Raw genomic sequence first — 57026 nt, 5'->3', positions numbered from 1 at the left:
GGGCACCTCCCGCTTGCGGGGGAGAGGAGCGGCGCTTATGAGCAACGTGCCGTGGCTGAGCGTGCTGTGGCTCCTGCCGCTGTCCGGTTCCGTGCTGATCATCCTGCTGCCCCCGGGGTTACGGCAACTTGCCAAGTGGACCGGCCTGGTGGTCAGTGCGCTGGTGCTGGCGGTGGCGACCGTCATCGCGACCGGATTCAAGACCGGCGGCGCCACTTACCAATTCGTGGAATCCCGTTCGTGGATACCGGCCTTCGGTGCCGGCTACACCCTGGGCGTGGACGGCATCGCGGTGGTGCTGGTGCTACTGACCGCGGTGCTGGTTCCACTGCTGTTGATAGCCGGCTGGAACGACGGTGGGCATCGCACCCGAGGCGTGCACGCCTACGTCGCCCTGACGCTGGCCATCGAGTCGATGGTGCTGATCGCGCTCATCGCGCTCGACGTGTTGCTGTTCTATGTGTTCTTCGAGGCGATGCTCATCCCGATGTACTTCCTCATCGGCGGCTTCGGCCAGGGTCCCGGCCGGTCGCGCGCCGCGGTGAAGTTCTTGCTGTACAACCTGTTCGGCGGCTTGATCATGCTGGCGGCGGTGATCGGGCTGTATGTGGTGACCGCGCAACACGGCTCCGGCAGTTTCGACTTCCGTGACATCGTGGGCGGTTTCTCCTCCGGTCGCTACGGCGCCGACCCCGCGGTGATCAAGGCGCTGTTCTTGGGGTTCATGTTCGCGTTCGCGATCAAGGCCCCGCTGTGGCCGTTCCACCGCTGGCTGCCCGACGCCGCGGTCGAGGCCACACCCGCGAGCGCGGTGCTGATGATGGCGGTGATGGACAAGGTCGGGACCTTCGGCATGCTGCGCTACTGCCTGCAGCTGTTTCCCAGCGCCTCAACGTATTTCCGTCCGTTGATTGTGGCCCTGGCCATCATCGGGGTGGTCTACGGCGCGATCGTGGCGATCGGCCAGTCCGACATGATGCGGCTGATCGCCTACACCTCGATCTCGCACTTCGGATTCATCATCGCGGGCATCTTCGTCATGACCACCCAGGGGCAGAGCGGCTCGACGCTGTACATGCTCAACCACGGCCTGTCCACCGCGGCGGTGTTCCTGATCGCCGGCTTCCTAATCTCGCGGCGCGGCAGCCGGGCCATCGCCGACTACGGCGGCGTGCAAAAAGTGGCTCCCATCCTGGCGGGAACGTTCATGGTTTCGGCCATGGCCACCCTGTCGTTGCCCGGTCTGGCCCCTTTCATCAGCGAATTCCTGGTCCTGCTGGGAACTTTCAACCGTTACTGGCTGGCGGCGGCCTTCGGCGTCACCGCCCTCGTGCTGTCGGCCATCTACATGTTGTGGCTGTATCAGCGCGTCATGACCGGACCGGTGGCGCGCGGCAATGAACGGATCGGTGACTTGGTGCCGCGGGAAATGATCGTCGTCGCACCGCTCATCGCGCTGCTGCTCGTGCTCGGGGTCTACCCCAAACCGATGCTGGACCTGATCAACCCCGCGGTCGAGAACACCATGACCACCATCGGCCAGCATGATCCGGCGCCCACCGTGCCAACCGGCGAACACCGCACAGCCGAAGGACCGCACCGATGACCCTGCCCACCCCCAGCGTCGAGTACTTCCTGTTGTGCCCGATGCTCGTCGTCTTTTCAGTCGCCGTGGCCGGCGTCCTGGTTGAGGCGTTCTTGCCGCGACGATTCCGCTACGCGGCGCAGATGACGCTGGCGCTCGGCGGTTTGATCGCGGCCTTGGTTGCGGTCGTCGTGGTGGCGAAATCGATTCCGGCACACGGTAGTAGCGCGGTGCTGGGTGCGGTGGCCGTTGATCGCCCGACGCTGTTTGTGCACGGCACCGTGCTGCTGGTCGCCGTGATGGCCGTCATCTTCGTTGGCGAACGCACCGCCGCGGGCAAAGCCGCCGGCACGAAGGTGCGCGCCATGGCCGGCGCCGGGCTGGATTTCTTTACACCCCAGGCATCCGCGGTCCCCGGCAGTGACGCCGAGCGCGAGGCGGAGCGGGCGGGAGCCGCGCAGACCGAGCTCTTCCCGCTGGTGATGCTTGCTGTCGGCGGCATGATGGTGTTTCCCGCCTCTAATGACCTGTTGACGATGTTCGTCGCGCTGGAGGTGCTGTCGCTGCCGCTGTACCTGATGTGCGGCCTGGCCCGGCACCGACGGCTGCTGTCGCAGGAAGCCGCGATGAAGTACTTCCTGCTGGGCGCGTTCTCCTCGGCGTTTTTCCTCTACGGTGTGGCATTGCTCTACGGCGCCACCGGCACGCTGACCCTGCCGGGCATCCGGAAGGCGCTGGTGTCCAACGGCGACAACTCGATGGCGTTGGTCGGCGTCGCGCTGCTGTCGGTCGGCCTGCTGTTCAAGGTCGGCGCGGTTCCGTTCCACTCCTGGATTCCGGACGTGTACCAGGGCGCGCCCACCCCGATCACGGGGTTCATGGCGGCGGCCACCAAGGTCGCCGCGTTCGGCGCCCTGCTGCGAGTGGTCTATGTGGCGCTGCCCCCGCTGCACGATCAGTGGCGGCCGGTGCTGTGGGCCATCTCGATCCTGACCATGACGGTGGGCACCATCACCGCGGTGAACCAGACCGACGTCAAGCGGATGCTGGCCTATTCGTCGGTGGCGCACGTCGGTTTCATCCTGACCGGCGTGATCGCCGACAGCCCCGCTGGCCTATCGTCGACGCTGTTCTATTTGGTCGCCTACAGCTTCAGCACGGTGGGCGCGTTCGCCATCGTCGGCCTGATCCGCAACGCCGACGGTGTCGAGGACGCCGACCTGTCGCACTGGGCCGGGCTCGGGCAGCGCTCACCCATTGTGGGCGTGATGTTTTCGATGTTTCTGCTGGCCTTCGCCGGCATCCCGCTGACCAGTGGGTTCGTCAGCAAGTTCGCCGTGTTCAAGGCGGCCGCCCAGGGCGGCGCGGTGCCGCTGGTGGTCATCGGTGTGATCGCTAGTGGGGTCGCCGCCTACTTCTACGTCCGCGTCATCGTGTTGATGTTCTTCACCGAGGCATCCGGCGACACACCGCAGGTGGTGGCGCCCGGCGTGCTGAGCAAGGCCGCCATCGCCGTGTGCGCCTTGGTCACCGTGATTTTGGGCATCGTGCCGCAGCCGGTGCTCGATCTGGCCGAGCGCGCGGCCCAGTTGCTGCACTGAGTCGGCCGCGGCAGTTCGGGTTAAGGCTGGCCGAAGAAGCCCGACTGTTCATCGCCCCGGTTGAAGCCGCCCGAGCTGTGGGTGCCCGAGTTGGCGACGCCCGATAGCGCTTCGCCTGAGTTACGGATGCAACGCTCGATCCGTCAGGGCTGACCGAAAAGACCCGCCTGGAAGTCGCCCTGGTTGAACGCGCCCGCGCTGTTGTCACCCGAGTTCGCGAGGCCGGAGCTGAGAGATCCTGACTGATAGATGCCCGAGCTAAAGCCCGCAACCGCCGAGTTCGCAATGCCGTAGTTGAAGCTACCCGAGTTGCCGATTCCCGTGTTGTTGCTGCCCGTGTTGAGCAGGCCCGTTTGCCCGTCGCCCGAATTCTGGAAGCCCGAGCTTTCGTCGCCCACATTCTGGAAGCCGGAGGTATTGGTGCCCGAGTTGAAGAAGCCCGAGACATTGGTGCCGGTGTTGCCGAAGCCGGACGAGGTGGCACCGGCTGGGGTGACCGAGCTGCCAATCGCCGTGTTGAAGTCACCCGCGTTATACAGGCCCGTATTGACGTCACCGGCGTTGCCGAAGCCCGTGTTTATGGTGCCCGAGTTGAAGAGGCCGGTATTCAAGTTGCCGGAACTAAACCCGCCGGTGTTGTCAAAGCCCGAATTTCCAAAACCTAGGTTGGCTCCGCCCGCATTCCCGAAGCCCATGTTGTTGCTACCGGCGTTCCCGACCCCGAAGTTCAAGCCGCCCCCGTTGCCGAAGCCGGTGTTGATCGAGCCCGCGTTCCAGAAGCCCGTGTTGACGTCACCGGAATTGCCGAAGCCAAAGTTACCGTCCCCCGAGTTGAAGAAACCGAAGTTCCCATCCCCGGAGTTGAAGAACCCGATGTTGTTGTTGCCGGAGTTCCCGAAGCCAATGTTTCCCATGCCCGAGTTCAGCTCACCGATGCCCACCAGATTGTCGCCGGTGAGCCCGAAACCGATGTTGTTGTTGCCGTTGTTCCCGAAGCCGAAGTTGTTGTTGCCCAGGTTCCCGAACCCGATGTTGGAATTGCCATTGTTGCCGCTACCGATGTTGAAGGAGCCGAAGTTGCCAGCACCGAAGTTGTTGCCGAACGTGTTTCCGCCGCCAAAGTTTCCGTCGCCAAAGCGATTCCCGAACCCGAAGTTCCCATCACCAAAGAGGTTTCCACTACCCCAGTTGACGTTGCCGATGTTGCCCCAGCCGAAGTTGGTGTTGCCCTGATTCCCGCTACCCAGGTTCGCAAAACCGAAGTTCCCGCTGCCCAGGTTGAGGTTCCCGATGTTGCCGCCGCCCAGGTTGAGGCTGCCGAAGTTTCCGTTGCCGAAGTTCAACACGCCCTCGTTGCCGCCGCCCAGGTTCCAGCTGCCGATGTTGCCAAGACCCGTGTTGATGGCTGGGACATTCACCACGGTTGCGGCAGCCGACGACGCGGCAGCCATGCCGGCCGCAGGCGCGGCAAACGCGCGAGCCGCGGCCAGGGGCGCCGCAAGCGGGCTGGCCTCAACCGCGCCGGCCAACCGGGCGGCGGCCGCGGCCACCCGCGCCGACGCCGGCGCACCCGCGGCCACACTGGCCACCCGCGCCGCGGCCGCGGCCACCTTGGCCGGAGCCGGAGTGCCCGACAGCGCACCGGCCGCCGCCGCGGCAATCGGGCTGGCCGCCGCCGCGGCCACCTGGCCCGGCAGGCTCTTCAACGCCTGTTGCCACGACGGCAACGCCGCCGCGGCCGCCGACGCCCCGCCGTGATAGCCCACCATCGCGGCCACATCCTGGGCCCACATTTCCTCATAGAGGGCCTCGGCGGCCGCAATCGCCGGCGCATTCTGCCCAAACAAATTCGACAGGACCAGCTGCACGAACGCATTACGGTTGGCCGCCACCGCCAGCGGATGAATCATCGCCGCCCGCGCCGCCTCAAACGCGCTCGCCACCGCCTTGGCCTGAGCCGAGGCCCCCGCGGCCCGCGCCGCCGCCGCACTCAACCAGCCCGCATACGGCGCCGCCGCGGCCAGCATCGCCGCCGAGGCCGGACCCTGCCACGCCTGACCCGCCAGCCCGGAGGTGACCGACGCAAACGAATCCGCCGCCGAACCCAACTCCGACGCCAACCCGTCCCAGGCCACCGCCGCCTCCAACATCGGCCCCGAACCGGCCCCAGTGAACATCCGCAACGAATTGATCTCCGGCGGCAAGACCGAGTAGTTCATGAGCCCGTCCTTTCAATGGGTCGCCACACGACGTTCCGCTTCGGGTTGCGCGCCGCCCGCCCACGACTCAGGCATCCGCGCATGTCACTTCGCCCGTAGGAACAAACTCTAAGAAGGTCGCGGCGCAATGTCCGGGGTTTCGCAAAACCCGTTTACATTTCGTTGAAACGCCGCGCAAGCGAGCGCGAGATCAGCCCATGAACGGGCGAATGACCACCACGTAGATCGCCAGCACCGCCAACGGCGCCACCAACGGCAACCACGGCAACTGCAACGGGAACGACGTCACAACCACCCCGGCGAAGGTGAACCCAACGGCGGCAATGGCCGTCGGCCAGCTCGCCAGGACGGCACCGGCGGACGTGCCGGCCGCGTGCCGGCACACCAGGTAGGCGGCGGCGGAAAGTCCCGACACCGCGGCGAGCCCCTGCGGTGGAGCGGACACCGCGATCACAGACACCGCCAGCAGCACGGCAATCGTTGCGGCCAGGCGAAACATCACCCCCAGCCCGACGGCAATCACGGCGGCGAACCCCGCGACAGTTGCGGGCCCGTGGGATCCGACGGCGGCCGAACCCACCATCAGAAGCCCGAACGTCGTCGCCAGGGCATGGGCACCGGACTGCGCGATAGCCGTCATGTCAGCGCCTCGCCCACAATCGCACCCGACGACGCCGGTCGGGCAGCGCACCCATCGACTGCTCCAACGAGCGATCCTCCGGCCAGGACAACACGTCGACACCGATGGTGGCCATGTCGCGATACATGGCGGAGCGTTGCAACGCCCACATGCGCGCCACCAGCGGATCCTGCTCGCTCTCAAAGGGCGAACTGTCGAGGACGTCCACGGCGACCACGACATGACCCCGTCTGCGCAAGTCGATCAGTGCCAGCGCGAATTCGGTGTCGAGCAGCGTGGAGAACGCGATGACGATCGCCCCCGCCGGAACGGCGGCGCGCGGAGCCAGGGTGCCGGTCGTGTTTTCGAATCCGTCGCCGGCGCCGAGCACGGTATCGAGCACTCGGTAGAACTGACGCTGCCCGATGTCGGCGCCAAGCCAGCGCGGGCGGTTGCCCCCGAGCGCGACGATGCCCGCGCGGTCACCGTTTCGCAAGGCGGTCTGCACCACCTGCGCTGCGCCTCGCACGACTCGTTCGGTGGCCCGCGTCGCCGGGCCGGCCGGCTGCCGGTACCCGTCGATCAGCACCACCACGTCGGCGGCGCGGTCGGTCAACCGCTGCGTCACGTGCAACTGGCGCCGGCGCGCACTCACCGCCCAGTTCACGGCGCGCAGCTGGTCGCCGGGGACATAGGGGCGAATGTCGGCGTACTCGACGCCCGGACCGATGTGCCGGGTCAGGTGGGCACCCAGACGGTCGAGCAACTCCGTCCGCGGGATCGGTGTCGACTGCGGCGGTGTCAGCGGAAACACGATGACCTCGGCGGCGTCGGCGGTCCCGGTGCCCGTCACCAACCCGCCGCGCGCGAGGACGTCCACCCGGCCCCGGATGGGATATCGGCCCCAACGTTGCGCGGCCGCCGCGACCGTTTTCACCTGGGGAGCACCCGAATCGACGACGTCGAGCTGCATTCCCGCGACGGCCGCGACGGTGAGTTCGACCGACGCGGCCTCGGAATCCGTTGTTGCCCACACCTTCAGCCGGACCTGCTCGCCCTCGAAGCATCGCTGCGAGGACGGCTCGGAGTGCACGTGGATCGTCGGAACCGGGCGCTGCCAGCTGATCGAGCACAGCACGCCCAGCAACGGCGCCGCGAACGCAATCAGCTGCCAGCGAGCGCCGACGACCGCGGCGGCCAGCGCGGCACCGGTGCAGGTGGCAGTCGACAACGTCAGTTGTGATGCACGCCAGCGCAACTGGACTTCACGCGTTTGGATCACCCATGCGTCCCGTCAGTTCGGGGCACCGGCAAGCGCCGCAACAGTTCTCCGACGACGTCGGCGCCCTGAATCTTGCGCACCCACATCTCCGGGCGCAACGTGATGCGGTGCGCGACGGTCGGAATGGCAAGCGCTTTGACATCTTCGGGAATCACGTAATCCCGGCCGAGCAGTAGGGCACGGGCGCGGGCGAGTTGGACCAGGTCGAGTTCGGCCCGCGGGCTGGCGCCCACCGCGACCTGCGGATGGTGCCGGGTCGCGGTGGCCAGCGACACCACGTAGTGCAAGACGTCCTCGTGCACCGTCACCTGCTCGACCGATTCCCGCATGGCCAGCAGATCGTGGGCGTCCACAACCTGATTCACCGTCGGCTCGGCCGAGCCCCGGTCGAGGCGGCGGCGCAGCATCGAGGTCTCGTCGCGCTCGGAGAGGTATCGCAGCTCCAGCCGGATCGCGAACCGGTCCAGCTGCGCCTCGGGCAATGGATAGGTGCCCTCGTACTCGATGGGATTGTCGGTGGCCAAAACGATGAACGGCACGGGCAGCTTGTGGGTTTGGCCGTCGATGCTCACCTGGCCCTCCGCCATCGCCTCCAGCAATGCCGCTTGTGTTTTGGGCGGCGTTCGGTTGATCTCGTCGGCCATCAGCAGGTTGGTGAAAATGGGTCCGGCGCGGAATTCGAAGCGGCCCGACGGCATGTCATAGATGGTCGAGCCGAGCAGGTCCGCCGGCAGCAGATCGGGCGTGAACTGCACACGAGTGAATCCGAGTCCCAGCGCGGCCGCGAAGGATCGTGCGATCAGCGTTTTGCCCAGTCCGGGGAGATCCTCGATGAGCACATGGCCACGCGCGAGCACGGCGGTGAGGATGAGCGTGAGCGCGGCGCGCTTCCCCACCACGACACGTTCGATTTCATCGAGCACCGCCTCGCAGTGGGCGGTGGTCGTGGCGGCGGGCATCGTCATGTCAAATCTGCTCCAACCTTTGCAGAATCTCCTCGAGTGCCGCACGGCCGGGACCTCGCTCGCGGTCACCGGTACGGGTGACGTTATTCGGGTTGACCCAATCCCAGAGGTCGGGCCCGAAGAGCATCCGGCCGGTGGCCTCGAATGCCACCGGATCCTTGGTCTGCCTTTGCCCGGTGGTGATTTCGAAGCGCCGCGCCAGCATCGGACGCAAATGCCGATCCCAGTCCGCCCGCGTCGACTCCGACCACCGAATGGTCGTTTCCGTCTGGGACAGCCAGCGGCGCAACGCATCTCCGAGGTCGTGGGCGCTGGGCTCGGTCTCGGGTTCGGCGGCGTGTCCCAGGAACCGGCGGATGTTGAGCAGCACCAGAGCCACGCCCACACCCGCCCCCGCCAGCACGAATCGCCGATCGTGCACCGTCAGCGCCAGGAGCTCTATCCCGACGATGAGGCAAACACCCAGGGCGATAAGCCTTTTCATGCGGCACTCCGGGAGCCGAGTTCGTCGCGAACCAGCCGAAGCGCGCGGACCGCAACCTCCCGATGGCCTTCGTTCATCACATGCGGGCTGAACCGCGCCTCGGCGAACAGGGCCACTAGCGCGGCGGCGTTATCGGTGTGCAGCGCATGGTGTTCGACGGCTCGGGCCAGCACCTCGGTCGGGGTGTCGAAGTCCTGGGGGACCGCACCGGGGACATTCGCGAGTTCGCGTTCCATCGCCGCGTAGCAGGCGATGATCGCCTCCCGTGGGTCGCGGCTAAGGTCGGACATCTCAGCGAGTCCGAGTTCGGCCGCCCGCACCAGTGATTCCGAACGCGGCGGCGGTGCCGGGGATTCAGCGTACTCGCCGACGAAACCCGGAGCTGCGCGGCGCCGCCGGCGTAGGGCCGCGATGGCCGTCGCCGCGACGAGCAGAATCATCAGCGGGACGGTGCCGGCGAGCAGGATTGCGAACACGTCCCTGCTGTCATTTTGTGGGTGTTGCTCGGGCGGGGACGGTGCGGCTTTGCGCGGCGACGGCGGCGTGGTCGAATCCGGTGTGGGCACCGAGGGACCGACATCGTGTGGGGCGAACAACCCGGCTAGCAGCATCGCGATCAGTAGCCAAACCACGATCACTGCCAGTCCGATCAGCAACACGCGCCAACTCGGTCTCCTCTTGCCGCCGCCGAGCATGTCGGACAGGTTCCCCGCGCTGGGCGCCACCGTGCGCGGATCACGCAGCCGCGCGATGATTGCGAAGGCCGTCAGCGCGACGGTCGCACTCAGGGCCGCTACCACGAACATCAGCGCCGCCCGGCTACCGCCCGGCTCCACCGGCGTCGAACGGTCGTGAGCCGGAAGGTATCCGCGCAGCGCAGCGGCAACCAGGATCAAGAGCACGATCACGGCGACAACGCGCCTGGTCGGCTTGTCGATACCGGGCATTGGCACACCACTCGACCGGTTTGCCGGCCGCCTTTGCGGCCTGGGCTTTTTGTTCAACCTGGTTTGCTTCATACTGGCACGTCGGCCGCCTATGCCGCCACGATGGGCGGCAACAGCCGGGGCAGCCGGGGCGGTGCTGTGATGGTCCACAGTTGCGGCTTCATCCACAACCCAGCAATGACCCCGTTCGACGCGCCGGTGATGTGACGGAGGCGGTGAATACGGTCGGGATATGGGTTCATGCGCGAGCGCCGAGGAAGCGCGGGAGCGGATCAGCGCCGCTCTCGACGCGATCGATGCTGCGCACACCGTGCTGCGCGACACCCGCTCCGACGTGGTTGGCAATAACTTCCGCGTTGACGTCGCTGAGCGGCTGGAGACGCAGGACCGCACCAACCGTGGCCTCATGTATCGGTTCTTCGCCGAGATCGCCGACCCACCTGATGGCAACGAGTGCGTGTCAGCGGTACGAGAGATGCTGTGGGCGCGGCTGCGCCTCACGCCCAGGGAAATTGTCCGTCGCTTCAGGCTCGCGGCCCGCATCCGGCCGCGACGGTCGCTGACCGGTCCCCCGGTGCCGCCGGAGCTACCGGAGTTGGCAGCCGCCGTAGAAGCGGGTGCGGTCGGCGAAGATCACATCCGCGCGGTTTGCGAAGCGGTGGATGTGCTGCCCTCCTGCGTCTCGCCCACCGACGTCGCGGAAGCCGAGCGCAAACTGGTAGCGCATGCGATCAAACTCGACGCCGGTATCGTCACCAAGCTGGGTCAGCGCATCGCCGACTACCTCAATCCCGACGGCCTTTTCGACGACAACGACCGCGCGCGCCGCCGCGGGTTGCGCGTTGGCCCGCAGGGGCCTGACGGCATGTCCCGGCTGTCCGGCTTGCTCGACCCTGAGGCGCGCGCGTATTTCGAAGCGATCCAAGCCGCCGTGCGGCCCGGCCGCCACCAACCCCATAGCGCCGAGCCCGAAACACGCGACGAGCCCACACCAGCGCAGCGCTGCCACGACGCGCTCAAGCTCGGCCTGCAAACCGCTATCGCCTCCGGGGAGCTCGGGATGCACCGCGGTCATCCCGTTACTGTCGTCGCCACCACCACTCTCGCCGATCTCAACCAGGCCGCCCACGCGGTGCTCGACCCGTCGATACCGATGCCCCCGCCCGCGAACACAGGGGGCGGCTCACGGCTGCCGATGCGGGATCTGATCCGCACGGCCGCCAAGGCAATCCACTTCCTGGCGGTGTTCGACGACCACACCGAACGCCCGCTCTACCTCGGCCGCCAAAAACGAGTCGCGACCGCCGATCAGAGGCTCATCTGTTACGCACGCGACCGGGGCTTGCACCCGCCCCAACTGCCTCGAACCGGGTTATCACTGCGAGGTCCACCAGGCACCGGGCTGGGCCACCCGGACGAACGTCTCCGCGGCGACCCCGACCCGCCGCCTGAGCAGTAGCGACCACCCTAGTCGTGCTCGAACGGCCGGAAGCTGCCGTCGAGAACCGGCGATGACCTATGGTGCGTTTCGCGGCGTCATCGCATCACCCCGTGCACGATGATCGCGGTGATCTGATCCACCCACGCGTCGTCGAGCTCTTGATCCTGGTACAGCAGCATACGCAGCATGGTCGCCCCCCCGATCAGCTCGATCAATCGGTCCGCGTCCACATCGGGACGCACTTCGCCGCGGTCGATTGCTTCGCGCAGCCGCAACCGCACGGCGGTGAACAGGTCGGCGAAGCGGGACAGCACCCGGGCGTTGAGTTCGGCGTCGGCCATCATGTCGGCCACCAGACCGGGCAGCGCGGCCCGCACCACCGGTGTGGTGTACACGTCGCGCGTGGCCCCGACCATCATCCGGATGTCCGCGGCGAAGTCGCCGGCGGGAGCGACCAGCGCGGTGGGCGCCACCGGGAACGCGGCTTCGTGCACCAGCTCGGCCTTGCTCGACCATCGGCGGTACAGGGCGGATTTTGTGGTCCCGGCACGTTCGGCGATTGCCGCCAGGCTCAGGTTCGAATAGCCGCTCTGCACAAGCATTTCCGCGGTCGCGGAAAGGATGGCCGCGTCGATGCGTGGGTCCCGTGGGCGCCCGGCGCCGGGGGCCTTGTCAAGGGAGGACATGTCTGCTTTCATAACGCTACCCACCGTATCGTAATTGCCTCAAGAAGGGGGCGCCGTGGCCAACGAACCGGCAATCGGAGGTGTCGACCGCCTCCAGCGCTCTAGCCGCGACATCACCACCGTGCCGGCGGTGATGTCGCGATGGCTGTCGACGCTGCTTCCCGCCGGAGCGAAACCCGAGGTGACCGTGGAGAGCGGCGTGGACTCCACGGGCATGTCGTCGGAAACCATCATCTTGACCACTCGCTGGCGGCGGGACGGACGGCCGATCGAGCAGAAAATGGTCGCGCGGGTAGCGCCCGCCGCCGACGACGTGCCGGTGTTCCCGTCGTATCGGCTCGACCACCAATTCGAGGTGATAAGGCTGGTCGGCGAGCTGACCGACATACCGGTCCCTCGGGTTCGCTGGATCGAGACCACCGGCGACGTCCTGGGAAAACCCTTCTTCTTGATGGACTACGTCGAGGGCATGGTGCCGCCCGACGTGATGCCCTACACCTTCGGCAACAACTGGTTTGCCGACGCACCCCCCGGACGCCAGCGCGAACTGCAGGACGCCACCATTGGGGTGCTGGCGAAGCTGCATTCAATCCCCAACGCGGATAACACGTTTGGGTTCCTCGGCGAGGGACGGGAAGGCGACACAGCGCTGCGGCGGCACTTCCACTGGGTGCGATCCTGGTACGACTTCGCGGTACCCGACATCGGCCGATCGCCGCTGCTGGAACGGACTTTCGACTGGCTGCAGGACAACTGGCCGAACGACCCGGCCGGGCGCGACCCCGTGCTGCTCTGGGGCGACGCCCGGGTCGGCAACGTCTTGTACCGCGACTTCCAGCCGGTGGCGGTGCTGGACTGGGAAATGGTGGCGCTGGGACCGCGCGAGCTTGACGTCGCATGGATGATATTCGCGCACATGGTTTTTCAGGAGCTGGCCGGCCTGGCAACACTGCCGGGGCTGCCCGAGGTGATGCGCGAGAACGACGTCCGCGCCACCTATCAACGACTGGCCGGCGTGGAGCTCGGTGACCTGCATTGGTTTTACGTCTACTCGGGCGTGATGTGGGCGTGTGTGTTCATGCGCACCGGCGCACGACGGGTGCACTTCGGCGAGGTGGAGAAACCCGACGATGTCGAATCGCTTTTCTACCACGCCGGATTGATGAGGCGCCTTATCGGAGAGGATCGCTAATGCCGCAAAATCTTGGCCCGCTCGACGAGTACCCAGTCCATCAGCTCCCCCAGCCGATCGCCTGGCCGGGTTCGTCCGACCGCAACTTCTACGACCGCTCCTACTTCAACGCCCACGACCGCACCGGAAACATCTTCGTGATCAGCGGCATCGGCTACTACCCCAACCTGGGCGTGAAGGATGCCTTCGTGCTCATTCGGCGCGGAGATACACAGACGGCGGTGCACCTTTCGGACGCGATCGATCAGGACCGGTTGCACCAGCGCGTCAACGGCTACCGGATCGAGGTCATCGAGCCCCTGCGTAGGCTGCGGCTGATCCTCGACGAAACCGAGGGCATCGCCGCGGATCTCACCTGGGAGGGTCTGTTCGATGTCGTCCAGGAGCAGCCGCATATCCTGCGGTCGGGAAGCCGGGTGACGCTGGATGCGCAACGCTTCGCCCAGCTCGGCAGCTGGAACGGCCGGATCGTCGTCGACGGCGAAGAGATCGCCGTCGACCCCGCGACCTGGATCGGAAGCCGCGACCGGTCCTGGGGCATCAGGCCGATCGGCGAACCCGAACCCCCGGGCCGGCCGGCCGATCCGCCGTTCGAGGGGATGTGGTGGCTGTACATGCCGATGGCATTCGACGACTTCGCCGTCGTGCTGATCATCCAGGAGGAGCCCGACGGGTTCCGCTCGCTCAACGACTGCACCCGCGTCTGGCGCGACGGCCGCGTCGAGCAGCTGGGCTGGCCCCGGGTCACCACCCACTATCGATCCGGCACCCGCATCCCGACCGGGGCGACCATCGAGGCGACGACCCCCGACGGCAGCCCGGTCCACTTCGACGTGGAATCCAGGCTGCCGGTGCCCGTCCACGTCGGCGGCGGCTACGGCGGCGACTCCGACTGGCTGCACGGCATGTGGAAGGGCGAGAAATTCGTCGAGCGGCTGACCTACGACATGACCGACCCGGCGCTCGTCGCGCGGTCCGGCTTCGGGGTCATCGACCACGTGGGCCGCGCCGTGTGCCGAGACGGCGACGGGGATCCGGCGGAGGGCTGGGGTCTCTACGAGCACGGCGCGCTGGGCCGCCACGACCCGTCGGGATTCGCCGACTGGTTGACGGTGGCGCCGTAAGGCCGGCCGCGAATCTGGGATTGATGCACGCCTATCGCGAACAAGCGTGACACCACCCCACAGTCGGGTGCAGTTATGTTTGCCGGCGAAATGCGGTTGACTGTAGGGCGTGCCACACCCCCCACGGATCGTTGACGTTGTCGTGGTGGGCGCCGGCTTTGCCGGGCTAGCCGCAGCCCGCGAGCTGACGCGACTGGGTCACGACGTGCTGGTATTCGAAGGCCGTGGCCGTGTGGGCGGCCGGTCGCTGACTGGCAGCGTCGCGGGTCTGCCAGCGGACATGGGAGGCACGTTCGTCGGTCCCACCCAGGACGCCATCCGGGCGCTGGCCGCCGAGCTCCAGGTCCCGACAACCCCCACCCACCACGACGGCAAGAACGTCATCCAGTGGCGCGGCAGTACGCGCAGCTATCGCGGCACCATCCCCAGACTTTCGCTGACCAGCCTGCTCGACATCGGCCGGTTGCGTTGGCAATTCGACCGAATTGCCCGCGGCGTTCCGGTGGTGGCCCCCTGGAACGCACGGCGCGCGCACCAGCTCGACGACCAGTCCCTGGGTGAATGGTTACGTTCGGTGCGCGCCACCTCCTCCTCACGCAACCTGCTGGCCCTCATGGCCAGGGTCACCTGGGGTTGCGAACCCGACGACGTGTCGATGCTGCACGCCGCCCGGTACGTGCACGCATCCGGCGGCCTGGACCGGCTGCTCGACGTCGAGAACGGTGCCCAACAGGACCGCTTCCCGGGCGGCAGCCAGCAGATCGCCGAGCTGGCGGCGGCCGAACTCGGCGCCCGCGTTGTGCTCAACGCACCGGTCCGTCGCATCGACCGGCACGGAGCAGGTGTGACGATCACCTCCGATCAGGGTCAGGCCGAGGCCGGGTTCGTCATCGTTGCGATCCCGCCGGCCCATCGCGCGGCCATCGAGTTCGATCCCCCGTTGCCCCCCGAATACAAGGAGCTCGCAAACAACTGGCCGCAGGGCCGGTTGAGCAAGGCCTATGCGGCCTATTCGACGCCGTTCTGGCGGGCCAACGGGTTCTCCGGCCAGGCATTGTCCGACAGGGGCCCGGTTTTCATCACCTTCGACGTCAGCCCGCACGCCGACGGCATCCTGATGGGGTTCGTCGATGCCCGCGCATTCGACTCGCTGCCCTTCGACCAGCGCCGCCGGGACACCCTGCGCTGCTTCGCGTCGCTGTTCGGCGACGAGGCGCTGAGGCCACTGGATTATGTTGATCATCGTTGGGGCACAGAAGAATTCGCTCCCGGCGGGCCCACCGCCGCGGTACCGCCGGGTTCGTGGACGCGCTATGGGCCGTGGTTGCGCAAACCGGTCGGGCCAATCCACTGGGCCGGCACCGAGACCGCCGACGAGTGGACCGGATATCTCGACGGCGCAGTCAGTTCCGGACAGCGCGCGGCCGCCGAGGTTGCCGCCCTGCTATGAACTGATCCGCCGGATCCGCTCGGGCTGACTCACCGATTCGGCGAGTGCCCGCAACTGGCGATTGACCTCCCGGTGCTGTTCCAGCATCGAGCAGTGGCCGCCGGGCAGCTCGACCAGTCCAACCACGTTGGGTGCGGTGAGCGCGATCCTGCGGGACTGGCTGAGCGGCGTCAGCCGGTCACGTTCGCTGCCGATGACGAGGGTTGGCACCGTCAGGCGGGCCAGGTTGAGGTGCCGCGGACCGAGTTCGTCGACGAGCATCCTCGCGCACCCGCCGCGCCCAGCGGGTGATGTTTGCGCGAACAGCTCGTGGATGAGGTTCGTGACGCTCGGGTCGGCGTCGGCCCCGACCGCCAGCATCTCGACCAGATAGCGGCTCGGAATCCGCACGAGGTTCGGCAGCGGAAAGCCGCCGAACGCGTTGACGAGGCTGCGGCCGGCCAGAACCCGCACCGGCGACAACCCCCGCGGAACCCGCAGGAAGTGCACCTTGCGCACCAGGTCTCCGGTGGTGGTGTTGAGCAGCGCGACGGCGTCGGCGCGCCGGTGGACCTTGTGGCCGTAGCGGTCCGACCAGGCGGCGATGGTCATTCCACCCATCGAGTGTCCGGCCAGCAGCGCGCGCTCATGCGGGGCCAACGTGGCTTCCAGCACCGAATCAAGGTCGGATGCAAGGTGTTTGAGGCTGTAGCCGGAGCGTCGTGGGATGCCGCTTTGTCCGTGACCGCGATGGTCGAAGGCGATCACCCGGTAGTCGGTGGCCAGGTCGGCGATCTGGTATGCCCAGGCGCGGATGGCACAAACAAAGCCGTGGGTCAGCACGATCGGGTAGCCGTCGGGCGGCCCGAACACCTCAGCATGCAGCGCGGTGCCGTCCGCCGCGCGGACGCTAAGGGTGCGGCTGGGGGGCAATGCGTCGGGCAATCGACTTGGCGCGGCCTGGGTGGACTTCCGAGCACTCATTACCGCTCCCCCCTCAACACGGCCACGCCGCCGCCATCCGGATGCCGCCGAGTTTACATGAGCGTAATGAGAAACCGGCGCAAATCGGCCAAACCCACGACGGCGAAATTTGGGGCGAAATTCTGCAGGTAGAGCTTCCCCTAGTTGTCGATCGGGCAGTTCGTAAAGTGCACGGTCGTGCCAGAAGGGGTGTGAGAGGCTGACTGCGTGTCCCCGATATCCCGTCGGGCGTTCACCGGGCCGGCGGCGGGCTGCGCGTCGGATCGTCCACCGCCACCAGACGCCAACATGGTGCTGGTCGTCGGCGCCGGGATGGCGGGCTTGTCGGCCGCGCGAAACCTCACCGACGCGGGATGGCCGGTGCGGTTGATCGAAGCCCGCAATCGGATCGGTGGCCGGGTGTACACCAACCGCGACTGGGGTGTGCCGCTGGACATGGGTGCCTCGTGGATCCACGGCACGACGAACAATCCCCTGGTGGAGCTGGCGAGCCAAGCGCAAGCGCAGCTGGTGCCGACCGACTATTACCAATGGTCCAAATTGGCGGTCGACCCGCGGCTGCAGCCGATCGACTATGACGAAAACACCTGGCGCCGTTTCGTATCCCAGGCTCGGGACGAGGTCGACGGCGGGACTCTCGCCGGCGCGGTCGACGCCGGGGCGAGGCGCCAGGAACTCTCCTACGCGCAGCGCGCCGAGTTGGCCTTCTACGTCAACACCGAGATCGAAGACGAGTATGCCGCCGACGCGGACCAGCTTTCCGCCACCACGTTTGACCAGGGCCAATACCTGGGGGGTGAGCAGGAAATCCTGCCCAACGGCTACGACGCGCTGCCCACACAGCTCGCCCACGGACTGCAGGTCGTCTTCAACACGGCGGTCACCGCAATCGTGCGACGAGACACCTCCGTCACCGTTCGGGCCGGCAACCAGTCCTTCGAGGGACCCGCGGCGATCGTCACCGGACGACATCACGCCGGTCGAGGTCGCAACGTCGAGTTGGACCATCGACCCCTTTGCGCTCGGCTCGTACTCGTTCCACGCGCCCGGGCCCGGCCTCGAAGACCGGCGCCGACTGCAAGAACCGATCAGCGATCGGCTTTACCTGGCGGGTGAGGCGGTCGGTGTCGACAATCTCGCCACCGCGCACGGAGCCTTGCTGAGCGGGCGACACGCCGCCGCCGAATTGATGCGCCGATTGGGGTGACGGTCGGCACCTCAGTAACCTTCCAGTGCGGCCACACCGCGCCAACTTGGCCACGTGGTCTCCCAGATCCGGTGGATGCGGCCGTCGCGGTAGGCGGCAATGAGCACGACCTCGATTCGGGTCGGCTTCTCACCGGGGCGCGACGTGGTGATCCATACCCTGCCGGCGACCTTGTCCGTGGCCTCCACCCACGCCTGCTCGTCGTATTCGACCGCATAGGTAATCGACGTGGCGTAGATCTTGCGGTGGCTGTCGCGGAATTCGGCGAAACTCTGACTCGTCCCATCGGAGTGCATGACGAAGTCGGGGTCGTAGTAGTAATCGATGAGCTCAGCGTTCTTGGCGACGACCATCCGGTCGAACATCTCGCGAAGCAGCGCAACCGACATCCCGCGATCTTAGGCACGGAGCGCCCTATCTCACGCCATCGTCGGACGAGCTAGCCGGTGAACACCGGCAACTTCGCCCATCCCCGCACGCTGCTGGTGTGGGCCTTGCTGGCGTGGGCGTAGTCGACCTCCCAGTCCGGCCAGCGCTTGATGACCTCCTCCAACGCCACCCGTGCCTGCATGCGCGCCAACGCCGAACCCAAACAGAAGTGCAGCCCATGACCAAAACTCAGATGGGTGGCGCCGCGGTGGATGTCGAACGTGTCGGGATCGGCAAACCTGCGCTCGTCGCGGTTGGCTGATCCGTTGAGCAACAACATGATCGAGCCCTCGGGAACCGTTGTGCCGTGGCATTCGACGTCGCGGGCGACGTAGCGCGCCTGCACCGGCGAGGGCGCCTCGTAGCGCAACACCTCCTCGATCGCCACCGGAATCAGCGCCGGGTTCGCCACGATCTCCCGGCGCTGATCCGGATGTTCGGCCAGAAGCTGGCCGATGAAACCAATCAGCCGCGTCGTCGTCTCGTTGCCCGCACCGGCGATCATGCCGGTGTAGAGCAGCACCTCGGGCCGGCTCAGCCGCCGGGTCACTCCGCCGTCCTCGAACTCGACGTTGAGCAGCTGCGTCATCAGATCATCCGACGGATGTTCCACCCGCCAGTCGATGTAGGCGGAAAACATCTCGTAGCTGTGCTCGAGAAAGTCCTGCGGGACCGGCCTGAACGTACCCTCGTCGAGGGTGAGCTGACGACTGCCGCGGTTGCGGATCTCTTCCTGATTTTCCTCCGGAATGCCCAGCAAGTAACCGATCGTGCGCATCGGGACCGTCGCACCAAGATTCTCGATGAAGTCGAACCTGCCCGTGCCCACCAAGGGGTCCAGCGCGCGCACGCAGTAGTCCCGCGTCAGCGGCTCGATCGCCTCCATCCGCCGCGGCGTGAAAACCCTTGACAGCAAACGGCGATGCAGATCGTGAATCGGTGGATCTTCGAAGAGGATGACGCCGGGCGGGAGGTCGATTCCGCTCAAGATGATGTCCATGGTGGTGCCACGACCCGACCGGAAAGTGTCCCAATTCGCCAGCTCGCGGGCGACGTCGTCGTACCGGCTGAGCGCGTAGAAGTCGTACTTTTCGTTGTAGTACAGCGGGGCTTGGTCGCGCAGTGTCTTCCAGATCGGGTACGGGTCGTCGTCAATGCCGAAATCGAAAGGGTCGTAGTAGACCTCGGCAGTATCGGTTCCCGTCATGGTGATGACTTTCTGTTGGACAGCATCTCGGTCAGCGTGCGGTCACCGGCCGTCTCCGGCGCGGCCGACCGACCGGCCTCGGGCAACACGATCTCGCCCACCCGCGTGAGATATGGCCAGGCGATCTCCGGCGGCAGCCCACCGCACAGGGGCGACAGGGTGAGCATCTGCCCGGCGCGAACGCGCGAAATCGCTTCGGAGACCGAGATAATCACGTGCGACTTCGACGTTGCTCGCAGCTCGTCGACGCTGGCCACGTGCGAGATACCCGCCGATGTCCGGTTGCCGGGATTCCACTCGGCGTAGCTTCGCGCGTCGTGGAACAGATATTCCCCCAGCTCCGACCACGCCCGGTCCACATCATCGGCGACGAAGGTGACCGAGGGGGTGTCACTGCCGGGAAACAGGGTCGGCCCCGGCCTGTTGCCGTGCTCGCGACAGGCGGCCTCGTAGGCCTCCCGCATGCCATCGACGTCGGCGTTTGCCAACATGCCCAGACCGTACCGCCCGGCCCGTCGGGCCGCTGCCAAGCTCCCGCCGCCCCACATCAACGCCGGTCCGCCGGCGGTGCGAGGCCGCGGCGTCACCGTGATTCGGCGTCCGTCGGCAACGACGGTTTCGCCGGCAAGCAGGCGGCGCAACAGTCCGAGCTTCTCGTTGGCGAGGCGCCCGCGATCACCCAGCGCCAGCCCGAAGTGCTCGAATTCCTCGGGTCGGTACCCGAGGGCGAGGATGTACGAAGCCCGGCCGCCGCTGAGGATGTCGAGGATCGCCATGTCCTCGGCGAGCCGTATCGGTTCGTAGAACGGAAGAATCAGAATCAGGCTCAGGGCCAGGCGCTTCGTGCGTGCCGCGATCGCGGGCGCCAACATGAGCGGGGACGGCAGGTAGCCGTCCTCGGAGCCATGATGCTCACACAACACGGCGGCGAGGCAGCCGCGATCTTCGGCCCATGCGCACATCTCCGGCACCGCGGCATACAGCGCCGCCGGGGGTGCCCCCCACGCGGGGGCCCGCATGTCGAAGCGCAGCGTGAACACGGCCAGCTCTCTAGACGACCTAAGATTTGTTTCACGTACGCTACGTCGGATCCGCGATTGAGGTCAACAGCCCAAACCAACATTGAAACTAACATCTGGCGCGGATATTGTAACGTCGAACGCTCATTTACCAGGGCAAAGGGCAACGATGACGACGGCTGACGAGCTATTGGGCTACGACGGAAAGCGGGTTCTGGTCGTCGGCGGCGCGACCGGGATGGGCGCCGCCGCGGCGCAGATCGCAAAGTCCCTCGGCTCGCACGTCACCGTGATGGATTACGCACCGGTCGACTACGCCGTCGATCGCGTGATCTCGTTGGACCTGAGTGACCAGGATTCGATCGACCGGGCAATCGACGAACTCGACGGTCCGGTCGACTCGGTGTTCTCGGCCGCCGGCATCGCCGACGGGCCAAAGCTGATGCGGGTCAACTTCATCGGGCATCGCCACCTGATCGAGCGATTGTTCGCGGGCAATCTGCTCAACCGTGGCGCGGCCATATGTTTCATATCGTCGGTCGCGGGAATGGGTTGGGAGAACTCCTTAGAGCGGGTTCAGGACTTTCTCGCCGCACCCGACTACAAGTCGGCATGCGACTGGGTCCACGAGCACGAGGCCGAGGGCTTCATTCACTACGGCTTCAGCAAGCAGGCGATCAACGCCTACGTGGCCTGGCAGGGCTACCACTTCCTGAAGAAGGGCGTCCGGATCAACGCGGTCTGCCCCGGTCCCACCGACACTCCCCTGGCCCGCGCGAACGCCGATCTGTGGCTGACCTTCGCCCAGGATTATCGCGACGACACGGGCAGTTCGGTGCTGACGCCCGAGGAGATCGGCAAGGCGATGATCCTGCTGAACAGCGCCGCCGCCGGCGCCGTCAATGGGATCACGTTGAACGTCGACAACGGCCACGCGATGGCGTCGCTCACCGGATCGTTTGCCCCCGGCAAGCCGATCATGGACCTCATCACTGGCCGCGTCCAATTGGCTTGAGCGCCTTGCCTGATCGCCCTTACAAGACTGCCGCGGAGTCCGCGGGCGCGCCCCGGGCGATCACGACCGGCATCGACGTCGCCGCGTCGGTGCGCAGGATGGTGTGCACCACGCCGACGAGGTCCTCGACCGGCATCAACTTGCCGGGCATGCAGCCACGCGACAACCACAGCGGGTAGGCCCGCATCGCGAGGGCACGATCCCAGCCGATGTTCATTCCGGTTTGCGCGTCGCCCTCGCCGCCCGCGCACTCCCCCACGACCAGGCTCGTGAAGCCGATGCCCGGGTGTTCGGCTCGCCACGCCTGCACCAGCCTCTCGAGCGCCGCCTTGCTGACGCCATACGCGCCGAGGCCCGGCCAGGGTGGCCCGAAAGTGCCTGCGTCGGAGGAGAGGTAGACCGCCTTGCCCGCCGAGGCCGTCAAGTGTGGCACCGCCGCCGCCGTGGCCAGCGCCGCGCCTATCACGTTGGTGTCGAAGACGCGCCGCCAGGTTTCGGCGTCGGTATCGACCAGGCGAACCAGCGGTGATACGGCAGGTGCGTAGACGAGGTTGTCGATGCCGCCGAGCGCGTCGGCGGCGGCGTTGACTGCCGATCCGCACTTTGCCTCATCGGTGACATCGCATGCGATGGCGATCGCACCTGGTCCCGCCTCCTTGGCCGCGGCCTCGATGCGCTCGCGCCGCCGGGCCAGCAGCGCGACCCGGTCGCCGCGCCGCGCGAGTCCGACCCCGATGCAGCGCCCGAGCCCGCTGGAGGCGCCAACCACCACCGTCTTCGACATGTCCGCCCTCACCGTTGAACCGCGTTGTCGCCGAGAAACATATCGCTTGCTGGGCGACCGCTCGGCAAGTGGGTGCGGTGCCGGTCCACTCGGTACGGTGGGCCCATGAAGTATCTCGACGTCGACGGTGTCGGAAAAGTCAGCCGGATCGGGCTGGGCACCTGGCAATTCGGCTCACGCGAGTGGGGCTACGGGGATAGTTACGCCGCCGGTGCCGCCCGTGACATCGTGCAGCGAGCGCTTGCGCTGGGGGTGACCCTGTTCGATACCGCAGAGGTGTACGGGCTAGGCAAGAGTGAGCGGATCCTCGGCGAGGCGCTCGGCGACGCGCGCGAAGAGGTCGCTGTGGCCAGCAAGATCTTCCCGGTCGCGCCGTTTCCCGCGGTGATCAAGCAGCGCGAGCGCGCCAGCGCGCGGCGGCTGCAGCTGGACCGCATCCCGCTTTATCAGATCCACCAGCCCAACCCGGTAGTCCCCGACTCGGTGATCATGCCGGGCATGCGCGACCTGCTCGACAGCGGCGACATCGGTGCGGCCGGGGTCTCAAACTACTCGCTCGCCCGATGGCAAAGGGCCGATGCCGCGCTCGGACGGCCGGTCGTCAGCAACCAGGTGCACTTCTCGCTCGCCCACTCCGGTCCGCTCGAGGACATGGTCCCGTTCGCCGAGCGCGAGAATCGCATCGTGATCGCCTACAGCCCGCTGGCGCAGGGGCTGCTGGGCGGCAAGTACGGCCTGGACAACCGTCCCGGGGGCGTGCGCGCGTTCAACCCGCTTTTCGGCACCGAAAACCTGCGGCGGGTCGAGCCGCTGCTGCAGACATTGCGGGCCGTCGCCGCGGATGTCGACGCCAAGCCGGCACAGGTGGCGCTGGCGTGGCTGGTCAGCCTGCCCGGCGTGGTGGCCATTCCCGGCGCGTCCAGCGTCGAGCAGCTCGAATTCAACGTCGCCGCCGCCGATATCGAGCTGTCTGACGATTCTCGCGACGCGCTCACCAACGCGGCCCGAGCGTTCCGGCCGGCATCGACGGGACGCTTCCTCACCGACCTGGTGCGGGAGAAGTTCGACCGTCGCTGATTGCAGTACCGCTACCGGATGGCGGTGCCGACGAAGTAGGTGCCGAGCAGGCTCGCCGCCATGAGAAGCACCCAGGCGTCCGTCAGTCGGCGCAGCAGGACCGGGGCCTGGCGCACCTCCATGAACTCTCGAAAGATGATGCGCACCTTGACGAGTGCGATCGCGATCACGCTCGACATGACCACCGCGCCGGGTCGCAGGGATCCAGTCAGGGCGTGGTCGATCCACACATACGACAGCGTGAACGACACCAGGATCAGCCACACCGCCAGCAGCCGCTTGTTGAACTTGATCACCGATCACCTCACCACGTAGAGCAGCGCAAAGATGAGCACCCAGAGGAAGTCGACGGTGTGCCAATAGGTGGCGCATGTTTCGACGAGCTCCTGGGATCGCCTCGCCGGGCTTCGGAGTTGGTAGCCGACGACGCCAAGGGCGACGAAGCCGATCAGCAGGTGCACGAAGTGGATCCCGGTGAGAAAGAAGTAGTACGTGAAGAAGTCGTTGCCGGACAGGCTGTTCCCCATGTGAGCTTGCCGGGCCCATTCGAACACCTTGGACGCCAGGAACACCAGACCGAGGAACGCCGTGAGGAAGGCGCCTTTGCGCGCCGGTCGGTAGGCGCCGACGCGGGCCGACTGGACGCATCGCGCCACCGACCAGGAACTCGACAGCAAGACCAGGGTGTTGAAGACCCCGATGTGCAGGTCCAGCTGCTCCCGAGAGCGCACGAAAAGCTCCGGGGTTTGGGCGCGGTGGAATAGATAGAACCCGAAATAGGCCGTGAAAACCAGCGTTTCAAACAGGACGAAGGCCCACATATCCGGCTGCCCGGGCACCAACTTTGCCGGCGTGTTCGCATCCGGTGCCGCGGCAAGGTCGGTCATCGTGGCGCCTCGGGCAGCGGCCCGGTACCGAAGTCCTCGCGCCGGATCATCTGCCGGAGCAAGAAGATGAACACGCCTGTGTAGATGCCAAATACCACCATGTCGAGCCACCACGCGACCTGTCCGTTCCAGGCCAAGACGCCCCGCCGGAAGATCCACGCGGGCGACACGACGATTTCGGTAAGCGCGTTGCACAGGTTGAGGTAGCCGAACCACTTGGGGAACACCCGATTCGTGTCGATGAGGATCGCGAGCATCCACACCAGCGAGCCAATCAGGAACACGCCCATGGTTCCGATGAAGGACAAGAAGGCGAAGTCGTAAAGCCAACCGATCAGCTCGGGATCGCGGTCGGGTCGCATGGCTCCCGCGGTCAGCACGATGCACAGCAGCAGCATGCCCGGAATCGCACTGAGCGAATACAGCATTAGGTACGAATACGCGAACGCGCGGCTGACGGACATGCGCCGCATCGAATAGGCGATGAGCGCGTTGCTCATCGTTGTCATACCGGTGACGAGAAACATGATGGCCAAGCCGATGATTATCCCAAAGTGGTTGTCGCGGAACCACTGCACGATTCTCGCGGCGTCCCAGCCAGGGTCCGGCGGGGGCTGGGTGCGCGTCAGCACGAAGAACACCAGGCCGAAGACGTTGTAGAAGACGACGAGCGTCCACCAGGGCAACCACAGCTCGCGCTTGGGGTCGTGCCGGCAATGCCAAGTGGTCGCCGGTGCCGACGCTGCCTTCATGCGGTGACCCGCTTGTCGCTGCGCCGCAAGCATTCGGCGCGCTCCCGGTAGACCGCCCGGCCCAGAACAACGGCCATCACCACGATCCACATGGCGATGGAGGCGTTCTTCAGCCAGAACGAGAGTGCGCCGTCCCACGCCACGGGGCCGGTCAGGGCCAGACCGACGAACGCCGCCGGCACCAGCGCGGCGGCGACGAGAAGATTGAAATGTGCCACCCACCTTTCGAATACCGGGTGCGGCTGATCGTCGAAGTAGATCGCCAGGGCCAGAATCACGCTTTGCGCAATCAGGAACGGGACCTGACTGGTGAACGTGATCCACGCGAGATCGTTGAACATCTGGGTCAGCTCCGGATTCCGTTCCGGGCGAAAGGCGGCCAGCAGCCAACAGCAGTTGGCGATGAGGAAGAGGGTCGGGCCGCCGGCCACGCAGCCGAGCATGCAATACGCGAGGATCGGCGTGCGATGAGCCATCCTGCGGATCTGCATCACGAGCAGGATCACAACCGGGATGAGGCCGACGCAGAACCAATTGAACAGGATCATGCTGTAACGAATGGCCGACTGGTTGTCTCGATAAAACGCGGCAACCTGCTCCGCCGCCAGGGTGGGCGACATGGGCGGCGTGAAGCCGGGGAACAACAAAAAAGCGCCGACCCAGATGATCGCGGTCACCGGCAGCGTCCACAGCAGGATCAGCTCACCATCGGCACGCCTTGGCGTACGCGGAAATGCTGGGGACTGCGGCCCGGCAGCGTCGTTCCCTTCACGGTCGGACATCGCTGACTCCTGTAGACGTTCGACTCGTCAGCGAGGCTAGACGATCGTCTAGCCTCGGGTCAATAGCCGTTCGTCTAGCCTGGTCCGGACGCTGCCCACTGCCAAAGAGATGCTGGGGATCATCCTTCGTTCCGTTCGACGATCACTGCGCTCCAACGTATCCGACTGGACCGTGGCGGGCAGCTATGTGGGTGTGGACTCGGATCGCTCATGCCAGCGGTCCAACAGCGCCGGAATCTCCTCGAGCAAGAAAGTGTAGAAGTCGCGCATCTGGGTGAGGCGTTGGCGGGCCAGGCTGGTGTCCTCGGTTGTGGCGATGCCCGCTTCGGTCACCTTGAGCACGGCCGTGGTCACCTCGTTTTGGTTGGTGTACTGCACCGCCCATGCGTTATCGCGGAGCCGGTAATGGTCGCGCCGACTCGCCGGCGCGGGCACGCGCTCCACCAGCCCGACGGCTGTGAGCATTTTGATGGCGCCGGAAATCGCCCCCGAGCTGGCGTTCAGCCGCTCGCTCAGGTCACCCGCAGTCATCGTCGGCCGCTCGGTGAACAGCAGCGCGGCCAGCACGCGCGCCGTCATGCGCTGCATCCCGTGCGTAGACAGAACCAGCGCCAATTCCTCGGCAGCCTCATGTGACGCGGCGATAGTTCCCATCTTTCAGAGTCTTCAGAAATCTGTGAAAGTTGAGTATAGTCAACGGGTGGCGCTCCGGGAAGGCTGGTCGGACTTGATATCGCGCACGCGGTGACAAGGCGAACCAACAGAGGGGCGACTCATGCCTACAGCTGACACCGTTATTCCCGCGCGTGTGATGACCGAGGTGATCCGTGTCCGCGGGCTGACATTCACCTATCCGAAGGCGTCCGAGCCGGCGGTCCGTGGCATGGACTTCACCGTCGGACGCGGCGAGATCTTCGGCTTTCTCGGGCCGAGCGGTGCGGGAAAGTCGACGACCCAGAAGCTACTGATCGGCCTGCTGCGTGGTCATGGCGGCAAGGCCAAGGTTTGGGGTAAAGATCCGCTGGCCTGGGGATCCGACTACTACGAACGGATTGGTGTCTCGTTCGAGCTGCCGAATCACTATCAAAAGCTCACCGGGCTGGAGAATCTGCGCTTCTTCGCCTCGCTATACGAGGGCGAAACGCTGGATCCGCTGGGGCTGCTCGACGCCGTTGGCCTCGCCGATGACGCCAAGACGCGAGTTGCCAAGTACTCCAAGGGAATGCAGATGCGGCTGACCTTTGCCCGCTCGCTGATCAACGACCCGGAGCTGCTGTTCCTTGACGAGCCCACATCGGGGATGGACCCGGTGAACGCACGCAATGTCAGGGACATGATCCGGGACCTGAAGGCACGCGGCCGCACGATCTTTCTCACCACCCACGACATGGTGACCGCCGATGAGCTGTGCGACCGCGTGGCTTTCGTGGTCGATGGCAAGATCGTCGCCCTCGACACGCCGAACGAGCTGAAGATCGCCCGCAGCCAGCGCCTTGTGGATGTCGAGTACCGCGGCGAGAACGGCCGCCTCGAAACCGCCGAGTTCCCGATGGACGGTCTCGCCGACGACCCGGCATTTCGCGCGGTGTTGCGAAACCACCACGTCGAGACCATCCACAGCCGCGAAGCCACCCTTGAGGATGTCTTCGTCGAGGTCACGGGGAGGCGGCTGGCATGACCCGGTTGGCACGCGCGCTGCGGCTCGAGTTCACGCTTGCGGTCCGGCAGCGGTTCCTGCATGCGGCAGTCTTCTCCGGGCTCATCTGGCTGGCCGTGCTATTGCCGATGCCCGCCCGCCTACGGCCGGTTGCCGAGCCCTACGTCCTGCTTGGCGACATCACGATAATCGGGTTCTTCTTCGTTGGGGGCACGGTGTTCTTCGAAAAGCAGGAGCGCACCATAGGCGCGATCGTGTGCACTCCGCTGCGGTTCTGGGAGTACCTGACCGCGAAGCTGGCGCTGCTGGTGCTGATCTCGCTCTGCGTGGCCATCGTCGTACCTGCAATCGCCGACGGGTTTACCTACCACGGTGTGCTGCTCGTGGCCGGGACCGTGCTCGGAACGCTGCTCATGCTGCTGGTCGGGTTCACGACGTCGCTGCCGTTCGCCTCGGTGACCGACTGGTTCCTGACCGCGACGATCCCGCTTGCGGTGACGAGTCTGCCGATCCTGCACTACGCCGGGCTGACGCGGAATCCGGCGTTCTACCTCATCCCCACACAGGGGCCGCTGATGCTGCTCGGCGCGGCCTTCCATCAGGTGACGCTGGCCCCGTGGCAGGTCCTCTACGCAGTGGTCTACCCGGTCGTATGCCTGGCGGGACTCTACTGGCTGGCCATGGCGATGTTCCTGCGCTACGTCATCGAAAGGTCGGGTGTTCTGTGATGACGACGGGAGCCGTCAACGTACGGGCGCTGGTCGCGTTTGGCCGCAACGACATTCGCGGCACGTACCGAGACCCACTGCTGTGGATGGTCGTGGTCGCCCCGATCATCTGGACCACCGGGGTTGCGCTCATCACCCCGCGGGTCACCGACATGCTGGCGATGCGGTACGGCTTCGACCTGGTGCCGTACTACCCGTTAGTCCTCACCGCGTTCCTGCTGTTGACGAGCGTCATCATCACCGGTGCGATCGCGGCGTTCCTGGTCCTCGACGAGGTCGACGCCGGTACCCTGACCGCGCTGCGGGTCACACCGGTCCCGCTGTCCACCTACTTCGGCTATCGCGCGGGCACGGTCATCGTGCTGACCACCATCTACGTGATCGCGACCATGACGTTCAGCGGGATGCTGCAGCCCGGGCTGGTGCCGGCGCTGATCCCGATCGGGCTGCTGGCCGGATTGTCCGGGGTCGTCACGCTGCTGCTGATCGTCTCGATGGCAAGCAACAAGATTCAGGGCATCGCAGTGGTTCGCGCACTCGGCATGCTCATCTCCGGGCTGCCATGCCTGCCATGGTTTATCGATTCCGCGTGGAACCTCGCCTTCGGCGTGCTGCCACCGTACTGGGCGGCCAAGGCGTACTGGGTGGCCAGCGACCACGGCACCTGGTGGCCGTACCTGGTCGTCGGCGTCGCCTACAACCTTGCCGTCGCCTGGCCGTTGTTGCGGCGCTTCCTTGCCAAGAACGCCTCTTAGCCTGAATCCGCGGATCCTTTTAGGTCCGATGCCACAACGTGGCGGCGGGCCGCCGAGTCGTCGGGTGAGCCCAGTCGCACGCTGTGGTATCGCCGCAGAATCCGCCCGCGCGCAGCAGGCGACACGCTGCTGAGTTAGCGAAAGTGCCTGTCCCACAAGGGATAATGAGACTGCTGTAGGTCCATCATTGCGAGCGAGAGGGCACTTTCTAGGCGACGGGTAGCGCAGCAGTTTGTCGGGTGAAAGTGTCGGCCGATGGTGGCGGTGTCGTGTCGCATGCCGGGGTGGGCATGCTGCGTGAGGTCGCGGATCTGACGGGTCTGTCATCGCAGGTCACCAAGGTGTTGGCGGATACCTATCGCGGACCGTGGACCGGGGATGCGTTCGCCGATCTGGCCGCGGCGGTGGCCGATGGTGCTAATTGTGTCGTTTCGGCCGCGGCGTTGTGGGGCGACCGCGAACACGCCTTCGGGGCGGTTGCCTCGACGACCACGTTGTGGCGGCTGGTCGATGAGCGCATCGACGCCGCTCACCTGCCTGGCATCCGGGCGGCCCGCGTGCCACCCACGGGTTCGCCGCCGCCTGCCGTGGGGCGCACGTGGGCTTCTCCTTGGGGGCGGTCATCGACGCCCGGGTGCAGGCCGGCCGTTGAGGCCCTGGGCACTGCCCAGGCGCGGTATCCGGCGATCGACACCGACGGCGCCATCCGCGACGGCGCCTGGGTCGCCGAGGCCACCGACCTGGTGGATCTGTCGGCCTGGCCGTCGGGCACCCGGTTGATCCTGCGCAAAGAACGCCCCCATCCTGGAGCGCAGCTACGGTTCAGCGATTCCGACGGACACCGCGTCACCGGGTTTCTCACCGACACCGGCGATGGTGTGATACCCGGCCAGCTCGCCGGCCTGGAGCTGCGGCACCGCCAACATGCCCGCGCCGAAGACCGCATCCGCCAAGCCAAGGAAACCGGCCTTGCCAACCTGCCGTTTCATGCTTTCGACGCCAACGCCGTCTGGCTGGAAATCATCTTGGCTGCAACCGATCTGGTTGCCTGGACCAAAATCATCGGCTTCACCAAGCACCCCGAGTTGGCGCGCTGCGAAATCCAGACATTGCGCTACCGGGTGCTACACACCGCCGCCCGCATCACCCGCGGCGCCCGCCAAATCCGGCTACGCATCGACGCCACCTGGCCTGGATACGCATCCGTGCCGCTTTCACCCGAGCCCCGCCACCATCGTTGACCCGACAGAGGAAAGACCCACCGGCCCCCAGGAAGCCCGCCCACCGGCGCGACATCCGGCAAGCTGTCACCCCCGCCTGCCAAAATCGACCTCACCAGCCGGCCAGAACCCGGCTCACCCACCACCCATCAGGCCGCGCGAAAAATCGAGGCTAACGAGGCCAATTTTCCCAAAATATTCCCGTGGGGCATGAAAACGGCCCCCGGAGAGATCTCCGAAGGCCATTTCGCTGGTAGCGGGGACAGGATTCGAACCTGCGACCTCTGGGTTATGAGCCCAGCGAGCTACCGAGCTGCTCCACCCCGCGTCGGTAAATGCCAGGTTACCGAACGCGTGGGAACCTCACCAAATCCCCCGCTCGCGGCCACACCCGTCCGGGAATTACACGTCCGGCAGTCGCTTGCTCAGCTGCTCCATCGTGAGCAGTTCCCGCCGCTCGTCGTCGAGGTAGGGAATGCCGATCCCGTATTCCTGCCAGCGGGCTGCGATTCGGGATTCCAGGTCGGGAGCGATCTTGTTGATCGCCGGGTAGTGGCGGCCACCCCACTCCGGCCGAGGTTCGAACTCCCAGCTTCGGGTGGCGTCGATCAGCACCCGGGTCCATTCGCCGCTGCCGTATTTGGCCATGTTTACTTTCTCGGGCGGGGTGGACGGATCCAGTGGCGAACCGAGCGTGGGTCCAAAGAACGTGATATCGCCGAGGCCGGCGTTCACCCGATATGCCAGGGCCCAGTCGAGCGCCTCCGGGTCGTGGACATTGATATCCTCCTCGACAACCACGACGTGCTTGTAGAACCACCCCGACCCGCTGGTCCCCCATAGCGCCGCGGCGACCTGCTGGGCGTGACCGCGATAGGCCTTGCGGATTTGCACCACGATGTTGGTGCCGTTGGATACCTGGGACATCCATACGTCGGTAACGCCGCCGACCGCGAGACTCTCCAGCAGGTTCCATGCGATCGCAGAGCGGGCGTAGTTGCACATCGAGTCTTCGACGAGAAAGCCCGGGCGCATGCCCTCGACGGTGCCGCGCAGCATCGGGTCGTCGCGGTGGGTGATCGTCGTGACCCGCAGGACGGGCGTCCGGGCCGAATGGCCGTCGAGGTAGCCCGGGTACTCCGCGAATGGGCCCTCCTCGGCGAAGGTGGCGGGGTCGGGATCGAGGTACCCCTCGACGACGACCTCGGCGCTCGCCGGCACATGCAAGGGCACCGTCTCGCAGGCCACCAGGTCGACCGGGCGGCCAAGCAGCGCGCCCATCATGTCCCATTCGCAGACGTCCTTGGGGAACGGGCTAGCGGCGCAGAACGGCAACACATCGTGCCACCCGTAGACGACGGCGACCGGCATGGGCTCGGGCCGGTACTGCTGGAAGTGCCCGCCCCAACCCTGGCTCGGCACCATCAGTTTGGCGATCTTGTTGCGGTCGACGATCATTCCTCGGTAGACACCGATGTTGTCACGTCCGGTGACTTTGTCTGCTGTGACCACACCACAGAACGTGTCGATGTAACGACCGCCGTCGGCGGCATGCCATTTTGGGGCCGGAAACTGCCAGAGGTCGATATCGTCGCCCTCGATGATGTTTTCCTTGACCGCGCCGGTCTCGACGACGCGCGGTGGGATGGGTTTCTTGAAGGTGTCCCTGAGATGGCGGACGATAGCCGAATCATTAGTGTTTTCAGGTAGACCCAGCATCAGCTGGACCTGGCGCCGGTTGCCGATGGCCGACGTCAAGAACCTCCGGCACCGAGTGTCCTGATGGCCGACGATGTTCTCGAACAACAGCGCGGGACCGCCGAGGGAAAGATTGGCGCGGGTGATCGCGCCGATCTCCTCGTTCCAGTCGACCTGCGCCGTAACCCGGCGCAACTGGCCGGCGGCTTCGAGTGTGGCCAGCCAGCTGCGCAGATCGGGCCCCGCCGTGGTCATTTCGTCCTCCTCACCGGATCGGAACTACCGAGCCGTTCGCCGGCAGCTTGTCGTCCTTCCAGCGCTTAATCAGACAGTGTTCGATCCCGACCTGATCGAGGACGCGGCCAACCACATGGTTGGTCACCTCATCGACCGACGAGGGCCGCGCATAGTAGGCCACTATCGGCGGAAAGATCACCGCCCCGACGCGCGACAGGTAGTGCAGGTTTTCCAGATGGATTTCGCTCAACGGAGCCTCCCGCGCGACAAGCACCAGCTTGCGGCGTTCCTTCAGCGTCACATCGGCCGCGCGGGTGATCAGGTTGTCGCTATAGCCAATTCGTATGGCGCTCAGCGTCTTCATACTGCACGGGCATACGATCATGCCGTCTGTGCGAAACGACCCGCTGGAAATGCCTGCGGCGAGATCGCGGGCGCTGTACGCGTGCGATGCCAGCGCCCGCACCTCCTGGACGCTACAGTCCGTCTCGAGCTTGATCGTCGCCCGCGCCCAGTCGCTGAGGACAAGGTGCGTCTCGACCCCCAATTCCCCGAGGACTTCCAGCAGCCGGATGCCCAGCGCAGCGCCCGTCGCTCCCGTCATGGCGATCACCAAACGCATCGTCTTGCTCCTTCCCGATCTCAGCGGGAATCCGTGTCATGCAACGACATCCGACGCCCAAGGCCCAGGACAATGAAAACCAGCGCAACGACGATGGAATAGGCGATGCTTCGAAACCCCGTCTCCACAACCCTTTCCTGCCACAGTTTTCCGTGATTGCCTTGCGATAAAGTCGGATTCGCGGCAGCGGTACCGAATGCCGCACCGAGCATGGTGAAAAACCAGTTGCCGTAGGTACCGAAGATCACCGTCCGTCGTGCGACCCGCGCCAGGCGTGGCGGCAGTGCAACATTGTCCCATACGGCACCCAACGCGATCAGAAAGGTCCCGTTCATCACACCTTCGAGATGCGCGGAAAGCGCCATCCGCATGTTGGTAAAGCGCCGCTGCTGTAGGCCGGTCACCAGACCGATCAAGAACAACAACGCGCCGTGCCGGAGCAACTGGTCGTCGGATGAATGCGACATATGGACTATCACTCACAGTCGGGTGGCCGTCAGATAGTGGATGGCGCCCTGTCCATCGGGGCCGGTGTCCATGTCGCCGGCGGCCACACCGGCGGCGCGGAGTAGTTCGTCGAGCCGATGCTTAGTGATCTGCCATCCCAACGCTTGCAGGCACGCCGCCGCGTCGTTGCGTTCGTGCGAATAGCTGAGACTGCCGAAGTCGACATGGAATCCGTGCTGCCTCCAGATCTCCGCAGTTTCGAGGATCATTGATCCGACAGACTTCGAGGCACCCAGCAGGTGGTCGGCCGCCAGGCGGCTCCCCGGTGCGCTGAGTTCGGTGATGAGATCCAGCAGCCGGTTTTGCGCATCGGTAGCTGTCAAGGTGTTTGAGACAGCGTCTCACTATGTGGACACTATTTTCGGTTGTGGGGTCGGTGGGTTGATCCATGCCGCGGTCGGTAGTTTCGGGGGCTGTGGTGGGCTGCTAAACCGGTTGGGGTTGGCGGCGTAGGCATCGGCCATGACCCGGGCTCGTTTGGCCTGGATGTCGGCGGCGGTGCCGAAGTACACCGACGCCGGTGTGTGCAGGCCGAGCGCGGAATGGCGGTGCTCGTGGCGCAGGTAGTCGAAGAAGTCTTTGCACCAGGTGCGGGCGTGCTCGATCGAGTCGAACCGTTCGGGAAAATCGTTGCGGTACTTCAGCGTTTTGAACTGGGATTCGCTGAACGGGTTGTCGTTTGACACCCGTGGGCGCGAGTGGCTGCGCGCCACGCCGAGGTCGATTAGCAGCTGGGCGACGTTCTTCGACGTCATCGCCGAACCCGGTCGGCGTGGATCGCGCCGGGCCGCCCGTGTAGCGCGGTCAGCTCGGCCATCCAGTCCTGGGCGATGTCGGCGTCCTCGTGGTACTCGACGCGCCAGCCGACGGGTAGCGGCTGAAGATGTCCAGCATCACGTAGAGCTGGTAGAACTCGCCGCGCACCGGTCCCGCCAATTTGGTGATGTCCCAGGACCACACGTCGTTGGGTTGGTGGGCGACCAGCTCGGGTTTGACCCGCGGCGGGTGTGTGGCTACCCGCCGCCGTTCGCGGGTCATGTTGTGCGTGCGCAGGATCCGGTACATCGTGGACTGCGAGCACAGGTAGACGCCCTCGTCGAGCAGCTCGGCCCACACTTGGGCGACCGCCTTGTCGGCGAAGCGCGGCTGGCACAACACCGTAAGGATCTGCGTGCGCTCGGCCGCGTCGAGCGCATTGGGCGGCGGTCCGCTCGGCCCGGGTTTGCGGCGTGGACCGGCAGGGCGGTTGCGCTGCCGATACAGGCTCGCGCGCGGCTTGCCCAGCAGCGCGCACGCCTTCGCGGTCGAGGTCAGCCGCTCCACCTCGGGCAGCAACTGTGCGATCACTTCTTCGACCCGGGCCGCGTGCCCGTGCTCTCGGAGAGCGTCTCCAAGAGCGCGTGTGCTTTTCCCACCAGATCCAACGCGGCCCTCGTGCGTTCAAGCTCGGCCTCGGCCCGTTCGGCCCGCTTCCGTAGCCGTTCGATCTCGGCCTGGTCGCGGTCCTTACCACGACCGCCTGACCGGGCAAGCCCGTCCAACGCGCCCGCGTCGCGCGCTCGGCGCCACTCCACGATGTGCGATGAGTACAGGCCCTCACGCCGAAGCAGCGCACCCCGCGCACCCGGCTCGGTCAACGCGTCGTACTCGGCCACAATGGCCGCCTTGTACTCCGGGGTGAAGTTGCGCCGCCGGGGACGATCCGCCCGCGGACCCTGGGCCGAATCGGTTCCCACGCCTTCATCATCGGCGCTACCCTTCCGGACCTCAGCCAAAGTCGCCGTCATTGTTCGTTGCAATCCTTACTTGCCCTCAATACCTGGTCAGATATTTTCGAACCCTGCTGTCTCAACTAACCCGAAGTTCCGACCGCTGGTACTCGAGGATTGTGTAGCCGACCTGGGAAATCAGTAGAATCACAGTTGGCGAGTGTAGCCACGAATATGGTGTGTCGTTACGACGTTGTGTGATGAGAATGCGTTAGGATAACGGCGTGGCGGCATACTCAGGTTCGATGCACGTAGCCCGGAATCTGCGTGGATACGTGACGAAGTCAGGCGAGCAACGTCTCTACGAGACGATCCTGCTGCGCCGCTCGTTCCGCGACGGGGGCAAGGTGCGCCACCAAACTCTGGCGAACCTGTCCAAGCTCCCGCCGGAGGCGATCGCCGCCATCGAGGCGACGCTTAAGGGGCACACGCTCGTGGCGGCCGGCAGCGAGTTCAGCAAGACGCGGTCGCTGCCGCACGGTGATGTCGCAGCGGTGGCGGCGATGGCGGGCAAGCTCAAGCTGGCCGCACTGCTAGGCCCGCCATGCCGGGCCCGCGACATTGCTGTCGCGTTGATCATCTCGCGGGTGGTGCGGCCAAAATCGAAGCTATCCACCCTGGGCTGGTGGTCTGATACCACCCTCGGGGTCGACCTGGGTGTGGCCGACGCATCCACCGATGAGATCTACGCGGCGATGGACTGGCTTGTCAGCCGCCAGGAGACGATCGAAAGAAGCTGGCCGCAAAGCATCTCGCGGAGTCGGTGAACCCGGGCCGGATGGCGTTGTTCGACCTGAGTTCCTCGTGGGTGACCGGGCGCTGCTGCGAGCTGGCCGCACACGGCTATTCCCGCGACGGCAAGAAAGGGTGCCAGCAGATCGAATACGGTGTGCTCACCGACCCCGACGGGCGCCCGGTCGCGGTGCGGGTGTTCGCGGGCAACACCAGCGACCCGAGCGCGTTCACCCAGATCGTTGAGGTGATCAAAGACAAGCTCGCCATCCAGCGGCTGATCCTGGTCGGTGACCGCGGCATGATCACCGGCGCGCGCATCGACAAGCTGCGCGAACTCAACGACACCCCCGACGACGCAGCGTGTTTCGACTGGATCACCGCGCTGCGCGCCCCGTCGATCGCCAAACTCGCTCGCGACGACGGGCCGCTGCAGATGAGCCTGTTCGACCAGCAAGACCTCGCCGAGATCACCCACCCCGACTACCCCGGCGAACGGCTGATCGCCTGCCGCAACCCAGCACTGGCCGCCGAACGCGCCCGCAAGCGCCAAGACCTGCTGGCCGCCACCGACAAGGAGCTGGCCCACATCGCCGAACGCGTCACCAAGGGCACCCTGTCCGGCGCCGACAAGATCGGCATCGAGGTCGGTAGGGTCAGCGGAAAATTCAAGGTGGGCAAACACTTCCACCTCACCATCACCGACACCGCCTTCACCTACCACCGCGACCAGGCCGCCATCGACGCCGAAGCGGCCCTCGACGGCATCTATGTCCTGCGCACTAGCGTCGACGCCCAGGCCCTCGACCCCGCCGCCATAGTCGAAAGCTACAAGAAACTCGCCAACGTCGAACGCGACTTCCGCATCATCAAATCCGACGACCTCGACCTGCGGCCCATCCACCACCGCCTCCAAGACCGGGTCAAAGCCCACATGCTCATCTGCATGCTCGCCTGCTACCTCACCTGGCATCTACGCAAGGCCTGGGCACCGTTGACCTTCACCGACCAAGCACCCCACAACGGGACAACCCCGTAGCCCCGCACGCCGCTCCGCCACCGCCCAAGCCAAGGCCTCCACCAAACACGATGACGACGGCAACCCGGTCGGCAGCTTCCGCGACCTGCTCACACACCTGGGCACCCTCACCCGCGACCGGATCCGCTACCACGACACCGACATCGAAATCGACAAGCTCACCGACCCCACCCCCCACCAGCGCCGCGCCTTCGACCTTATCGAGGCCCCCATCCCACTGACCATCGCCGCGTAGCCACAACAACCACCCACCAAAACCAACAAACCCCCAGGTCAAACCGCGGATTCGCCTATCAGAACAGCCTTAACTTCGGACTAACCCTGCCAGAGAGGGCATCTCCCGGTAGGTATCCGATCATCAGTCCCTCGGCCAGCCATGCGGTGGGCTGCCTGGGGTCAAAACCCTCTTGCCGCAGTGCCGTCGGCCATTCTTGGCGGAGATCGACGCCCACACTGCGCAACCGGGCGGCCGGTGTGGCGCCGACACCAGCCAGCATCGTGTCCTTGAACTCGATTACCTCGGGTTGGTCGATCTCGTAGATGACGGTCCCGGTGGGCCAGGCAAGCCGGTAGGCACGTGAGTCCAGTCCGGAGCCGACAATTACGGTCTGTCGAAGTCCCGCGGACATGGCGCTGCCAAGGAAACCATCGAAGAACCGGGTGCGGACGCCGAAAAAGTCAGGCATCCAACCGCTTCCGATGTCGGAGAACTCGAGCTCGCCGCTGGCCAGCCGCGCAAACAGTTCGACGCCGACCGCGCGCACCAGCGGTTCAGCGAACGGGTCGTTGACAATTGGGTTCGTTTGTCTGCCGGCCACCGCCCGGGCACAGGCGACCATTGTCGCCGTTGCGCCGACACTCGTCGCCAGATCCCAGGTGTCGTTGTCACTGCGTTCCATCGATGCGTCGCTATTCGGACCACGGGTTGCTCAGGATGATGTCGACAAAGTTCTGGCGGACAAATGTGGGGTCGAAATGTTGCAGCACATCGGCGTTCATGGTGCCGTAGGTGCTCTTGGGACGGTGCTTCATGCCGTCGTTGAAGGCCGCCAGGATGCGGTTCTTGAAGTCCGGGCGCGGATGGGCGTCCGTGACCGCGGCAACAGCCTCGGCCGACAGGTCGCCGAGACCGACACCCACTACGTCGGTCTTGACACCCGCTGCGACCAAAGCGATTTCGGGTTGGAGGTATTCCGGTACCTCGGGCGTGGTGTGCAACGCGACTCCCAACCACACCTTTTCGGCGTCGGCTTCGTCAAACCCACGTTCCAGCAGGAAATCTCGGGCGGCGTCGGCGCCGTCGACCTCGAAGCGTCGGGCGGAGCTGCGGTAGCGCGGGGTCAGGCCGAGGTCGTGAAACATCGCCGCCACGTACAGCAGCTCCCGGTCTGGCTCCAGGCCGAGGCGACGGCCGTGCAGCACACCGAAGAGAAACACCCGCCGGGAGTGGTCGAACAGCAGGTCGTCTTCGGCGTCGCGAATGAACTCGGTGACCTCGCGAACCAGCGGCGTATCAGGTATCACGATGCCGGCAACGGTTTCGATCGACTCAATCGTCATGATCAGACCTCCTCGGTTGGGATGTGCCCAGTGTGCGGGATGGGACGGCTGTCTGACCGGGGTCGTTTGAGCCGTTGTTCCCACAAATTGCGACACAATGGGCAGATGGGCGACCTCGATAAGACCCGCGTGGTGGTGATCGTCGTCTTCGACGGCGTGAAGCTGTTAGATGCTGTCGGCCCCGCCGAGGTGTTCGCCGAAGCCAACCGGTTTGGCGCGCATTATGAGCTCGAGATCGCCTCCGTAGACGGCCACGACGTAACCACGTCAATAGGAACACATTTCGCCGTTACCACCGACATTGCGTCGATCAACTCCGCCGACACCGTCCTGGTCGCGGGCGGCGATCAACTGGTCGGCCGGCCAATCGATCCCGCGCTGATCGACGCCATGAGGACGGTGCCGACCCGAACCCGGCGACTGGCGTCGGTGTGTACGGGTTCGTTCATCTTGGCGCAGGCGGGGCTGCTCCATGGCCGGCGGGCCACCACGCACTGGCGCCATACCCGACGCCTGGCCCGCGCCTTCCCCGACGTGGGCGTCGAGCCCGACGCGATCTTCGTCCGTGACGGCGACGTGTTCACATCGGCGGGGGTGTCGTCGGGCATCGACCTCGCGCTGGCGTTGGTCGAGCTGGACTACGGGCCCGAGTTGGTCCGCAACGTGGCGCGGTCTTTGGTCGTGTATCTCAAACGCGCTGGCGGGCAATCGCAGTTCTCCGTCTTGATGGAGGCCGATCCGCCGCCGGACTCCCCGCTGCGCGCCGTCACCGACGCCGTCGCCGCCGACCCCGGCGCCGACCACAGCGTGACGAAGCTTGCGTCCCGGGCGTCGCTGAGCACCCGTCAGCTGACCCGGCTGTTCCAGTCCGAACTGGCGATGACTCCCGCGCGCTATGTGGAATTGGTGCGAATCGACTTCGCGCGTGCCGGGCTCGAAGCCGGCCGGTCGGTGGCGGAAACCGCACGACTGGCGGGCTTCGGCAGCCCGGAAACGCTGAGGCGGGTGTTCCTCAATCACATCGGCATCACGCCGAAGGCGTACCGAGACAGATTTCGCACCGCATCGCGCAGCTGAAAATGACGGTGCTGCAAAGCTTTTAACGAGGAATCAGGCTCTGAGGATCGCGTTGGCCACCTCGTCGGGGTGGGTCAGCATGCCATTGTGCGTCCCCGGAACGATGACGGGGTCGACGCGGAGTCGGGCAGCGGATTCGACTGCCGGTCGAGGCATCGCCCAATCGTCGGCAGCGGCGATGTAGACCATAGGAATGCCGAGATCGACCGGCTGGAAGTCCAGAGCGCCGAGGAAATAGCCACCTGGCTGCGGCGTCATCAGATCGGCCACCAACCGCTGCAGCTGCGGCGCGACACCCTGCATCAACTCCTGCTGCACATATTCCAGGCGGGGCGCCATGGCGCCGGTAGGCGACTCCGCGATCATGCGCAGCATCAACTCGCGCTTGTCGGGCGGGTTTTCGTCGACCAACGATCGGCCGCGTACGGGTACGTGCGCGTTGTAGTAGACGATCTTGCTGACCCGGCCTGCGAGTAACCGCGCGGCTCCGGTGGCAGGAAAACCACCCCAGCTGTGCGCAACCAACACAACGTTGTCGACTTTCAACCGGTGCACTGCATCGACGATGCAGTCGATCGCATCGTTGAGTCGATAACCCGTCGGGTCGGCTGCGTCGTTCAGACCGGGCAGCGTCAAGGTGATCGCCCGATTGCCCGCGGCACGAAGCCGCTCGGCGACCGGTCGCCAGGACCACCCGCCAAGCCAAGCACCCGGAACCAGCGCGTAGGTCGACGTCTCTATCACGGTATCCGAGCGTGGCTCTTCGCTTCGGCTGTGTCACCGCTGGCACTGGACGTCTTTCCCACAGTTAGCGACATCAGACCTAGACTGATGCGCCGTGCACGTCGACGTGATGACGATCCCGCAACGCTTGCGCCAGATCGGCGACCTGGCCCGTCGAACCCAGGCCGCGGGATTCTCCGGTCTAGTGTTCACCGAGGCCGGCCGCACTGCCTATCTCAACGCCGCCGTCGCCTCACAGGCCGCACCCGGTCTCGGACTCTCCACCGGGATCGCGGTGGCATTTCCGCGTAGTCCCTTCGTCACGGCGGCGACGGCGTGGGAGCTCCAAGAAGCCAGCGGCGGGAAGTTCCGGCTCGGCCTCGGCACGCAAGTGCGCACTCATATCGTGCGGCGCTACGGTGTGGCCTTCGACCGACCCGGACCGCGACTGCGTGACTACGTGCGCGCCGTGAAGGCGTGCTTCGCCGCTTTCCGAACGGGGACACTGGCTCACCACGGTGAGTTCTACGATCTCGACTTCCTCACCCCGCAGTGGAACCCGGGACCAATCGACGCACCCGATCCTAAAGTCGATGTCGCAGCGGTGAATCCGTGGATGTTGCGGATGGCCGGCGAAGTGGCCGACGGGGTGCATGTCCATCCGATTGGCGAGCCCGGCTATCTCGTCCGTCACCTCCTGCCGAACATCACCGAAGGCGCGGCGAAAGCGGGGCGCTCGCCGTCGGATGTCGCGGTGATCGTGCCGGTGATGACGATCGTCGGTGACAGCGACGCAGAGCGCGCGAACGAACGCGAGTTGGTGCGAGGCAGCTTGGCCTTCTACGGAAGCACACCGAACTATGCGTTCGTCTGGGACGAGGCCGGGTTCGAGGGCACGACCGCGCGGATACGCGAGAAGCAAAAGGCCGGGGACTTCGCCGGCATGGCGGCCCAGATCACCGACGAGCACATCGCCGTCTTTGCCACCGAGTCGACCTGGGACGGGTTGGCCGACGCGCTCGCCGAGAAGTATGCCCGGATCGCGACACGCATCGTGTTGTACAACGCCGTGGGCGATCCAGAACGCTTCGAGCGGTACGGCGAGGTCGCCCGCCGGATGCAGCGGTAGCTCGACGAGCGTACGCAGAATGCCACGGATCACGGCGTGACGATGTACAAACACGCTCCCCCGCAGGCGGGCGGTGCCGCCAGCTCGGGGCCCGGCTTACTTGGCGTTGTTGAACTTGGTGATGGCGTCGTCGAGCCGTTGCAGCGCTGCGCCGTACGCGGCGAAGTCACCCTTCTTCTGCGCGTCGCGCGCCGCTCCGATCGCCGCCTGGATCTCCTGCATGGCCGCCACCTTGGCGGCGGACAAAGTGACCGTCCCGTCGGGAGACGGCGGCACCGCCGCCGGCGCAGGCGGGCCTGGTCCCGCTGCGGGCGCCGGGGGCGCGCTTGGCGCCGGCGCGTTCGGAGGCACGGCGACCTCGGTGGGTTGTATCCCCGTCGCGGCGTCACCCGCACCGGGCCCGAACAGGCCGGTGAGCGCGTCGCGCACGGTCGGGCCATAGCCGACCTTGTCGTTGTACATCATTGCCACCCGGATCAGGCGCGGGTACGACGAGGCGGCGTCGCTGGCACCCGGCGAGGCATACACCGGTTCGACGTACAGCAACCCGCCCTGCGCCACCGGCAGCGTGAGCAAGTTGCCCCACCGGATCCGGTTCTGGTTGTCGCGCCCGATCACGCCCAGATCCTGGGATACCGCCGGGTCGGTGGTGATCGCGTTATTGGCGAGCTTGGGTCCGTTGACCTGGCCCGGGATGGTCAGCACGGTGATCCTGCCGTACGTGGCGGGATCGGAGCTGGCGCTGATATAGGCGGCCAGATAGTCGCGCTTGAACCTGTTCATCGCGCTGATCAATTGGTACGAGGCCGAATTATCGTTCTTGGCAATGTTTTTCGCGACGATGTAATACGGCGGCTGATAGCTGCTGGCGGTCGGATTCGGATCGAGCGGCACATCCCAGAAGTCCGAGGTGGAAAAGAACGTCACCGGGTCGTTGACGTGGTATTTGGCCAGCAGCATGCGCTGCACCTTGAACAGGTCCTCGGGGTACCGCAGATGCTCGGCGAGCTCGGGGGTGATATCGCTCTTGGGCTTGACCGTGCCCGGGAAGACCCGCATCCAGGCCTTTAGCACCGGGTCCTGTTCGTCCTGCTGGTACAGCGTGACCGTGCCGTCATAAGCGTCCACCGTGGCCTTCACCGAATTGCGGATATAGGAGACCTTCTTGTCCGGGGCCAGCTTGTTGAACGCCACCTCGGTGGAGTCGGCGGTCGCCGACGACAGCGAGGTGAGTTCTGAGTAGGGGTAGTTATCCAACGTGGTGTAGCCGTCGATGATCCACACCAGTCGCTTGTTGACGATCGCCGGGTAGACCGCGCTGTCGGTCGTCAGCCACGGCGCCACCGCCTCCACCCGCTGCGCCGGATCGCGGTTGAACAAGATCTTGCTGTTGGAGCCAATCACGTTGGAAAACAAAAAGTTTCGCTCGGCGAACTTCGCGGCGAACACGCTGCGGGAGATCCAGCTGCCAATTGGGACTCCACCGCTGCCGGTGTAGGTGTAATTCTTGGTTTCGGTGCTGGTCTCGTAGTCGTATTCGCGGTCATTGCCGGTTTTCCCGACGATCGCGTAGTCGGCGGACGTGTTGGAGATGACGGGGCCGAAGTAGATGCGCGGCTGGTCCAGCTGCGCCGGGCCGTCGGACACCACGCTGCCGTTCGCGCCGACGACGTTGACCAGGAACTCTGGATAGCCGCCGTTCTGGTTCGGGTCGTTGGCGATGCCCCGCACGGTGTTGGCCGGTGACGCAACGAATCCGTTGCCGTGGGTGTACACGGTGTGCCGGTTGATCCAGTCGCGTTGGTTGTCGATCAACCGATCCGGGTTGAGCTCACGGGCCGCGACCACGTAGTCCCGCAGGCTGCCGTTGCGGTCGAGGTAGCGGTCGATGGACAGCTGGTCGGGGAAGTAATAGAAGTTCTTGCCCTGCTGGAACTGGGTGAACGCCGGGCTGACGATCGTGGGGTCGAGCAACCTGATGTTGGAAGTGGTCGCGCGGTCGGCGGCGACCTGCTGGGCAGTGGCCTGGCTGTCGCCGGTGTAATTGCGATACGTCACCACGTCGGCCGTCAGGCCATACGCTTGCCTTGTCGCGGTGATACTTCGGCTGATGTATTCGCTTTCCTTTTGTGCGGCATTGGGTTTGACGCTGATCTGCTCGACGATCATTGGCCATCCGGCACCCACGATCAACGATGACAGCAGCAACAGGACCAACCCTATGGCCGGAATCCGCAAGTCTCGCAGGGTGATCGCGGAAAAAACGGCGGCCGCGCAGATCAGCGCGATCGCCATCAGGATCAGCTTGGCCGGCAGGACCGCGTTGATGTCGGTGTACCCGGCACCGGTGAAGGGCTTACCGCCGCGCGTGTGCGACAGCAACTCGTATCGGTCCAGCCAGTACGCGACGGCCTTGAGCAGCACCAGCACGCCGACGAGGCTGACCAGCTGGATACGCGCCGATCGGCTCATTGCGCCGGTGCGTCCGGACAGCCGGATACCACCGAAGATGTAGTGCGCCACCAGGTTCGCCACGAACGCCAGGAAAATGGCCACGAACATGTAGCTGAGCACCAGCCGGTAGAACGGCAGCTCGAAAGCGTAGAAGCCGAGATCCCTCCCGAACTGCGGGTCGCTGATCCCAAATTCGCCGCCGTGCAGGTACAGCTGGATCCGAACCCAGTAGCTCTGCCCGACGATGCCGGCCAACAGGCCGATCGCCGCCGGGATTCCAATACCCACCAGACGCAGCCGTGACTGCACGACGGCGCGATAGCGCGCCACTGGATCGTTATCGTTATTCGGGACGAAGACCGGGCGGGTGCGGTAGGCCAAGGCGAGCCCCGCGAACACGATGCCGCCGACCAGTAACCCGGCCACCAGGAAAACCACAATGCGGGTTACCAGCACGGTGGTAAACACCGAGCGGTAGCCGAGCTCGCCGAACCACAGCCAATCGACGTAGGCGTCAATCAGGCGTGGACCCGCGAGCAGCAGCACGACCACACCCAGCGCGATCATGATCAGAATCCGGCTACGCCGAGTCAGCTTCGGCATCCGTGCGGCGGGCCGCATCCCCACTAGCTACGCTCCCTGCTCTTCTGAGGCTGGTTGCTAGAGATTTTCTAGATGATCACAACTCTACGCATCGCAGCACCCAGCGTGGTGCCGCGTCAGCAGCTGGGCGTCTGTCGTCCCGACGTCATCGCGTGCAGCGCGTCCACGGCTTGGCTGAGGGTCTCGACCTTCACCAACCGCATACCGGACGGGTTGTCGGAACTCGCCTCGTAACAGTTCTTGGCCGGCACCAGAAACACCGTGGCGCCGGCGGCGTGCGCGGCGACCATCTTGTGGGTGATGCCGCCGATGGCGCCCACCTTGCCGTCGACGCTGATCGTCCCGGTGCCCGCGACGAACGTTGACCCGGCCAGGTCACCGGTGGTGAGCTTGTCGACGACGGCCAGACTGAACATCAGTCCTGCCGATGGCCCGCCCACGTTGGCGAGGTTGAAGTTGACGACGAACGGCGCCCAGGGCGCATCCAGCACCGCGACACCCATGAAGCCGTAGTCGCGATCTTTGTTGGTGCCCAGCGTTATCCGCGCTACGCCGGGTGGCTCGTTCTTGCGGCGAAAGTCGATCGTCACCGTCTGGCCTGGCTTGGTGTTCTTCAGCAGCGCCGTGAACTGGTCGACGGTGGCCACCGGTGCGCCGTTGACCGCGTCTATGGCATCACCGGACTTCAGTTTGCCGACCGACGGACCGGGGTCACTGACAGTCGCCACAGTCACCGCGGCCGGGTACTTCAGGTACCCCAGGGCGGCGTACGCGGCGCTGTCTTCAGAGTTCTTGAAGTCGGCGTTGTTGGCCTTGTCGATCTCCTCCCGTGACTTGCCCGGCGGGTAGACCAAGTCACGGGGGACCAACTGCTCCTGACCCGACAGCCACAACGTCAGGGCTTCACCCAGGGTCAGATCGTCGCGCTGGGACACCGTCGTCATGTTGAGGTGACCTGACGTCGGGTGGGTTTGGATCCCTTCGATCTGCACCACCTGCTTGCCGTCCACCTCCCCCAGTGTGTCAAAGGTGGGACCGGGACCCAGCGAGACAAACGGCACCGTCACCACCGCGAGCAACACGCCGAACGCCACGATCGGCACCAGCGCGACCACCAAGGTCAGAATCCGCCTGTTCACGCCGCCAAGACTAGACGGAACCGGCTAGGACGCATTCAGCTACGAGCATGACAAGAGACCGCGCACGCGGTTCCGGCGGTGAGTACCGTTGAGGTCATGGCAGACGTGCCTTTCGGCTTCTCCTCCGGAGACGACCCCGACCGCGATAAGCGCGGGAAGAACGATCCGGACTCCGGATCCGGAGCCAACCCGTTCGGCCCGTTCGGCGTGAGCGGGGAATTCGACATGGCCGACCTGGGGCAAATCTTCACCCGCCTCGGTCAGATGTTCGGCAGCGCGGGCTCCGCTATGGTTGCCGGCAAATCCGCCGGCCCGGTCAACTACGACTTGGCCCGCCAGGTTGCCTCCAGCTCGATCGGGTTCGTCGCGCCCGTTCCGGCCGCGACGAACTCGGCGATCGCCGATGCGGTGCACCTCGCCGAGACCTGGCTAAACGGGGTGACGGCGCTGCCCGCCGGCACCACCAAGGCGGTGGGCTGGAGCCCCACCGATTGGGTCGACAACACCTTGGAGACCTGGAAGCGGCTGTGCGATCCTATGGCCCAACAGATCTCGACGGTGTGGGCGTCCTCACTGCCGGAGGAGGCCAAGAGCATGGCCGGCCCGCTGCTGTCGATCATGTCGCAGATGGGTGGCATCGCGTTCGGTTCGCAGCTCGGTCAGGCACTGGGCCGGTTGTCCCGCGAGGTGCTGACGTCGACCGACATTGGTCTGCCGCTGGGACCCAAGGGGATAGCCGCGATCCTGCCGGATGCGGTCGAATCGTTCGCCGCGGGACTCGAACAGCCCCGCAGCGAGATCCTGACATTCCTGGCCGCCCGTGAGGCCGCACACCACCGCCTGTTCAGCCATGTGCCGTGGCTGGCCAGTCAACTACTGGGCGCCGTCGAGGCCTACGCCATGGGTATGAAGATCGACATGACCGGGATCGAGGAACTGGCACGCGATTTCAATCCGGCGACGCTGTCGGATCCCGCTGCAATGGAACAGCTGCTGAGCCAGGGAGTATTCGAGCCCAAGGCGACGCCGGCCCAGACACAAGCGCTCGAACGGCTCGAGACGCTGCTCGCGTTGATCGAGGGCTGGGTGCAAACGGTGGTGACCGCGGCGCTGGGCGAGCGGATTCCGGGTGAGGCGGCCCTCAGCGAGACGCTCCGCCGGCGACGGGCCAGCGGCGGCCCCGCCGAGCAGACCTTCGCGACGTTGGTCGGTCTGGAACTGCGGCCACGCAAGCTGCGGGAGGCCGCCGCGCTGTGGGAGCGCCTGACGCAGGCCGCCGGTACCGACGCCCGCGACGACATCTGGCAGCACCCGGACCTGCTGCCCGCTGCCGAGGATCTCGACGACCCGGCCGAATTCATCGACGGGGTCATTGGCGGCGACACCAGCGGCATCGACGAGGCGATCGCGCAGCTGGAGCGAGAACGCGGCACCGAGGATCCCCGCCCCGGCGGTTCTGTGGATAACTGAGCGAGCCGTGTGCTTTTGGCGTGGCACAGTCTCAGCTCATGCCACGGCCTGGTTCTTCCTTGTACTCGCTGGATCCCGCGATGCCGGTGCTGTTGCGACCCGACGGCGCCGTGCAGGTGGGTTGGGATCCCCGCCGGGCCGTGCTGGTCCGTCCACCCTCGGGCCTGACCGCGGCGGAGTTGGCCACGCTGCTGCGCTCGATGCGTTCGGCGGTTGCGATCAGCGAGCTGCAGCGTCAAGCCGTCGACCGCGGCCTGGTGGACGCCGAGGACTTGGCGAACCTCGTCGCGCACCTGGTGCGCGCGGGTGTGGCGACCCAACAAAGCCATGATCGCCGACGTTCCCGCGGGCGGGCCGCATCGATTCGCGTGCACGGTCGAGGTCCGCTGTCGGAACTGCTCGTGCAGGGGCTGCGCTGTTCGGGAGCCCGGATCGGCCATACGAGCCAACCGCATGCGGCGGTGACCCCCGCGGCGGTGGATCTGGTGGTGTTGTCGGACTACCTGGTAGCCGACCCGCGCATGGTGCGCGATCTGCACCGGGACGGCATTCCGCACCTCCCGGTTCGCGTCCGCGACGGCACCGGGCTGGTGGGGCCGTTGGTCATCCCCGGCGTGACGAGCTGTCTCGGTTGTGCCGACCTGCACCGTAGCGACCGCGACGCCGCGTGGCCGGCCATCGCCGCCCAGCTGCGGGAGACGGTCGGCGTGGCCGACCGGGCCACCCTGCTAGCCACCACGGCGTTGGCCCTGAGCCAAGTGAATCGGGTGATCGCGGCCGTGCGCGGGCAGGAAGCCACGCCCGATCCGCCGCCGGCTTTGAACGCCACCCTAGAGTTGGATCTCAATGCCGGCGCCATCGTCGCGCGTCATTGGGCCAGGCACCCGCTGTGTTCGTGTTGACGGGGATGTGCCCCGGTGGATAACCCAGGGCACGACTCTTGGTCGCTATCTATCTACCCCAGTCGTCCCTGTTCCGGGACGTTTGCCGAGACCGACGCGTACGCCCGGGCCAGATCGTCCAGCACCGTCTCCGTTAAGGTGCGCTCGTTTCGGTGCCGGTCCAGCGTCTCGATAATCGCCCTGAACAGGGAGTCGGCGGCATCGTGCTGCGTTTGCTTAGCTGACATGGTTTCCCAATACGCCCTTCGAAGGTGGGTTTCGATGAGTCACATGATTGTGACCAGCAAGGAGACTACATATTGTGCTCAGCGGCCGCTGATGTTGCCAAATGACCACAACATGTAGTGCCGGCAACCGTCATCCCTGATCGGTGCCATCCGCAATGAAAACAGTTGGTGCCATATCGATGTCCCGACGGACTAACCGTCATGGATGATGGTTGCGTGGCAGACATCAAGCGTGGCCGTGCGGCCCGCAATGCGAAGCTCGCCAGCTTGCCGGTCGGCATGGCTGGCCGGGCTGCACTCGGCCTCGGTAAACGGCTGACCGGCAAGTCGAAAGACGAAGTCAACGCCGAGCTGATGGAGAAGGCCGCCAACCAGCTCTTCACCGTCCTGGGCGAGCTCAAGGGCGGGGCGATGAAGGTCGGCCAGGCGCTGTCGGTGATGGAAGCCGCCATCCCCGAGCAATTCGGCGAGCCCTACCGGGAAGCGTTGACCAAGCTGCAAAAGGACGCCCCACCGCTGCCCGCCAACAGGGTGCATCGCGTGCTCGACGCCCAGCTGGGCACCAAATGGCGGGACCGGTTCAGTTCCTTTGACGACACTCCCGTCGCGTCGGCCAGCATCGGCCAAGTGCACAAGGCGATCTGGTCCGACGGCCGCGAAGTGGCCGTCAAGATCCAGTACCCCGGCGCCGACGAGGCGTTGCGGGCCGACCTGAAGACCATGCAGCGCATGGTCGGCGTGCTCAAACAGCTCTCGCCGGGCGCTGACGTCCAGGGCGTGGTTGACGAACTGATTGAACGCACCGAGATGGAGCTCGACTACCGGCTGGAGGCCGACAACCAGCGCGCGTTCGCCAAGGCATACGCCGGCCACCCACGCTTCTTGGTGCCACACGTTGTGGCGAGCGCACCGAAGGTCGTGATCCAGGAGTGGATCGAGGGCGTGCCGATGTCGCAGATCATCCGCCACGGGACCCCCGAACAGCGCGACCTGATGGGGACGCTGCTGCTCGAGCTCACCTTCGACGCGCCGCGTCGGTTGGGATTGCTCCACGGCGACGCCCACCCGGGGAATTTCATGCTGATGCCCGATGGCCGCATGGGCGTCATCGACTTCGGTGCCGTGGCGCCCCTGCCGGGGGGCTATCCCATCGAGCTCGGGATGACCATCCGATTGGCCCGCGACACGAACTACGACCTTCTGTTGCCGACGATGGAAAAAGCGGGATTCATCCAGCGAGGACAACAGGTGTCGGTCCGCGAGATCGACGAGATGCTGCGCCAGTATGTCGAACCCATCGAGGTCGAGGTCTTCCACTACACCCGCAAGTGGCTGCAGAGGATGACCGTGAGCCAGATCGACCGCTCGGTGGCGCAGATCCGCACGGCGCGGCAGATGGACCTACCGCCCAAACTTGCGCTCCCGATGCGGGTGATCGCCTCGGTGGCCGCGATCCTGTGCCAGCTGGACGCGCATGTCCCGGTCAAGGCCCTGACCGAGGAGCTGATCCCCGGTTTCGCCGAACCCGACACGGCCGCCGTCTGACCAGGCTAAGCGGCGACCCTGCGTGGACGTCCGCGCGGACGCTTGCGGCTCACGATCGAGCCCCGCTCGAATATTTCGCCGCCCCACACGCCCCACGGTTCGGCTCGCTCGAGCGCCGCGGCCAGGCACTGACGCCGGATCGGGCAGCTGACACAGAGCGTCTTCGCCCGCTCCAGGTCGGCTGGGGTGTCGGCGAACCACAGGTCGGGATCACCGACATGGCAGGGCAAGGCCCGTTGGCGGACCGGCTGCCTTCGTTTGGGGACTGTCGGTGCCGACATGTCCTGTTCACCTGCTTCCTGGTCTGGTGGCTCTTGTTTCCAGTGATCCGGACCAGGTCGGGAGGATTTGGGGGACTGGTGCCCCACATACTGTGGCCACGGATCCTTGTGACTTCGGGTCCGTGGCCATGTGGCGGGCGCGCTAGGTAGCTAAGTTGAGCCCCGATCCACGGACGCTTCAGTCGCGGCGGCGACACGGTGCTTGACCGCGGCCGCCGGCACGGCGGCATGGGCGGCATGGGCGGCATGGGCAACCATGCCTACACCGAACGCGTTGTTGCCGATCATCGTGGCCGCCCTCCTCTCGTGTGCCCACCCAAAATTCCAGCCTTCAGCTACGGCTAGCGGAATGCGCTATAGAGGGTAAACGCTCGCCGCGGTCGATGACAACCGATTTTCTGACCTGCAGATTTGCCCTCAGCGCGATTCCCGAACCAGCTGCAGCACGTCTTGCCCGTACTGTTCGAGCTTGCGCGCGCCGATGCCCGGGATCGCGATCAAGGCTGCGTCGTCGGTCGGCTGCAGCTCGGCGATCGCGATGAGGGTGTTGTCGCTGAAGACGACATAGGCGGGGACGTTCTGTTCCTTGGCGACGTTCAGCCGCCAGGACTTCAGCTGCAGCAATAACTCCTCGTCGACGTCACCGGCACATGTTTCACACCGCCGCAGCATGACTGCCGCCGGCGTCGCCAGGCCTTTGTTGCAGATTCGGCAGCGGGTCGGGGTGCCCCGGTTGCGCCGGGACCTGCTCGGCGTCGGGTCGATGCGCGTCTGCGGCGCAATCCCGTTCAGGAACCGCGACGGCTTGCGGCTCTGACGCCCGCCCGGAGCTCGCGAGAGTGCCCAGCTGAGTGCCAAATGCACTCGGGCTCTGGTGATTCCGACGTAGAGCAGGCGACGCTCTTCCTCGACACGCTCGCTCTCGGGGCCGTGCGCCAACGCATGCGAAATGGGTAGGGTGCCGTCGACCAGCCCGACCAGGAACACCGCATCCCACTCAAGCCCCTTGGCGGCGTGCAGCGAGGCCAGCGTGACCCCCTGGACCACCGGTGGGTGCCGCGCGTCGGCGCGCGTCCGGAGCTCGGCCAGCAATCCGGGGAGTTGCAGCCGCGGACGCTGCGCCACCTCGTCGTCGACCAATTCGGCCAGGGCGGTTAGCGCCGCCCAGCGCTCCCTGGCCCGGGTGCCGACGGGCTCCTCGGCCGTGAGCCCCAGGGGCTCCAGGACACCGCGCACCACGTCGGGCAATGGACCGTCGGCACCTCGTTCGGAGGCTCGCTGCAGGGCCAGCAGCGCCTGCTTGATCTCCTGACGGTCGAAGAATCCCTCGCCTCCGCGGACCTGGTAGGCGATGCCTGCCTCGGTCAACGCCTCTTCGTAGACCTCCGACTGGGCGTTGACCCGGTAGAGGATGGCGATCTCGGATGGCAGGGTGCCGGAATCGATCAGCCGCGCTGTCGACGCGGCCACCGCGGCGGCCTCGGCAGTCTCGTCGGGATACTCATGGAACGACGGGGCGGGACCCGGTTCACGCTGGCCGGACAGCTGCAGCTTGCTGCCCGCGACCCGCCCACGGGCGGCGGCAATCACCTGGTTGGCCAGGGACACCACTTGCGGGGTAGAGCGGTAGTCGCGCTCCAGGCGCACAACCGTGGCGTCCGGAAACCGCCGCGAGAAGTCGAGCAGAAACCGCGGTGAGGCACCGGTGAACGAGTAGATCGTCTGGTTGGCGTCACCGACGACCGTGAGGTCATCTCGTTCGCCCAACCATGCCGAGAGCACACGATGCTGCAGCGGGGTGACGTCCTGGTACTCGTCGACGACAAAGCAACGGTAGCGATCCCGGAACTCGTCGGCCACGGCGGCGTCGTTTTCGATCGCGGCCGCGGTGTGCAGCAACAGGTCATCGAAGTCGAGCAGCGTGACGGCGTCATCGCGGACCTTCAGGGCCTCATACGCGGCATAGACACTCGCGATTTTCTCGGCGTCCAACGGGATATCGCGCCGGGCCGCCGTCACCGCGTCCGCGTACTCCTCGGGGCCGATGAGCGACGCCTTGGCCCACTCGATCTCGCCGGCCAGGTCCCGCACATCGTCCGTGCTCGCATTCAGCCTGGCGCGGCTGGCTGCCCGGGCGACGATCGCGAACTTGCTGTCCAGCAGTTGCCAGCCGGTGTCACCGATGACTCGCGGCCAGAAGTACCGCAGCTGGCGGTGGGCGGCCGCGTGAAAGGTCAGTGCCCGCACTGCGCCGACGCCGGAGCCGGTCCGCGCCGCAGCGTCGAGCGCACGCAACCGGGCCCGCATCTCACCGGCCGCACGCTGGGTGAATGTCACCGCCAGCACCTGGCCCGCGGCGACATGACCACTGGCGACAAGCTGTGCGATCCGGTGGCTGATGGTGCGGGTCTTGCCCGTTCCCGCGCCCGCGAGCACACAGACCGGGCCGCGCGGAGCCAGCACGGCTTCGCACTGCTCGTCGTCCAACTCGGCGATCAATGGGTCCGCAACCATTGGCATGGCGTCCATCTTGGCAGCGGTCGCCGACAAACCCGGCGTTTCGCCACGCCGTTTCCCGGCCCCCCACGGAATGGTTCTTCGCCGGGCGTGGATTGCCCAGCTCCCCCGCAAGCGGGTGGTGCCCCCACCTCGGGCCGCTTCACGGCCCGCTCGGAATTTTGGGGTCGCCGGGCTACGTTATCGGGTCATGACCAATGCTCCGCTCACCGTTTACACGACGTCATGGTGTGGCTATTGCTTTCGGCTCAAGACGGCGCTCGAGGCCAACGGAATCCCTTACGACGAGGTCGATATCGAACAAGACGGCGCGGCAGCGGAATTCGTCGGCTCGGTCAACGGCGGCAACAGGACGGTCCCGACGGTGAAGTTCGCCGACGGGTCGACGCTGACCAACCCGAGCGCAGGCGAGGTCAAAGCGAAGCTGGCAGGCATCTGCGGCTAAGAACGTCGGCTTTTTGACCGAGTTTGGCCCCGACACGGCCGATCGTCGTTATTCTGGGTGCTCAGCGGGGGTCTTGGGGGCCTCTACCATATTGACTATGGCGTCGAAGGCGGGTGAACCCCTCCACGGCTGACGCTAAAACCCGGTGCGACCGACCGCGGACGGCAGTCCGCAGAAAACGGCTTGTCAACGATGAGGCCAAGAAGAGCGACCCACAACAGCGCGGGCTCTCAAGCGGGCTATCGACGACGGCGAACGGCGGTGATCCGAACCGTTCTGGCCCGGGTGGGTGTCTCGGCCGTCGTCACCGGCGCCGTGGTCGCGATGCCGGCGTGCTCGCATGGTGCCCCGGCAAAAACGGGCGCCGCGACCGCATCGGGTATCGACGCTGAAGCATTGCTCCTCAGCGTCGAAGACGTGCGGCGCATCGCCAACTCCGAAGAACTCGCGTCGCACGAACATGCCAACCTGCATCAGCCGTCTCAGGGAAACATCAATGCCCCTGGGGCGTGCCGGGCGGTGGGCAACAGCGAGCTCACGTTCGCCAGCGGCTGGACACAATACCGCGAGGTCGGCTACAGCGGGGTCACCGACGACTTAGAGCCCGGCGGGAGTGCCATGATCGACGAAGTCAGCCAGGCCGTCGTCATCTACCCGGATGGGGGCAAGGCGAGCGGTGCGCTCCATGGGCTGGACTCGCAGCTGACGGCGTGCGCGGACTTGCATGACAGTGCCTTCGACTTCACGCTGGAAAGGCCGGATTCCACCACTCTGAGGCTCAATTCGCAAGGATGGAGCCACCAGTATCGGGTCAAATCGTCAGTGTTGATGTCCGTCGGCGTGCTGGGTATTGAACCCGCGCAACAGATCGCGGCGACGATTCTTCAGGCGATGACCGATCGCATCAAGTAGCACCCGACCAATCCGGGCTAGCCCGAAGTTGCGACTGTTGGGTTAGGTGATTTCTTGGGTTTACCTGGGGTTTTGCCGGTTCGGGTGGGTGTTTGTTCTGGCTACGCGGCGATGGTGAGGGGAATGGTGGTGTCGATGAGGTCGAAGGCGCGGCGTTGGTCGGGGGTGGGTTCGGTGAGTTTGTCGATTTCGATGTCGGTGTCGTGGTAGCGGATGCGGTCGCGGGTGAGGGTGCCGAGATGGTCGAGCAGGCCGCGGAAGCTGCGTAGCGGGTTGCCGTCGGCGTCGTGTTTTGTCGAGGCTTTCGCGTTGGCGGCGGCGGAGCGTTGCGCGGGCGCGACCGGGTTGTCGCGCGCCGGTGGTGTTTCGTCGGTGAAGGTCAGCGGCGCCCAGGCCTTGCGTAGGTGCCAGACGAGGTAGCAGGCCAGCAGGCAGATCAGCACGTGCGCGCGCGCTGATCGAGACGGTGATAGATGGGTCGCAGATCCAGGTCGTCGGCTTTGATGATGCGAAAGTCGCGTTCGATATTGGCCAGGTTCTTGTAGCCGGCGACGACGCCGGCCGCATCGAGGGTGTCGGGGTCAACGCTGGTGCGTAGCACGTAGATGCCATCCAGGGCGGCTTCGGCGTCGATGGCCGCCTGGTTGCGTGCGAAGGTGAAGCTGGTGTCGGTGATGGTGGTGACAAAGTGCTTGTCCACCTTGTATTTTCCGCTGACTTTGCCGAGGGCTTTGCCGATCTCGGCGGCGCCGGACAAGGTGCCGCGGTCCACCGGTCCTGATCCGGGCGAGCTCTTTGTCGGTGGCGTCCAGTAGATCGCGGCGTTTGCGGGCACGCTCGGCCGCCAGAGCGGGGTTGCGGCAGGCGATGAGCCGTTCGTCGGGGTAGTCGGGGTGGACGATCTCGGCCAGGTCCTGGGTGTCGAACAGGGTCATCTGCAGTGGCCCGTCGTCACGGGCGAGTTTGGCGATCGCCGGTGCCCGCAGCGCGGTGATCCACCCGAAATCGGTTGGGGCGTCGGGGTTGTCGTTGAGTTCGCGCAGCATGCCGATGCGCGCGGAGGTGATCATGCCGCGATCACCCACCAGCACCAGGTCGGTGAGGCCGAAGGTGGCGGGCAGTTCGGCGACGATCTCGGTGAACGCGACCGGGTCGGCGGTATCCCCGCGCACCACCCGCACCGCCACCGGCCGTCCGCCGGGGTCGGTGAGCACCCCGTACTCGATCTGCGCGCAGCCCTTCTTGCCGTCGCGGGAATACCCGTGCGCGGCCAGCTCACAACACCGCCCGGTCACCCACGAACTGGTCAGGTCAAACAACGCCATCCGATGCGGGTTTGCTTGCGGGCTCAGGTGTTTGGCGGCCAGTTTGCGCTCGATCGCATCTTGGCGGTGCGCCAGCCAGTCCATCGCCGCGTAGATCTCGTCGGTCGACGCCCCCGCCACGTCCAGATCGACACCCAACGTGGTATCGGGCCACCGTGACAGGGTGGACAGCTTGGACGCTGGGCGGATCACCCGCGAGATGATCAACGCGAACACCACATCGCGTGACCGGCAGGCCGGGCCCAGCAGCGCGGGAAACCCGAGCCGATGCGCCATCGCCGACACCGCGGCCACATGCCCGTGCGGCAGCGAGCGGGTCTTGGTGAACTCGCTGCCCGCCGGGATCAGGGCCTGCCCCTTCAGCGTCGCCTCCAGCGCGGTGATCGAGGCCGCCGGCAGCATCGACAGGTTGGCCACCGTCTCGTTCCGCACTTTGGCGCCGTCGCGAAACGTGCGGCGCAGATACACCGATTCGTAGTCACGCCGCCGCCCCTGCTTATCCACATGAGTCTTCTTGACTCTGACTACGTGGACTTTCCCCATGTTGCGCGGCATACCAAGCATCGTAACCGACCTACCGCGACGATCATCAACACAACACACCAGTATTCTGACTACAAACACCAGGGCTTCAACACCCGAAACGTCAGGTCACATCACACTTCCGCGTCAGAACCCGTCGCAACTTCGGGCTAGCTCAGCCGAGCGCCGCCCAGGATTCGATGATGACGCGAGCGATCGAGATCGACCCGGGCAGCAGCAGTTTCGACTTCGTCGCGCTGGTCCAATCGCCGGCTTCGAGGGCCGTGCGCACCTCGTCGCGGGTGAACCAGGCCGCCTCGGCGATCTCGCCGTCGTTGAACGAGAACGATTGATCCGGGTCAGCCACGGCATGGAAGCCAACCATGAGCGAGCGCGGGAAGGGCCATGGCTGGCTGCCCAGGTAACGCACATCACGGACGGTCAGGCCAATTTCCTCGCGGACCTCCCGGGCGACACAGACTTCGAACGACTCACCGGCCTCGACGAACCCCGCCAGCAGCGAGAACATCCGTTCCGGCCATACGGTTTGGCGGGCCAGCACCGCCCGGTCACCCCCGTCGTGAACCAGGCAGATCACCGCCGGGTCGATACGGGGAAACTCCTCATGACCGGTGAGCGGGTTGATTCGTGACCAGCCGCCCCTGGTCGGTTTCGTTGGTGAGCCGTCCACCGGGCTGAATCGGGCGCTGTCATGCCAATTCAGTAACGCGGTGGCCGACGAGACCAATTGGCTGCTGGTGTCGTCGAAAATCCGGCCCAGGCTGCGCAGGTTCACCACCTCGACCTCGACACCGGGATCCTCGGGCGCCTCCAGCGCGCCCCGGATCGCCCAGACATGGCGGCCACCCTCGATGCGGCCCAGGAATACCGCCTCCGGTGGCGGCCTGTCACCCAGCGCTCTCGCCGCACCAAGCACCACGCGGCCGTCGGCGACCAGCACCTGACTACGGGAATCCACCCGCAGTAGCGCCGCGTCCGCCCATCCCGCGGCGGCCGCTTCGACGTCGGTGCGCAACTGATCGGCCCGGTCGGCGCCGACGCGCGACAACAGCGGAACGCTCGTCAGCTGGAAGTCCACGCCAAGCCCCAACCGCCCTGGTAGTGACCTGCCGCCACTATGCCGATCTGATGGCGACCCGCCGCGCCCGGCTTCGCCGCGCTTGCGATCGCCACTAGGGCCCCGCGTTTCGGATGTAGAGCAGCCGGTCACTAGCCTCGATGGCGTCGACCTCGGGTGCGCCGATGCGCAGCAGCTGGCCGTCGCGCACCACACCGAGCACGATGTCGCGCAGATGCCGCGGCGACCCGCCGATCTCGGTCTGCTCCACCTCACGCTCGGCGATGGCCAGGCCTTCGGCCGGAGTCAGCAGATCCTCGATCATCTCCACGACGCTGGGCATGCTGGTGGCGAGGCCGAGCAACCGGCCCGCCGTCTCCGAGGAGACAACGACCGAGTCCGCGCCCGATTGCCGCAACAGGTGCTGGTTCTCGGC

General features: G+C 65.8%; 51 protein-coding genes, 1 tRNA gene and 6 pseudogenes (1 of these 58 only partly in view). 22 read left to right on the top strand and 36 right to left on the bottom strand.

What is annotated here, in order from left to right; all coding sequences use genetic code 11:
• Positions 1-37 precede the first annotated feature (37 nt).
• The gene (locus G6N24_RS02800) at positions 38-1606 is read left to right on the top strand and encodes an NADH-quinone oxidoreductase subunit M (RefSeq protein ID WP_085161302.1); all 1569 of its coding nucleotides are present in this window, start codon (positions 38-40) and stop codon (positions 1604-1606) included.
• Positions 1603-3186 carry an NADH-quinone oxidoreductase subunit NuoN gene (nuoN, locus tag G6N24_RS02795; RefSeq protein WP_085161304.1) on the top strand — a complete coding sequence of 528 codons (1584 nt, stop codon included), beginning with the start codon at positions 1603-1605 and terminating at the stop codon, positions 3184-3186. Before G6N24_RS02800 ends, nuoN begins: the two co-directional genes overlap by 4 nt.
• Before the next feature lie 143 nt (positions 3187-3329).
• On the opposite strand, the gene G6N24_RS02790 is transcribed toward nuoN, so the two are convergent.
• From G6N24_RS02790 to G6N24_RS02765, 6 genes are all read right to left on the bottom strand, one after another.
• A complete protein-coding gene (locus G6N24_RS02790; protein ID WP_085161306.1) occupies positions 3330-5405 on the bottom strand; it encodes a PPE family protein in 2076 nt (691 codons plus the stop codon).
• 190 nt (positions 5406-5595) lie between these two features.
• On the bottom strand, positions 5596-6045 hold the full coding sequence (locus G6N24_RS02785) for a hypothetical protein (RefSeq protein WP_085161308.1): 450 nt from the start codon (positions 6043-6045) through the stop codon (positions 5596-5598).
• A 1-nt stretch (position 6046) separates the two neighbouring features.
• Positions 6047-7306, bottom strand: coding sequence for a DUF58 domain-containing protein (locus G6N24_RS02780; protein WP_085161310.1), 1260 nt, complete (start codon positions 7304-7306; stop codon positions 6047-6049).
• The gene (locus G6N24_RS02775; RefSeq protein ID WP_085161312.1) at positions 7303-8271 is read right to left on the bottom strand and encodes an AAA family ATPase; all 969 of its coding nucleotides are present in this window, start codon (positions 8269-8271) and stop codon (positions 7303-7305) included. Before G6N24_RS02775 ends, G6N24_RS02780 begins: the two co-directional genes overlap by 4 nt.
• A gap of 1 nt (position 8272) precedes the next feature.
• Positions 8273-8755, bottom strand: coding sequence for a hypothetical protein (locus tag G6N24_RS02770; protein WP_085161314.1), 483 nt, complete (start codon positions 8753-8755; stop codon positions 8273-8275).
• Positions 8752-9702, bottom strand: coding sequence for a DUF4129 domain-containing protein (locus G6N24_RS02765; protein ID WP_139822453.1), 951 nt, complete (start codon positions 9700-9702; stop codon positions 8752-8754). The genes G6N24_RS02770 and G6N24_RS02765 overlap by 4 nt, the downstream gene beginning before the upstream one ends.
• Positions 9703-9934: 232 nt before the next feature.
• Here G6N24_RS02765 and G6N24_RS02760 point away from each other — a divergent pair.
• Positions 9935-11111: pseudogene (locus tag G6N24_RS02760) on the top strand (13E12 repeat family protein); the annotation flags it as partial.
• Positions 11112-11238: 127 nt separating this feature from the next.
• On the opposite strand, the gene G6N24_RS02755 reads toward G6N24_RS02760, so the two are convergent.
• Positions 11239-11841: a TetR/AcrR family transcriptional regulator gene (locus G6N24_RS02755; protein ID WP_085161318.1), complete on the bottom strand. Its 603-nt coding sequence runs from the start codon at positions 11839-11841 to the stop codon at positions 11239-11241.
• 43 nt (positions 11842-11884) lie between these two features.
• Here G6N24_RS02755 and G6N24_RS02750 point away from each other — a divergent pair, with 43 nt between their 5' ends.
• The 3 genes from G6N24_RS02750 (at position 11885) to G6N24_RS02740 (ending at position 15595) form a co-directional block, all read left to right on the top strand.
• Complete coding sequence (locus tag G6N24_RS02750) at positions 11885-13021, top strand: phosphotransferase family protein (RefSeq protein WP_085161320.1); 1137 nt, start codon at positions 11885-11887, stop codon at positions 13019-13021.
• Positions 13021-14145 (top strand): hypothetical protein, encoded by a 1125-nt coding sequence (locus G6N24_RS02745; protein ID WP_085161322.1) that lies wholly within the window; start codon positions 13021-13023, stop codon positions 14143-14145. Before G6N24_RS02750 ends, G6N24_RS02745 begins: the two co-directional genes overlap by 1 nt.
• 109 nt (positions 14146-14254) lie before the next feature.
• Positions 14255-15595, top strand: coding sequence for a flavin monoamine oxidase family protein (locus G6N24_RS02740; RefSeq protein WP_085161324.1), 1341 nt, complete (start codon positions 14255-14257; stop codon positions 15593-15595).
• Here the strand turns inward: G6N24_RS02740 and G6N24_RS02735 are convergent.
• Positions 15590-16558 carry an alpha/beta fold hydrolase gene (locus G6N24_RS02735; RefSeq protein ID WP_085161326.1) on the bottom strand — a complete coding sequence of 323 codons (969 nt, stop codon included), beginning with the start codon at positions 16556-16558 and terminating at the stop codon, positions 15590-15592. The two genes, G6N24_RS02740 and G6N24_RS02735, sit on opposite strands and share 6 nt — an antisense overlap.
• A gap of 288 nt (positions 16559-16846) precedes the next feature.
• Between G6N24_RS02735 and G6N24_RS24100 the strand changes: the two are divergent.
• Positions 16847-17467: pseudogene (locus G6N24_RS24100) on the top strand (flavin monoamine oxidase family protein); the annotation flags it as partial.
• Positions 17355-17765: an FAD-dependent oxidoreductase gene (locus G6N24_RS24095; RefSeq protein WP_232070855.1), complete on the top strand. Its 411-nt coding sequence runs from the start codon at positions 17355-17357 to the stop codon at positions 17763-17765. The pseudogene G6N24_RS24100 and the gene G6N24_RS24095, both read left to right, overlap by 113 nt.
• A gap of 11 nt (positions 17766-17776) precedes the next feature.
• On the opposite strand, the gene G6N24_RS02725 is transcribed toward G6N24_RS24095, so the two are convergent.
• Genes G6N24_RS02725 through G6N24_RS02715 form a run of 3 tightly spaced genes read right to left on the bottom strand, consistent with a single transcriptional unit; the run spans position 17777 to position 20441 of the window.
• A complete protein-coding gene (locus tag G6N24_RS02725) occupies positions 17777-18154 on the bottom strand; it encodes a nuclear transport factor 2 family protein (RefSeq protein ID WP_085161328.1) in 378 nt (125 codons plus the stop codon).
• A 50-nt stretch (positions 18155-18204) separates the two neighbouring features.
• Positions 18205-19401: a cytochrome P450 gene (locus G6N24_RS02720; protein ID WP_085161329.1), complete on the bottom strand. Its 1197-nt coding sequence runs from the start codon at positions 19399-19401 to the stop codon at positions 18205-18207.
• A complete protein-coding gene (locus G6N24_RS02715; protein ID WP_085161331.1) occupies positions 19398-20441 on the bottom strand; it encodes an LLM class flavin-dependent oxidoreductase in 1044 nt (347 codons plus the stop codon). Before G6N24_RS02715 ends, G6N24_RS02720 begins: the two co-directional genes overlap by 4 nt.
• Positions 20442-20589: 148 nt before the next feature.
• On the opposite strand from G6N24_RS02715, the gene G6N24_RS02710 reads away from it, so the two are divergent.
• Positions 20590-21435, top strand: coding sequence for an SDR family oxidoreductase (locus G6N24_RS02710; protein ID WP_085161333.1), 846 nt, complete (start codon positions 20590-20592; stop codon positions 21433-21435).
• 19 nt (positions 21436-21454) lie between these two features.
• On the opposite strand, the gene G6N24_RS02705 is transcribed toward G6N24_RS02710, so the two are convergent.
• Positions 21455-22207, bottom strand: a complete 753-nt coding sequence (locus tag G6N24_RS02705) for an SDR family oxidoreductase (RefSeq protein ID WP_179963487.1) — start codon at positions 22205-22207, stop codon at positions 21455-21457.
• Between the two features lie 117 nt (positions 22208-22324).
• Here G6N24_RS02705 and G6N24_RS02700 point away from each other — a divergent pair, with 117 nt between their 5' ends.
• Positions 22325-23296 (top strand): aldo/keto reductase, encoded by a 972-nt coding sequence (locus tag G6N24_RS02700; RefSeq protein ID WP_085161337.1) that lies wholly within the window; start codon positions 22325-22327, stop codon positions 23294-23296.
• Between the two features lie 11 nt (positions 23297-23307).
• On the opposite strand, the gene G6N24_RS02695 is transcribed toward G6N24_RS02700, so the two are convergent.
• From G6N24_RS02695 to G6N24_RS02675, 5 genes are all read right to left on the bottom strand, one after another.
• Positions 23308-23589 carry a cytochrome C oxidase subunit IV family protein gene (locus G6N24_RS02695; protein WP_085161364.1) on the bottom strand — a complete coding sequence of 94 codons (282 nt, stop codon included), beginning with the start codon at positions 23587-23589 and terminating at the stop codon, positions 23308-23310.
• A gap of 6 nt (positions 23590-23595) precedes the next feature.
• Positions 23596-24183, bottom strand: a complete 588-nt coding sequence (locus G6N24_RS02690; RefSeq protein WP_085161339.1) for a cytochrome c oxidase subunit 3 family protein — start codon at positions 24181-24183, stop codon at positions 23596-23598.
• The gene (locus G6N24_RS02685) at positions 24180-24935 is read right to left on the bottom strand and encodes a hypothetical protein (protein ID WP_085161341.1); all 756 of its coding nucleotides are present in this window, start codon (positions 24933-24935) and stop codon (positions 24180-24182) included. Before G6N24_RS02685 ends, G6N24_RS02690 begins: the two co-directional genes overlap by 4 nt.
• Entirely contained in the window at positions 24932-25717 is a 786-nt protein-coding gene (locus G6N24_RS02680; protein ID WP_085161343.1) for a hypothetical protein, read from the bottom strand. Before G6N24_RS02680 ends, G6N24_RS02685 begins: the two co-directional genes overlap by 4 nt.
• 183 nt (positions 25718-25900) lie before the next feature.
• Positions 25901-26371 (bottom strand): GbsR/MarR family transcriptional regulator, encoded by a 471-nt coding sequence (locus tag G6N24_RS02675; protein ID WP_085161345.1) that lies wholly within the window; start codon positions 26369-26371, stop codon positions 25901-25903.
• A 121-nt stretch (positions 26372-26492) separates the two neighbouring features.
• On the opposite strand from G6N24_RS02675, the gene G6N24_RS02670 reads away from it, so the two are divergent.
• The 4 genes and pseudogenes from G6N24_RS02670 (at position 26493) to G6N24_RS02655 (ending at position 30098) form a co-directional block, all read left to right on the top strand.
• Complete coding sequence (locus G6N24_RS02670) at positions 26493-27395, top strand: ABC transporter ATP-binding protein (RefSeq protein ID WP_085161347.1); 903 nt, start codon at positions 26493-26495, stop codon at positions 27393-27395.
• Positions 27392-28102 (top strand): fluoroquinolone export ABC transporter permease subunit, encoded by a 711-nt coding sequence (locus G6N24_RS02665; RefSeq protein WP_085161349.1) that lies wholly within the window; start codon positions 27392-27394, stop codon positions 28100-28102. Before G6N24_RS02670 ends, G6N24_RS02665 begins: the two co-directional genes overlap by 4 nt.
• Positions 28102-28857 carry a fluoroquinolone transporter permease gene (locus G6N24_RS02660; protein WP_085161351.1) on the top strand — a complete coding sequence of 252 codons (756 nt, stop codon included), beginning with the start codon at positions 28102-28104 and terminating at the stop codon, positions 28855-28857. The genes G6N24_RS02665 and G6N24_RS02660 overlap by 1 nt, the downstream gene beginning before the upstream one ends.
• A 239-nt stretch (positions 28858-29096) precedes the next feature.
• Positions 29097-30098, top strand: a pseudogene (locus G6N24_RS02655) (transposase).
• A 230-nt stretch (positions 30099-30328) separates the two neighbouring features.
• Here the strand turns inward: G6N24_RS02655 and G6N24_RS02650 are convergent.
• From G6N24_RS02650 to G6N24_RS23805, 8 genes are all read right to left on the bottom strand, one after another.
• Positions 30329-30405, bottom strand: a tRNA-Met gene (locus G6N24_RS02650).
• Between the two features lie 74 nt (positions 30406-30479).
• Positions 30480-32030 (bottom strand): UbiD family decarboxylase, encoded by a 1551-nt coding sequence (locus G6N24_RS02645; protein WP_085161353.1) that lies wholly within the window; start codon positions 32028-32030, stop codon positions 30480-30482.
• Between the two features lie 10 nt (positions 32031-32040).
• Positions 32041-32634, bottom strand: coding sequence for a UbiX family flavin prenyltransferase (locus tag G6N24_RS02640; protein ID WP_085161355.1), 594 nt, complete (start codon positions 32632-32634; stop codon positions 32041-32043).
• A 20-nt stretch (positions 32635-32654) separates the two neighbouring features.
• Positions 32655-33050, bottom strand: a complete 396-nt coding sequence (locus tag G6N24_RS02635) for a hydrogenase (protein ID WP_232070676.1) — start codon at positions 33048-33050, stop codon at positions 32655-32657.
• Between the two features lie 63 nt (positions 33051-33113).
• Positions 33114-33464, bottom strand: coding sequence for a class I SAM-dependent methyltransferase (locus tag G6N24_RS02630; RefSeq protein ID WP_085161358.1), 351 nt, complete (start codon positions 33462-33464; stop codon positions 33114-33116).
• Positions 33465-33485: 21 nt separating this feature from the next.
• Complete coding sequence (locus tag G6N24_RS23810; protein WP_163745447.1) at positions 33486-33827, bottom strand: integrase core domain-containing protein; 342 nt, start codon at positions 33825-33827, stop codon at positions 33486-33488.
• A 118-nt stretch (positions 33828-33945) separates the two neighbouring features.
• The gene (locus tag G6N24_RS02620; RefSeq protein WP_163745390.1) at positions 33946-34488 is read right to left on the bottom strand and encodes a hypothetical protein; all 543 of its coding nucleotides are present in this window, start codon (positions 34486-34488) and stop codon (positions 33946-33948) included.
• A complete protein-coding gene (locus G6N24_RS23805; protein WP_179963428.1) occupies positions 34485-34928 on the bottom strand; it encodes a transposase in 444 nt (147 codons plus the stop codon). Before G6N24_RS23805 ends, G6N24_RS02620 begins: the two co-directional genes overlap by 4 nt.
• 227 nt (positions 34929-35155) lie before the next feature.
• On the opposite strand from G6N24_RS23805, the pseudogene G6N24_RS25650 reads away from it, so the two are divergent.
• Positions 35156-36916, top strand: a pseudogene (locus tag G6N24_RS25650) (IS1634 family transposase).
• 100 nt (positions 36917-37016) lie between these two features.
• Here the strand turns inward: G6N24_RS25650 and G6N24_RS02605 are convergent.
• A pseudogene (locus G6N24_RS02605) lies at positions 37017-37580 on the bottom strand (class I SAM-dependent methyltransferase); the annotation flags it as partial.
• Between the two features lie 10 nt (positions 37581-37590).
• Entirely contained in the window at positions 37591-38241 is a 651-nt protein-coding gene (locus G6N24_RS02600) for an HD domain-containing protein (RefSeq protein ID WP_085156996.1), read from the bottom strand.
• 105 nt (positions 38242-38346) lie between these two features.
• Between G6N24_RS02600 and G6N24_RS02595 the strand changes: the two genes are divergently transcribed.
• Positions 38347-39318 carry a GlxA family transcriptional regulator gene (locus tag G6N24_RS02595; RefSeq protein WP_179963459.1) on the top strand — a complete coding sequence of 324 codons (972 nt, stop codon included), beginning with the start codon at positions 38347-38349 and terminating at the stop codon, positions 39316-39318.
• Between the two features lie 33 nt (positions 39319-39351).
• On the opposite strand, the gene G6N24_RS02590 is transcribed toward G6N24_RS02595, so the two are convergent.
• Complete coding sequence (locus G6N24_RS02590) at positions 39352-40062, bottom strand: alpha/beta fold hydrolase (RefSeq protein WP_232070674.1); 711 nt, start codon at positions 40060-40062, stop codon at positions 39352-39354.
• A gap of 94 nt (positions 40063-40156) precedes the next feature.
• Between G6N24_RS02590 and G6N24_RS02585 the strand changes: the two genes are divergently transcribed.
• The gene (locus tag G6N24_RS02585; protein WP_085156999.1) at positions 40157-41170 is read left to right on the top strand and encodes a TIGR03617 family F420-dependent LLM class oxidoreductase; all 1014 of its coding nucleotides are present in this window, start codon (positions 40157-40159) and stop codon (positions 41168-41170) included.
• A gap of 96 nt (positions 41171-41266) precedes the next feature.
• Here G6N24_RS02585 and G6N24_RS02580 read toward each other — a convergent pair whose 3' ends face one another.
• Together G6N24_RS02580 and G6N24_RS02575 are read right to left on the bottom strand one after the other, a co-directional pair.
• The gene (locus G6N24_RS02580) at positions 41267-44251 is read right to left on the bottom strand and encodes a UPF0182 family protein (RefSeq protein WP_085157001.1); all 2985 of its coding nucleotides are present in this window, start codon (positions 44249-44251) and stop codon (positions 41267-41269) included.
• A gap of 92 nt (positions 44252-44343) precedes the next feature.
• Positions 44344-45366 (bottom strand): YlbL family protein, encoded by a 1023-nt coding sequence (locus G6N24_RS02575; RefSeq protein ID WP_085157003.1) that lies wholly within the window; start codon positions 45364-45366, stop codon positions 44344-44346.
• A gap of 78 nt (positions 45367-45444) precedes the next feature.
• Between G6N24_RS02575 and G6N24_RS02570 the strand changes: the two genes are divergently transcribed.
• Together G6N24_RS02570 and G6N24_RS02565 are read left to right on the top strand one after the other, a co-directional pair.
• Positions 45445-46836 carry a zinc-dependent metalloprotease gene (locus G6N24_RS02570; protein ID WP_139822202.1) on the top strand — a complete coding sequence of 464 codons (1392 nt, stop codon included), beginning with the start codon at positions 45445-45447 and terminating at the stop codon, positions 46834-46836.
• A gap of 38 nt (positions 46837-46874) precedes the next feature.
• On the top strand, positions 46875-47738 hold the full coding sequence (locus G6N24_RS02565) for a cyclodehydratase (protein WP_085157009.1): 864 nt from the start codon (positions 46875-46877) through the stop codon (positions 47736-47738).
• A gap of 53 nt (positions 47739-47791) precedes the next feature.
• Here G6N24_RS02565 and G6N24_RS02560 read toward each other — a convergent pair whose 3' ends face one another.
• Positions 47792-47965 (bottom strand): hypothetical protein, encoded by a 174-nt coding sequence (locus G6N24_RS02560; protein WP_139822203.1) that lies wholly within the window; start codon positions 47963-47965, stop codon positions 47792-47794.
• 201 nt (positions 47966-48166) lie between these two features.
• Here G6N24_RS02560 and G6N24_RS02555 point away from each other — a divergent pair, with 201 nt between their 5' ends.
• On the top strand, positions 48167-49510 hold the full coding sequence (locus G6N24_RS02555; protein WP_085157012.1) for a macrolide-binding ATPase MABP-1: 1344 nt from the start codon (positions 48167-48169) through the stop codon (positions 49508-49510).
• Between the two features lie 5 nt (positions 49511-49515).
• On the opposite strand, the gene G6N24_RS02550 is transcribed toward G6N24_RS02555, so the two are convergent.
• A complete protein-coding gene (locus tag G6N24_RS02550) occupies positions 49516-49791 on the bottom strand; it encodes a WhiB family transcriptional regulator (protein ID WP_085157015.1) in 276 nt (91 codons plus the stop codon).
• A gap of 417 nt (positions 49792-50208) precedes the next feature.
• Entirely contained in the window at positions 50209-52311 is a 2103-nt protein-coding gene (locus tag G6N24_RS02545) for an ATP-dependent DNA helicase UvrD2 (protein ID WP_163745389.1), read from the bottom strand.
• A 187-nt stretch (positions 52312-52498) separates the two neighbouring features.
• Between G6N24_RS02545 and mrx1 the strand changes: the two genes are divergently transcribed.
• Both mrx1 and G6N24_RS02535 read left to right on the top strand, forming a co-directional pair.
• The gene (gene mrx1, locus G6N24_RS02540) at positions 52499-52753 is read left to right on the top strand and encodes a mycoredoxin Mrx1 (RefSeq protein ID WP_085157021.1); all 255 of its coding nucleotides are present in this window, start codon (positions 52499-52501) and stop codon (positions 52751-52753) included.
• Positions 52754-53077: 324 nt separating this feature from the next.
• Positions 53078-53665 (top strand): sensor domain-containing protein, encoded by a 588-nt coding sequence (locus G6N24_RS02535; RefSeq protein WP_341276744.1) that lies wholly within the window; start codon positions 53078-53080, stop codon positions 53663-53665.
• Positions 53666-53766: 101 nt separating this feature from the next.
• On the opposite strand, the pseudogene G6N24_RS02530 reads toward G6N24_RS02535, so the two are convergent.
• The 3 genes and pseudogenes from G6N24_RS02530 to G6N24_RS02520 form a co-directional block, all read right to left on the bottom strand.
• Positions 53767-55545 (bottom strand): annotated as a pseudogene (locus G6N24_RS02530) (IS1634 family transposase).
• A gap of 142 nt (positions 55546-55687) precedes the next feature.
• A complete protein-coding gene (gene nudC, locus G6N24_RS02525) occupies positions 55688-56623 on the bottom strand; it encodes an NAD(+) diphosphatase (protein ID WP_139822441.1) in 936 nt (311 codons plus the stop codon).
• Between the two features lie 82 nt (positions 56624-56705).
• On the bottom strand, positions 56706-57026 hold the 3' portion of the coding sequence (locus tag G6N24_RS02520) for a potassium channel family protein (RefSeq protein ID WP_085161115.1). Its footprint extends 750 nt past the window's final position; the window shows 321 of its 1071 coding nt (coding positions 751-1071); its start codon lies beyond the right edge, outside the window; its stop codon occupies positions 56706-56708.

The sequence above is a fragment of the Mycobacterium lacus genome, from assembly GCF_010731535.1.
GTDB lineage: Bacteria > Actinomycetota > Actinomycetes > Mycobacteriales > Mycobacteriaceae > Mycobacterium > Mycobacterium lacus.
The sequence above is the reverse complement of the archived record's forward strand: the minus strand, read 5'-3'. Positions and strand labels throughout refer to the sequence as shown.

Coding starts and splice junctions, on each gene's coding strand:
- G6N24_RS02800 (WP_085161302.1), top strand. CDS start 38: ATGAGCAACGTGCCGTGGCTGAGCGTGCTGTGGCTCCTGCCGCTGTCC.
- nuoN (WP_085161304.1), top strand. CDS start 1,603: ATGACCCTGCCCACCCCCAGCGTCGAGTACTTCCTGTTGTGCCCGATG.
- G6N24_RS02790 (WP_085161306.1), bottom strand. CDS start 5,405: ATGAACTACTCGGTCTTGCCGCCGGAGATCAATTCGTTGCGGATGTTC.
- G6N24_RS02785 (WP_085161308.1), bottom strand. CDS start 6,045: ATGACGGCTATCGCGCAGTCCGGTGCCCATGCCCTGGCGACGACGTTC.
- G6N24_RS02775 (WP_085161312.1), bottom strand. CDS start 8,271: ATGACGATGCCCGCCGCCACGACCACCGCCCACTGCGAGGCGGTGCTC.
- G6N24_RS02770 (WP_085161314.1), bottom strand. CDS start 8,755: ATGAAAAGGCTTATCGCCCTGGGTGTTTGCCTCATCGTCGGGATAGAG.
- G6N24_RS02765 (WP_139822453.1), bottom strand. CDS start 9,702: ATGCCCGGTATCGACAAGCCGACCAGGCGCGTTGTCGCCGTGATCGTG.
- G6N24_RS02755 (WP_085161318.1), bottom strand. CDS start 11,841: ATGAAAGCAGACATGTCCTCCCTTGACAAGGCCCCCGGCGCCGGGCGC.
- G6N24_RS02745 (WP_085161322.1), top strand. CDS start 13,021: ATGCCGCAAAATCTTGGCCCGCTCGACGAGTACCCAGTCCATCAGCTC.
- G6N24_RS02735 (WP_085161326.1), bottom strand. CDS start 16,558: ATGAGTGCTCGGAAGTCCACCCAGGCCGCGCCAAGTCGATTGCCCGAC.
- G6N24_RS02725 (WP_085161328.1), bottom strand. CDS start 18,154: ATGTCGGTTGCGCTGCTTCGCGAGATGTTCGACCGGATGGTCGTCGCC.
- G6N24_RS02720 (WP_085161329.1), bottom strand. CDS start 19,401: ATGACGGGAACCGATACTGCCGAGGTCTACTACGACCCTTTCGATTTC.
- G6N24_RS02710 (WP_085161333.1), top strand. CDS start 20,590: ATGACGACGGCTGACGAGCTATTGGGCTACGACGGAAAGCGGGTTCTG.
- G6N24_RS02700 (WP_085161337.1), top strand. CDS start 22,325: ATGAAGTATCTCGACGTCGACGGTGTCGGAAAAGTCAGCCGGATCGGG.
- G6N24_RS02690 (WP_085161339.1), bottom strand. CDS start 24,183: ATGACCGACCTTGCCGCGGCACCGGATGCGAACACGCCGGCAAAGTTG.
- G6N24_RS02685 (WP_085161341.1), bottom strand. CDS start 24,935: ATGAAGGCAGCGTCGGCACCGGCGACCACTTGGCATTGCCGGCACGAC.
- G6N24_RS02680 (WP_085161343.1), bottom strand. CDS start 25,717: ATGTCCGACCGTGAAGGGAACGACGCTGCCGGGCCGCAGTCCCCAGCA.
- G6N24_RS02675 (WP_085161345.1), bottom strand. CDS start 26,371: ATGGGAACTATCGCCGCGTCACATGAGGCTGCCGAGGAATTGGCGCTG.
- G6N24_RS02670 (WP_085161347.1), top strand. CDS start 26,493: ATGCCTACAGCTGACACCGTTATTCCCGCGCGTGTGATGACCGAGGTG.
- G6N24_RS02665 (WP_085161349.1), top strand. CDS start 27,392: ATGACCCGGTTGGCACGCGCGCTGCGGCTCGAGTTCACGCTTGCGGTC.
- G6N24_RS02660 (WP_085161351.1), top strand. CDS start 28,102: ATGACGACGGGAGCCGTCAACGTACGGGCGCTGGTCGCGTTTGGCCGC.
- G6N24_RS02645 (WP_085161353.1), bottom strand. CDS start 32,030: ATGACCACGGCGGGGCCCGATCTGCGCAGCTGGCTGGCCACACTCGAA.
- G6N24_RS02640 (WP_085161355.1), bottom strand. CDS start 32,634: ATGCGTTTGGTGATCGCCATGACGGGAGCGACGGGCGCTGCGCTGGGC.
- G6N24_RS23805 (WP_179963428.1), bottom strand. CDS start 34,928: ATGACGGCGACTTTGGCTGAGGTCCGGAAGGGTAGCGCCGATGATGAA.
- G6N24_RS02600 (WP_085156996.1), bottom strand. CDS start 38,241: ATGACGATTGAGTCGATCGAAACCGTTGCCGGCATCGTGATACCTGAT.
- G6N24_RS02595 (WP_179963459.1), top strand. CDS start 38,347: ATGGGCGACCTCGATAAGACCCGCGTGGTGGTGATCGTCGTCTTCGAC.
- G6N24_RS02565 (WP_085157009.1), top strand. CDS start 46,875: ATGCCACGGCCTGGTTCTTCCTTGTACTCGCTGGATCCCGCGATGCCG.
- G6N24_RS02560 (WP_139822203.1), bottom strand. CDS start 47,965: ATGTCAGCTAAGCAAACGCAGCACGATGCCGCCGACTCCCTGTTCAGG.
- G6N24_RS02555 (WP_085157012.1), top strand. CDS start 48,167: ATGGATGATGGTTGCGTGGCAGACATCAAGCGTGGCCGTGCGGCCCGC.
- G6N24_RS02550 (WP_085157015.1), bottom strand. CDS start 49,791: ATGTCGGCACCGACAGTCCCCAAACGAAGGCAGCCGGTCCGCCAACGG.
- G6N24_RS02545 (WP_163745389.1), bottom strand. CDS start 52,311: ATGCCAATGGTTGCGGACCCATTGATCGCCGAGTTGGACGACGAGCAG.
- mrx1 (WP_085157021.1), top strand. CDS start 52,499: ATGACCAATGCTCCGCTCACCGTTTACACGACGTCATGGTGTGGCTAT.
- G6N24_RS02535 (WP_341276744.1), top strand. CDS start 53,078: ATGCCGGCGTGCTCGCATGGTGCCCCGGCAAAAACGGGCGCCGCGACC.